The 56,901-nt window shown below is 63.4% G+C and carries 49 protein-coding genes (2 of these 49 cut by a window edge); 19 read left to right on the top strand and 30 right to left on the bottom strand.

Annotation, left to right across the window (positions count from 1 at the left end; translation table 11 throughout):
• Positions 1–420: the 3' portion of an NlpC/P60 family protein gene (locus OKW20_RS07165; protein WP_429171082.1), read on the top strand. 435 nt of this gene lie to the left of the window's left edge; the window shows 420 of its 855 coding nt (coding positions 436–855); its start codon lies beyond the left edge, outside the window; the stop codon is at positions 418–420.
• Positions 421–562: 142 nt separating this feature from the next.
• On the opposite strand, the gene OKW20_RS07160 is transcribed toward OKW20_RS07165, so the two are convergent.
• The 5 genes from OKW20_RS07160 to OKW20_RS07140 form a co-directional block, all read right to left on the bottom strand.
• Positions 563–1,522, bottom strand: a complete 960-nt coding sequence (locus OKW20_RS07160) for a 2-hydroxyacid dehydrogenase (protein ID WP_429171080.1) — start codon at positions 1,520–1,522, stop codon at positions 563–565.
• An 8-nt stretch (positions 1,523–1,530) separates the two neighbouring features.
• Positions 1,531–3,159: an ABC transporter ATP-binding protein gene (locus tag OKW20_RS07155; protein ID WP_429171078.1), complete on the bottom strand. Its 1,629-nt coding sequence runs from the start codon at positions 3,157–3,159 to the stop codon at positions 1,531–1,533.
• A gap of 8 nt (positions 3,160–3,167) precedes the next feature.
• Entirely contained in the window at positions 3,168–4,304 is a 1,137-nt protein-coding gene (locus tag OKW20_RS07150) for an ABC transporter permease (protein ID WP_429171076.1), read from the bottom strand.
• Positions 4,304–5,386: a microcin C ABC transporter permease YejB gene (locus OKW20_RS07145; protein ID WP_429171074.1), complete on the bottom strand. Its 1,083-nt coding sequence runs from the start codon at positions 5,384–5,386 to the stop codon at positions 4,304–4,306. The genes OKW20_RS07150 and OKW20_RS07145 overlap by 1 nt, the downstream gene beginning before the upstream one ends.
• Positions 5,387–5,557: 171 nt before the next feature.
• On the bottom strand, positions 5,558–7,417 hold the full coding sequence (locus tag OKW20_RS07140; protein ID WP_429171072.1) for an extracellular solute-binding protein: 1,860 nt from the start codon (positions 7,415–7,417) through the stop codon (positions 5,558–5,560).
• Between the two features lie 231 nt (positions 7,418–7,648).
• Here OKW20_RS07140 and mepA point away from each other — a divergent pair, with 231 nt between their 5' ends.
• The 6 genes from mepA to OKW20_RS07110 all read left to right on the top strand — a co-directional run bounded on the left by mepA (position 7,649) and on the right by OKW20_RS07110 (position 13,773).
• Positions 7,649–8,701: a penicillin-insensitive murein endopeptidase gene (mepA, locus tag OKW20_RS07135; protein ID WP_192448245.1), complete on the top strand. Its 1,053-nt coding sequence runs from the start codon at positions 7,649–7,651 to the stop codon at positions 8,699–8,701.
• A gap of 102 nt (positions 8,702–8,803) precedes the next feature.
• Entirely contained in the window at positions 8,804–9,184 is a 381-nt protein-coding gene (locus OKW20_RS07130) for a methylglyoxal synthase (protein WP_043622736.1), read from the top strand.
• A 111-nt stretch (positions 9,185–9,295) separates the two neighbouring features.
• The gene (locus tag OKW20_RS07125) at positions 9,296–10,315 is read left to right on the top strand and encodes a glucokinase (RefSeq protein ID WP_429171180.1); all 1,020 of its coding nucleotides are present in this window, start codon (positions 9,296–9,298) and stop codon (positions 10,313–10,315) included.
• Between the two features lie 112 nt (positions 10,316–10,427).
• Complete coding sequence (locus tag OKW20_RS07120; RefSeq protein WP_052202010.1) at positions 10,428–12,263, top strand: ABC transporter ATP-binding protein; 1,836 nt, start codon at positions 10,428–10,430, stop codon at positions 12,261–12,263.
• A gap of 21 nt (positions 12,264–12,284) precedes the next feature.
• Complete coding sequence (gene dapB, locus OKW20_RS07115; RefSeq protein WP_429171070.1) at positions 12,285–13,103, top strand: 4-hydroxy-tetrahydrodipicolinate reductase; 819 nt, start codon at positions 12,285–12,287, stop codon at positions 13,101–13,103.
• Between the two features lie 34 nt (positions 13,104–13,137).
• Positions 13,138–13,773, top strand: a complete 636-nt coding sequence (locus tag OKW20_RS07110; protein ID WP_043622730.1) for a 2,3-bisphosphoglycerate-dependent phosphoglycerate mutase — start codon at positions 13,138–13,140, stop codon at positions 13,771–13,773.
• Between the two features lie 78 nt (positions 13,774–13,851).
• Here OKW20_RS07110 and OKW20_RS07105 read toward each other — a convergent pair whose 3' ends face one another.
• Positions 13,852–14,739, bottom strand: a complete 888-nt coding sequence (locus OKW20_RS07105) for a methylated-DNA--[protein]-cysteine S-methyltransferase (protein WP_192448242.1) — start codon at positions 14,737–14,739, stop codon at positions 13,852–13,854.
• Positions 14,740–14,844: 105 nt separating this feature from the next.
• Complete coding sequence (locus tag OKW20_RS07100; protein ID WP_429171068.1) at positions 14,845–15,342, bottom strand: DUF2244 domain-containing protein; 498 nt, start codon at positions 15,340–15,342, stop codon at positions 14,845–14,847.
• A gap of 22 nt (positions 15,343–15,364) precedes the next feature.
• On the opposite strand from OKW20_RS07100, the gene nth reads away from it, so the two are divergent.
• Positions 15,365–16,141: an endonuclease III gene (gene nth, locus OKW20_RS07095; protein WP_429171066.1), complete on the top strand. Its 777-nt coding sequence runs from the start codon at positions 15,365–15,367 to the stop codon at positions 16,139–16,141.
• A gap of 4 nt (positions 16,142–16,145) precedes the next feature.
• Here the strand turns inward: nth and OKW20_RS07090 are convergent, their stop codons facing one another.
• On the bottom strand, positions 16,146–16,739 hold the full coding sequence (locus OKW20_RS07090) for a TetR/AcrR family transcriptional regulator (RefSeq protein ID WP_429171065.1): 594 nt from the start codon (positions 16,737–16,739) through the stop codon (positions 16,146–16,148).
• A 68-nt stretch (positions 16,740–16,807) separates the two neighbouring features.
• Here OKW20_RS07090 and OKW20_RS07085 point away from each other — a divergent pair, with 68 nt between their 5' ends.
• Positions 16,808–17,236, top strand: a complete 429-nt coding sequence (locus tag OKW20_RS07085; RefSeq protein ID WP_429171063.1) for a VOC family protein — start codon at positions 16,808–16,810, stop codon at positions 17,234–17,236.
• 87 nt (positions 17,237–17,323) lie between these two features.
• Complete coding sequence (locus OKW20_RS07080; protein ID WP_429171061.1) at positions 17,324–18,316, top strand: adenosine kinase; 993 nt, start codon at positions 17,324–17,326, stop codon at positions 18,314–18,316.
• 39 nt (positions 18,317–18,355) lie between these two features.
• Here the strand turns inward: OKW20_RS07080 and OKW20_RS07075 are convergent, their stop codons facing one another.
• On the bottom strand, positions 18,356–18,907 hold the full coding sequence (locus OKW20_RS07075) for an SH3 domain-containing protein (protein ID WP_034804952.1): 552 nt from the start codon (positions 18,905–18,907) through the stop codon (positions 18,356–18,358).
• A gap of 182 nt (positions 18,908–19,089) precedes the next feature.
• Here OKW20_RS07075 and OKW20_RS07070 point away from each other — a divergent pair, with 182 nt between their 5' ends.
• The gene (locus OKW20_RS07070) at positions 19,090–20,094 is read left to right on the top strand and encodes a 2-hydroxyacid dehydrogenase (protein ID WP_043622710.1); all 1,005 of its coding nucleotides are present in this window, start codon (positions 19,090–19,092) and stop codon (positions 20,092–20,094) included.
• A gap of 61 nt (positions 20,095–20,155) precedes the next feature.
• Here OKW20_RS07070 and OKW20_RS07065 read toward each other — a convergent pair whose 3' ends face one another.
• Genes OKW20_RS07065 through recF form a run of 3 tightly spaced genes read right to left on the bottom strand, consistent with a single transcriptional unit; the run spans position 20,156 to position 22,540 of the window.
• Positions 20,156–20,623, bottom strand: coding sequence for a GNAT family N-acetyltransferase (locus OKW20_RS07065; RefSeq protein ID WP_429171178.1), 468 nt, complete (start codon positions 20,621–20,623; stop codon positions 20,156–20,158).
• Positions 20,624–20,628: 5 nt separating this feature from the next.
• Positions 20,629–21,390 (bottom strand): molybdopterin-synthase adenylyltransferase MoeB, encoded by a 762-nt coding sequence (locus tag OKW20_RS07060; protein ID WP_429111830.1) that lies wholly within the window; start codon positions 21,388–21,390, stop codon positions 20,629–20,631.
• A 25-nt stretch (positions 21,391–21,415) separates the two neighbouring features.
• Positions 21,416–22,540 (bottom strand): DNA replication/repair protein RecF, encoded by a 1,125-nt coding sequence (recF, locus tag OKW20_RS07055; RefSeq protein ID WP_429171059.1) that lies wholly within the window; start codon positions 22,538–22,540, stop codon positions 21,416–21,418.
• 203 nt (positions 22,541–22,743) lie between these two features.
• On the opposite strand from recF, the gene OKW20_RS07050 reads away from it, so the two are divergent.
• Together OKW20_RS07050 and OKW20_RS07045 are read left to right on the top strand one after the other, a co-directional pair.
• Positions 22,744–23,388, top strand: a complete 645-nt coding sequence (locus OKW20_RS07050) for a DUF47 domain-containing protein (protein ID WP_429171176.1) — start codon at positions 22,744–22,746, stop codon at positions 23,386–23,388.
• Positions 23,388–24,392, top strand: a complete 1,005-nt coding sequence (locus OKW20_RS07045) for an inorganic phosphate transporter (protein WP_043622704.1) — start codon at positions 23,388–23,390, stop codon at positions 24,390–24,392. Before OKW20_RS07050 ends, OKW20_RS07045 begins: the two co-directional genes overlap by 1 nt.
• A 48-nt stretch (positions 24,393–24,440) precedes the next feature.
• Here OKW20_RS07045 and OKW20_RS07040 read toward each other — a convergent pair whose 3' ends face one another.
• Both OKW20_RS07040 and OKW20_RS07035 read right to left on the bottom strand, forming a co-directional pair.
• A complete protein-coding gene (locus OKW20_RS07040) occupies positions 24,441–25,829 on the bottom strand; it encodes a serine hydrolase (protein ID WP_429171057.1) in 1,389 nt (462 codons plus the stop codon).
• Between the two features lie 141 nt (positions 25,830–25,970).
• On the bottom strand, positions 25,971–26,870 hold the full coding sequence (locus OKW20_RS07035) for a LysR family transcriptional regulator (protein WP_429171055.1): 900 nt from the start codon (positions 26,868–26,870) through the stop codon (positions 25,971–25,973).
• A gap of 133 nt (positions 26,871–27,003) precedes the next feature.
• Between OKW20_RS07035 and OKW20_RS07030 the strand changes: the two genes are divergently transcribed.
• The 3 genes from OKW20_RS07030 to OKW20_RS07020 all read left to right on the top strand — a co-directional run bounded on the left by OKW20_RS07030 (position 27,004) and on the right by OKW20_RS07020 (position 29,480).
• Complete coding sequence (locus tag OKW20_RS07030) at positions 27,004–27,753, top strand: SDR family oxidoreductase (RefSeq protein ID WP_060580673.1); 750 nt, start codon at positions 27,004–27,006, stop codon at positions 27,751–27,753.
• Positions 27,754–27,957: 204 nt separating this feature from the next.
• Positions 27,958–28,593 (top strand): DUF1326 domain-containing protein, encoded by a 636-nt coding sequence (locus OKW20_RS07025; protein ID WP_043622694.1) that lies wholly within the window; start codon positions 27,958–27,960, stop codon positions 28,591–28,593.
• 5 nt (positions 28,594–28,598) lie between these two features.
• Positions 28,599–29,480, top strand: coding sequence for a DUF2182 domain-containing protein (locus OKW20_RS07020; protein WP_429171053.1), 882 nt, complete (start codon positions 28,599–28,601; stop codon positions 29,478–29,480).
• A gap of 63 nt (positions 29,481–29,543) precedes the next feature.
• Here OKW20_RS07020 and dnaJ read toward each other — a convergent pair whose 3' ends face one another.
• From dnaJ to OKW20_RS07000, 4 genes are all read right to left on the bottom strand, one after another.
• Entirely contained in the window at positions 29,544–30,677 is a 1,134-nt protein-coding gene (gene dnaJ, locus OKW20_RS07015) for a molecular chaperone DnaJ (protein WP_043622691.1), read from the bottom strand.
• A 251-nt stretch (positions 30,678–30,928) separates the two neighbouring features.
• Positions 30,929–32,851 (bottom strand): molecular chaperone DnaK, encoded by a 1,923-nt coding sequence (dnaK, locus tag OKW20_RS07010; protein WP_043622688.1) that lies wholly within the window; start codon positions 32,849–32,851, stop codon positions 30,929–30,931.
• A 260-nt stretch (positions 32,852–33,111) separates the two neighbouring features.
• A complete protein-coding gene (locus OKW20_RS07005; protein ID WP_429171051.1) occupies positions 33,112–35,379 on the bottom strand; it encodes a transglycosylase domain-containing protein in 2,268 nt (755 codons plus the stop codon).
• Between the two features lie 234 nt (positions 35,380–35,613).
• Positions 35,614–35,964, bottom strand: a complete 351-nt coding sequence (locus OKW20_RS07000; protein WP_043622682.1) for a hypothetical protein — start codon at positions 35,962–35,964, stop codon at positions 35,614–35,616.
• A 567-nt stretch (positions 35,965–36,531) separates the two neighbouring features.
• Between OKW20_RS07000 and OKW20_RS06995 the strand changes: the two genes are divergently transcribed.
• Entirely contained in the window at positions 36,532–37,020 is a 489-nt protein-coding gene (locus tag OKW20_RS06995) for a hypothetical protein (protein ID WP_429171049.1), read from the top strand.
• An 18-nt stretch (positions 37,021–37,038) separates the two neighbouring features.
• On the opposite strand, the gene OKW20_RS06990 is transcribed toward OKW20_RS06995, so the two are convergent.
• From OKW20_RS06990 to OKW20_RS06980, 3 genes are all read right to left on the bottom strand, one after another.
• A complete protein-coding gene (locus tag OKW20_RS06990; protein ID WP_043622677.1) occupies positions 37,039–37,998 on the bottom strand; it encodes a lysylphosphatidylglycerol synthase transmembrane domain-containing protein in 960 nt (319 codons plus the stop codon).
• Positions 37,999–38,471: 473 nt separating this feature from the next.
• Positions 38,472–39,863, bottom strand: coding sequence for a M20/M25/M40 family metallo-hydrolase (locus OKW20_RS06985; RefSeq protein ID WP_429111845.1), 1,392 nt, complete (start codon positions 39,861–39,863; stop codon positions 38,472–38,474).
• Between the two features lie 232 nt (positions 39,864–40,095).
• Positions 40,096–40,539 carry a MarR family winged helix-turn-helix transcriptional regulator gene (locus OKW20_RS06980; RefSeq protein WP_429171047.1) on the bottom strand — a complete coding sequence of 148 codons (444 nt, stop codon included), beginning with the start codon at positions 40,537–40,539 and terminating at the stop codon, positions 40,096–40,098.
• A 511-nt stretch (positions 40,540–41,050) separates the two neighbouring features.
• Between OKW20_RS06980 and polA the strand changes: the two genes are divergently transcribed.
• Both polA and purU read left to right on the top strand, forming a co-directional pair.
• A complete protein-coding gene (polA, locus tag OKW20_RS06975) occupies positions 41,051–44,059 on the top strand; it encodes a DNA polymerase I (RefSeq protein ID WP_429171045.1) in 3,009 nt (1,002 codons plus the stop codon).
• Between the two features lie 237 nt (positions 44,060–44,296).
• A complete protein-coding gene (gene purU, locus OKW20_RS06970; RefSeq protein WP_052202009.1) occupies positions 44,297–45,151 on the top strand; it encodes a formyltetrahydrofolate deformylase in 855 nt (284 codons plus the stop codon).
• Positions 45,152–45,206: 55 nt separating this feature from the next.
• Here purU and OKW20_RS06965 read toward each other — a convergent pair whose 3' ends face one another.
• The 9 genes from OKW20_RS06965 to OKW20_RS06925 all read right to left on the bottom strand — a co-directional run.
• Positions 45,207–45,851, bottom strand: a complete 645-nt coding sequence (locus tag OKW20_RS06965; protein ID WP_043622665.1) for a TetR family transcriptional regulator — start codon at positions 45,849–45,851, stop codon at positions 45,207–45,209.
• Positions 45,852–45,902: 51 nt separating this feature from the next.
• Positions 45,903–49,043 (bottom strand): multidrug efflux RND transporter permease subunit, encoded by a 3,141-nt coding sequence (locus OKW20_RS06960; protein ID WP_429111852.1) that lies wholly within the window; start codon positions 49,041–49,043, stop codon positions 45,903–45,905.
• Between the two features lie 10 nt (positions 49,044–49,053).
• The gene (locus OKW20_RS06955; protein ID WP_402323680.1) at positions 49,054–50,277 is read right to left on the bottom strand and encodes an efflux RND transporter periplasmic adaptor subunit; all 1,224 of its coding nucleotides are present in this window, start codon (positions 50,275–50,277) and stop codon (positions 49,054–49,056) included.
• Positions 50,278–50,533: 256 nt separating this feature from the next.
• A complete protein-coding gene (locus tag OKW20_RS06950) occupies positions 50,534–51,535 on the bottom strand; it encodes an ABC transporter ATP-binding protein (RefSeq protein ID WP_192448217.1) in 1,002 nt (333 codons plus the stop codon).
• 13 nt (positions 51,536–51,548) lie between these two features.
• A complete protein-coding gene (locus OKW20_RS06945; RefSeq protein WP_043626615.1) occupies positions 51,549–52,613 on the bottom strand; it encodes a Gfo/Idh/MocA family protein in 1,065 nt (354 codons plus the stop codon).
• Complete coding sequence (locus OKW20_RS06940; protein WP_429171043.1) at positions 52,610–53,449, bottom strand: carbohydrate ABC transporter permease; 840 nt, start codon at positions 53,447–53,449, stop codon at positions 52,610–52,612. Before OKW20_RS06940 ends, OKW20_RS06945 begins: the two co-directional genes overlap by 4 nt.
• 11 nt (positions 53,450–53,460) lie before the next feature.
• Positions 53,461–54,411 (bottom strand): carbohydrate ABC transporter permease, encoded by a 951-nt coding sequence (locus OKW20_RS06935; RefSeq protein ID WP_043626608.1) that lies wholly within the window; start codon positions 54,409–54,411, stop codon positions 53,461–53,463.
• A gap of 343 nt (positions 54,412–54,754) precedes the next feature.
• Positions 54,755–56,014 carry an ABC transporter substrate-binding protein gene (locus OKW20_RS06930; RefSeq protein WP_043626606.1) on the bottom strand — a complete coding sequence of 420 codons (1,260 nt, stop codon included), beginning with the start codon at positions 56,012–56,014 and terminating at the stop codon, positions 54,755–54,757.
• Positions 56,015–56,069: 55 nt separating this feature from the next.
• Positions 56,070–56,901: the 3' portion of an N-acetylmuramic acid 6-phosphate etherase gene (locus tag OKW20_RS06925; protein WP_429171041.1), read on the bottom strand. 65 nt of this gene lie beyond the right edge of the window; only the last 832 of its 897 coding nucleotides appear in the window; the start codon falls outside the window, past its right edge; the stop codon is at positions 56,070–56,072.

Below are 56,901 nucleotides of genomic sequence, written 5' to 3'. Positions count from 1 at the left end.
CTGCTCGACGGCGGCCAGGCGGTCATCGCCAATCACTGCATCGAGGTCGGCAATGTCGTGCCGGGAGACTATGTCTCGGTTGCTGCCCGCTTCGTCGAAACGCCCTATCTCTGGGGCGGGCGTTCCGGCTTCGGCATCGATTGCTCCGGCCTCGTGCAATTGTCGATGATGATGGTCGGGAGGCAGGCGCCGCGCGATTCCGACATGCAGGCGACGGGCCTGGGAACACCGATTGCGCGCGAAGAACTAAAGCGCGGCGACCTCGTCTTCTGGAAAGGGCACGTCGCGCTGATGGAGGACGACGAAACCCTGATCCATGCCAACGGCCACACGATGACGGTTGCGCGCGAAGGATTGGAAGCCTCGATCGAACGGATCGGCTGGCTCTATGAGCAGCCGACGGGCTATCGCCGCCCTTGATCGGCTGTGAGCGGGACCGTAGAAGCGAGCCTCCTCGATCATTGCCGATGAAGGCAAGACACCCATTCGCCTTGCGGAATCAGACGCTGCGTCTCTGGCAGCAGCTTCGGCGCAGCAAGCGCTGCGCCTTGCTCTCGCTGAATCAGTAGCCGGCTACTTTGTCAACGACATGTTCGAGCGTCTGCCCGCCTTCGAAGCGGGCGATCTGCTGCTCCACATGGCGGAAGAGCGCCTTGACGTCGGAGGATGCCGCGACGTGCGGCGTGACGTAGACGTTGGGCAGGGTCCAGAAGCGGCTGTCCTGGGCGAGCGGCTCATGCTCGAACACGTCGAGAGAGGCACCGGCGAGCACGCCGCTATCGAGCGCCTTCAGGATGTCTGCTTCGACCTGGCTGCCGCCCCGGCCGGCATTGATGAAGACAGGTGCGCCAAACGGCCCATTGCGGCTAAGCTTTGCAAACAGGCGCAGGTTGAATATGCCGCGGGTGTCCGGCGTCAGCGGCAGCAGTCCGACGAGGAAGTCGCTGCGTGCCAGGAAGCTGTCGAGTTCGTTGCCGCCGAAGGTCTCGATGCCGGCGACGTCGCGCTTGCTGCGCGACCAGCCGATGACCTTGAACCCCATGGTCGATAGCTTGCGGGCGGCGTCCTGGCCAAGCACGCCCATGCCCATGACGCCGACGGTGATGTCGGCCGCTTCCGGCTGAGTCAGGTCGCGCCATTCGCGTTTCGCCGCCTGTGTCTCATAGGCGCGGTGCTGGCGCAGGTGCAGGAGGCACTGCATGACCACCCACTCGCTCATGCGCGTCGTCAGCGTCTGGTCGACGAAGCGCACCAGCGGCACCTCGGGAAGACCGGGCAGCGTCAGCACGTGATCGACGCCGGCGCCACCGGAGAACACCACCTTGAGATCGGGCGCCCGCTCGAAAAGATCCGGCGCCGATTTCCAGACGACCGCATAGTCGATGCCCGAGAGATCGCGGTTGTGGTGAACCGCATCGGCGCGGTTGATCACCTCGCGATCCGGGAAGGCCCCGCGAAGCGCCGCCTCGACCTCCTCCGGAATGAACTTCAGATCGACGATGACGGGGCTTTTTGCGGACATTCGGACACCTATTGGCGGATCGCGGTCAAGTTGACGGCTTCGAGGTTGAAGGCGGCTGCCATCAGCGCCTTGGTATAGTCCTGGCTCGGCGCATTGAAGATGCGCTCGGCCGGGCCCTGCTCCACCACCTTGCCCATGCGCATGACGATCATCTCATTGGCAAGGGCGCGCACGACCTTGAGGTCGTGACTGATGAACAGATAGGCGAGGTCATGCTTCACCTGCAGGTCGCGCAGGAGGTCGACCACCTGCGCCTGGACGCTCATGTCGAGCGCCGAGGTCGGTTCGTCGAGCATCACGAATTGCGGCTTCAGCACCATGGCGCGCGCAATGGCAATGCGCTGCCGCTGGCCGCCGGAGAACTCGTGCGGATAGCGCCACCGGGTCGCAGGATCGAGGCCCACTTCTTCGAGCGCCGCGGCGACGCGGGCATCGCGCGCGTTGTCCGACAGCGATCGTTCGTGGATTTTCAGGCCTTCGGCGATGATATCGGCCACCGACATGCGTGGGCTCAGCGAACCGTAAGGATCCTGAAAGACGATCTGCATCCGGTTTCGAAGCGGCCGCATCTCGTTGAAGCTGTAGCGGTCGATGTCCTTGCCGATGAAGGCGATGCGGCCCTTCGACGAGATCAGGCGCGTCAGCGCCAGCCCGAGCGTCGTCTTGCCGGAGCCGGATTCGCCGACGACGCCGAGCGTCTGGCCGGCGCGCAGCTTCAGGTCGATGCCGTCGACCGCCTTCACATGGTCGACCACCTTGCGCAGAAAGCCGGCCTTGATCGGAAACCACACCTTCATGTCGGAGGCTTCCATCACGATCGGCTTCGATGCGTCTGACGGCGGCGGATTGCCCTTCGGTTCGGAGGCGAGCAAATGGCGAGTATAGGCGTGCTGGGGATTGGCGAAAATCTCGGCGGTCGGTCCGGTCTCGACGATTTTGCCCTTGGTCATCACGCAGACCCGATCGGCGATCTTGCGCACGATGCCGAGGTCATGGGTGATGAACAGCATCGACATGCCGTGCTCATCCTTGAGCGACTTCAAGAGTTCGAGGATCTGTGCCTGTACGGTGACGTCGAGCGCTGTCGTCGGCTCGTCGGCAATCAAGAGTTCCGGCCGGTTGGCGAGCGCCATGGCGATCATCACACGTTGGCGCTGGCCACCCGAGAGCTCGTGCGGGTAGGCGCTGAGCCGCTTTTCCGGCTCGCGGATGCCGACCTGGTTCAAGAGTTCGAGAATGCGCGTGCGCCGCGCCGCACCCTGCAGCCCCTGGTGCAGTTCGAGGATCTCACCGATCTGCCGCTCGATCGAGTGCAGCGGGTTGAGCGAGGTCATCGGCTCCTGGAAGATCATGGTGATGTCGTTGCCGCGCGCATGGCGCAGTTCCGCATCGCTGGCCCTCAAGAGGTCCTTGCCGTTGAACAGGATTTCGCCGCTCGGATGGCTGGCCGACGGGTAGGGCAGGAGCTTCAGGATCGAGTTGGCCGAGACCGATTTTCCCGAACCGGATTCGCCGACAAGCGCCACGGTTTCCCCGCGCTTGATGTCGAAGGAGATGTGATCGACGGCAACGGAGGTGTTGCCGCCCTGGTGAAAGGCGACGGAAAGGTCGCGGACGGAGAGAAGGGGGTCTGTCATCGTCGCGCTCACCGGAACGTCTTTCTCGGATCGAAGGCATCGCGCGTCGCTTCGCCGACGAAGATCAGCAGCGACAGCATCAGCGACATGACGCAGAAGGCCGTCAGCCCCAGCCAGGGCGCCTGCAGGTTGGACTTGCCCTGGGCGATCATCTCGCCGAGCGAGGGCGATCCGGGCGGCATGCCGAAGCCGAGGAAGTCGAGCGAGGTCAGCGTCGTGATCGAGCCGGAGAGAATGAAGGGCAGGAAGGTCAGCGTCGCCACCATCGCGTTCGGCAGGAGGTGGCGATACATGATCGTGCCGTTGCCGACGCCGAGCGCGCGTGCCGCGTTGACGTATTCGAAGTTGCGCGCCCGTAGGAACTCGGCGCGCACGACGCCGACAAAGCCGACCCAGGAGAACAAGAGCATGATTCCGAGCAGGATGAAGAAGCCCGGCGGCAGGATCGCGGCGATGATCAGCAGAATGTAGAGCACCGGCATCGACGACCAGATCTCGATGAAACGCTGCATCAGGAGGTCGGTCCAGCCACCGAAATAGCCCTGGATGGCGCCGGCGGTGACACCGATCACCGCCGAGGCGATGGTGAGCGTCAGGCCGAAGAGCACCGAAAGACGGAAGCCGTAGATCATGCGCGCAAAGACGTCGCGAGCCTGGTCGTCGGTGCCGAGCCAGTTGAGGTTTCCGACGATGCAGTTCCGGTCGCTGGTCTTGTCCGGATAGGCGGAGCAGCGCTCTTCCTTGTCCATCAGCCAGAAGGGCTTGGTCGGCGCCGAATGCGGGATGTTGGAATTGACCGTCTGGTAGGAATAGCGCACCGGCGGCCAAATCATCCAGCCATTGGCCTCGATCTCGTCGCGGATGAAGTCGGAGCGATAATCGGTCTCCGCCAGGAAGCCGCCGAACTTTTCCTCCGGATAGTCGATGACGACGGGGAACAAAAGCTCGCCCTTGTAGGAGGCGATGATCGGCCTGTCATTGGCGATGAGTTCGCCGACCAGGCTGAGCCCGAACAGCGCCAGGAACAGCCAGAGCGACCAGTAGCCGCGCCGGTTCGCCTTGAAATTCTGCCAGCGGCGCTGGTTGACCGGTGACAGCCAGCCACGCGGCGCCACAGCGGCCGGGGGGGTCGTGACGCTTGCCATCAGACATCCCTCCGCTCGAAGTCGATGCGCGGATCGACCCAGGTATAGATGAGGTCCGACAGCAGGCTGACGAGCAGGCCCATCAGCGAGAAGATGAAGAGGGTGGCAAAGACGATCGGATAGTCGCGCTTGACGACCGAATCATAACCGAGACGGCCGAGGCCATCGAGCGAGAAGATGTATTCGATCAAAAGCGAACCGGTGAAGAAGGCCGAGATGAAGGCGCCGGGGAAGCCGGCGATGATGATCAGCATGGCATTGCGGAAGACGTGGCCATAGAGCACCTGGCCGTCGGTCAGGCCCTTGGCCCGTGCCGTCGTTACATACTGCTTCTTGATTTCGTCGATGAAGGAATTCTTGGTGAGCAGCGTCGTCGTCGCAAAGGCCGAGAGCAGCAGCGTGATCAGCGGCAGCGTCATGTGCCAGATGTAGTCGAGGATCTTTTGCCACCAGGGCAGCTGCCAGAAATTGTCGGAGACGATGCCGCGCAGCGGGAACCAATCGAAGAACGAGCCGCCGGCAAAGACGACGATCAGCAGGATGCCGAAGAGGAAACTCGGTACGGCGTAGCCGACGACGATGATGCCGGAGGTCCACACGTCAAAGGCGGAACCGTCGGATACGGCCTTCTTGATGCCGAGCGGGATGGAGATCGCGTAGGAGAACAGCAGAATCCATAGGCCGAGCGAGATCGAGACCGGCATCTTCTCCTTGATCAAATCGATCACCGAGGTGTTGCGGAAGAAGCTCTCGCCGAAATCGAAGCGCATGTAGTTCCACATCATGGTGGCGAAGCGCTCGAGCGGCGGCTTGTCGAAGCCGAACTGCTTTTCGAGCTTGGCGATGAATTCCGGATCGAGGCCTTGGGCGCCGCGATAGCGCCCGCCCTCGTCGCCGCCGGTCTGCATCAGGTCGCCGCTGCTGCCCGACAGGCGATCGGAACCGCCGGCATTGGTCAGGTCCGAGATCACCTGCTCGACCGGGCCGCCCGGCGCGAACTGCACCACGATGAAGGAAATCGCCATGATCCCGAAGATCGTCGGGATCATCAGAAGCAGGCGGCGCAGGATATAGGCACCCATCAGGCGGGCCTTTCGATCGACGTGTGGGCGGTGGCCCGGACCGGCGAAGCGTCGGCATGCCGTCTATGGTGTCTCAATCCCTGTGTCTCCTTGCGGGCCCCGGATCGGGGCTTGTTTCAGTGATTCGTTTTTTTGCATTTGGAATCGAGACGCCATCCGAGCGCAAGGACTTCATTTGGGGGAGGCGTTTTTCGACCACCACGTGTCCGGGAAGCCTATTCCATAGTAGGGAAGCTCCTGCGGGCGGACGAGCTGTTTCCAGTAGGCGACACGAACGTTCTTCGAATAGAACAGCGGCACGACGTAGTGGTGGGCGAGAAGGACCCTATCGAGTGCCCGTGTCGTTGCCACCAGTTCCTCGCGGTTCGGTGCAAAGATGATCCGGCGGATGAGCTCGTCGATTGCCGGATCGGATATGCCGGCATAGTTTCTCGATCCCTGCTGATTGACGGAGCCGGAACCCCAGTAGTCGATCTGTTCGTTGCCCGGCACCAGCGTCTGCGCCCAGATGCCGTAGATCATGTCATAGTCAAAGCTTCTGACGCGGTTGGTGTACTGCGAATCATCCACCGTGCGGATGCGGGCATCGATGCCGATCTTCTTGACGCTGTTGATGAAGGGCGTGACGGTGCGCTCGAAGGACGGATTGGACAGGAGCAGTTCGAAGGTGAAGGGCTCGCCGGTCTTCGTGTTCACCAGGCGCGTGCCCTTGAGCTCGTAACCCGCCTCCTTGAACAGCGCGAGTGCCTTGCGCAGGTTGTCGCGCACCTTCTGCGGCTCGCCGTTGACAGGGTTCGTATAGGGGGTGGTGAAGACCTCCGGCGGGACCTTGTCTTTCAGCTCCTCCAGAATGGCCTTTTCGCGACCTTCGGGAAGCTTGGAGGAAGCAAGCTCCGTGTTCCAGAAGTAGCTGTCGACACGCTGAAAGGTGTTGTAGGCGAGATTTTTGTTCAGGTCCTCGAAATCGAACGCATAGTTCAGCGCCTCACGCACCCGCTGATCCTGAAATTTCTCCCGTCGCATGTTCGGCACGAAGGCTTGCATGATGCCGGCTGCGCGCAAGGGGTTTTCGATCTCCTCGCGAACAACGCGGCCGTCCTTCATCGCCGGAAAGTCGTAGGCCGTTGCCCAGTGGCTGGCGCTGGGATCTCGGTAGAAATCGACGTTGCCGGCACGAAAGGCTTCGAATTCCACGTTTCTGTCGCTAAAGAAGGCGTAGCTGATCACGCCGAAATTGTATTGGCCGACATTGACGTTGAGGTCCTTGCCCCAATAGTCGTCGCGGCGCTCGAACCGGATCGAGCCGCCGGCCTGGAACGAGGCGATCCTGTAGGGGCCGGAACCCATGACCGGTTCCAAAGTGGTGCGGCTGATGTCGCGCTTGTTACCTTTGGCGTCCTGCCCCTCCCACCAGTGCTTCGGCACGATCGGGAATTGACCGAGAATGTTCGGCAATTCGTGGTTGTTCTTTTCGTCGAAGCGGAAAGTGACGTCGCGCTCGCCCGTCTTTTCCGCCGAAACCACGTGGCGGTAGTAGTTGGAGAGCAGCGGATTGTGCTCCTTGACCTTTTCAAACGAGAAAACGACGTCCTCGGGTGTTACCGGCTTGCCGTCGGCCCATTTGGCCTCCGGGCGAAGGCGGAAGGTCGCCGAGGAAATATCGTCAGGATAGGAAACCGCCTCGGCGAGCAGGCCGTAGGTGCTGGTGATCTCGTCCTCGGCCGATTTCATCAGCGTGTCGAAGACCAGCGAGGCCACGCCGCTTGCCGCCTCGCCCTTGGAAAGGATCGGATTGAACGTATCGAAAGTCCCGTTTTCCGACAGGCGCAGCTCTCCACCCTTGGGAGCGTCCGGATTGACGTAGTCGAAACGGGCAAAGCCCTGTTTGTATTTGAGTTCGCCGATTGACGATGTTCCGTGACGCCAGACGGGCTGTTCTTGGGCATTGCCTGCAGCAGGGAAGAGAAGAAACGCCGCTGTTAGTAACGAGGCAGCGAAGCCTGATTTCATGGTCCTGCAGACGTATGGCATCCAGCCCTTACCCCTTTATATTTCAATCTTCTTTTGCGAGAGCATAGGCGAAATCAGGGCAAATGACAGGCACCGCCGCAAATCAGGCCAAATTTTTGAGTCACATCCCGGTGATTCACACGCGGGTAACGCGTAAGGCTGAGGCAAAGACGGGGCCTTAGGATGGGGTTCGCCGGACACGGCATGCGTAGATCGGCGCTGCTGTCTGCGAGACAAACGGGACGAAATTCAATGATTGCTCCATTTCGACGTTGCGGCTCGGCGTTTCTTGCGCTGCTGCTTGGAACCAGCCTCCTGATCGCCGACAACGCGGCGGCCGACGACGTGCCGGCAAAGACGCTCTTCGGCGCCAAGGCTCTGCCTGCCGAGATGGCGGCAAATTCCTACGGCTTCTATGCCAAGGGATGCCTTGCCGGCGGTGTCGCCATCCCGACCGACGGGCCGACCTGGCAGGCAATGCGGTTGTCGCGCAACCGCCGCTGGGGCCACCCGCAGATGATCGCGCTGATCGAGCAGTTTTCCCATGATGCCGCCAACAAGGTCGGCTGGCCGGGCCTGTTGCTCGGCGATATCTCGCAGCCACGCGGCGGGCCGATGCTGTCGGGCCACGCCTCGCACCAGATCGGGCTCGATGCCGATATCTGGCTGACGCCGATGCCGCAACGTACGCTCAGCTATCGCGAACGCGAGGATATCTCCGCCACCTCGATGCTGCAGAAGAACAAGTTCCTGACGGTCGACCGTTCGATCTGGACGCCGAAGCACGCGCAGCTGATCATGCTGGCGGCGAGCTATCCGCAGGTCGAGCGCGTCTTCGTCAATCCGGCGATCAAGAAAAAGCTTTGCGATACCTGGACGGGCGACCGCACGAATCTCGGCAAGGTTCGGCCGATCTACGGCCACGACTATCACTTCCACATCCGCATCAAGTGCCCCGCGGGTGCTTCGACCTGCAAGGACCAGGCGGAGGTTCCGGCCGGCGACGGCTGCGACAAGTCGCTGGCCTGGTGGTTCACCGACGAGCCGTGGGCAAAACCGACGAAGAAGCCGGACGCGAAGCCGGTCAAGCCGAAGGTGACGACGCTTGCCGACCTGCCGAAGGCCTGCGCTCTCGTTCTCAACGGCCCGGCGCCCGCCTCGGAAGCGGCCGCCACTTTTGGCACGGCCTATCGGGCTGCCGCGCCGGCCGCAGCGAGCGATAGTATCGAGCAGGTGATCGGTGCGTCTGGCGATGTCCCGCCGGCCGATATCCCGGTGCCGATGGCGCGTCCGACGCTGCAGTAGGCCAGCGACCCGAGCGGGGCGGGGAGGCATCAGCCTTCCCATTCCCGTGGCGCTCATGTATAGGGCAATCAAATCGATTTAAATATTGATGCGAGGCCCGGCATGGCGGATCGGAAATGTGTTGCGCTGATCGCGCATGATCAGAAGAAGGACGATCTTGCGGACTTTGCCAAGGCGCATGAGGCGGTACTGGCCGACTGGCGGATCGTTGCCACCGGCACGACCGGCGGCCGTGTTCTCGACGTCTGCCCAGGCCTCGATATCACCCGGCTGAAAAGCGGACCGCTCGGCGGCGACCAACAGATCGGCGCGATGATCGCGACCGGTGAAGTGCAACTGCTGATCTTCTTCGTCGATCCCCTGACCGCCATGCCGCACGATGTCGACGTCAAGGCGCTGATGCGCCTCGCCATCGTCTACGACATTCCGATGGCGCTCAATCGTGCAACGGCCGAGCAGTTGATCGACCTCAACCCCAGATGATGCGGGCTCCGGCGGGCGGATGCGACGGAAATCCTCCCGCACTTTTCCTCATCCCGTTCTGTCTGATAGACAGTTCAGCAACCCAAGATGACGATCAGGATGGATCTCGCGATGTCCGGCACCAATGAACACAGCTTTCCTTTTCCGATCCTGATCGGCGACATCGGCGGCACCAACGCGCGCTTCGCCCTGCTCATCGACGCCTTTGCCGACCCGAAGCAACTGCCGCCGATCAAGACCGGCGATTTCGAGACGATCGAGGAGGCGCTGCAAAAGAGCATTCTCGACAAGACCTCCGTGCAGCCGCGCTCGGCGATCCTGGCAGTGGCCGGTCCGATTCGGGGCGATGAAATTCCCTTGACCAACGCCGGCTGGGTGATTCGGCCAAGGGACATGCTTTCGAGCCTCGGCCTCGAAGACGTGCTGATCATCAACGACTTCGAGGCTCAGGCGCTTGCCGTCGCCGCTCCGGCGGACGAGGACCTGGTGCAGATCGGCGGCGGCAGCATCCGGCCGCTGACCTCCCGCGTCGTGCTCGGACCGGGAACGGGCCTCGGCGTCGGCGGCCTGGTCTTTGCCCAGCACACCTGGTTTCCGGTGCCGGGCGAAGGCGGCCACGTCGATATCGGCCCGCGCACCGAACGCGATTTCCACATCTGGCCCTTCCTAGAACCGATCGAGGGCCGCATGGCCGGCGAGCAGATCCTCTGTGGCCGCGGCATCATGAACCTCTACCGCGCCGTCTGCGCCGCCGATGGCGTGGATGCGGTTCTGACGGACCCCGCGGAAGTGACGACGCACGCCCTTGCCGAGAGCGACAGGGCAGCGATCGAGACCGTCTCACTGTTTTCGACTTATCTCGGTCGCGTGGCCGGCGACATGGCGCTGATCTTCATGGCCCGCGGCGGCGTTTTCCTGGCGGGCGGTATCTCGCAGAAGATCCTGCCGGCGCTGATGAAGTCGCCCTTCCGGGCCGCCTTCGAGGACAAGGCCCCGCATTCGGCGCTGATGAAAACGATCCCGACCTTTGCCGTCATTCACCCGATGGCCGCGCTCTCGGGATTGGCAGCCTTTGCCCGCACGCCGAGGGATTTCGGTGTGGCAACAGAGGGACGCCGCTGGAGAAGCTGAGACCGTGGCGTGTGCAAAGACTCGCCAAAGCGATATCAAACCACTATAGAGCCCCGGGAAAGATCGGGCCGGATGCCGGCCCTCCAGATTGGTTCCAGGGAAGACGGGCTTTTTGAGCGCCAGCAAGAAAAAACAGCACGCGGTCGATTCGGATACGATCAGCGGGATCCTCAAGCGGGTCATTGCGGAAAACGGTCGTGACCACATTCGCGGCTATGCTTTTGCCATCGGCTGCCTGGCGGTGGTCGCTGCCACGACAGGCTTTACCGCCTCGATCATGGAAACCGTCATCAACGAGGCCTTCGCCAACAAGCGGGCGGACATCGTTCTGCTCGTCTGCGGCGCGATCCTCGCCGCCTTCGTGCTGCGCGGCTTTGCAACTTACGGCCAGGCTGTCGCGCTTTCGAAGATCGGCAACAACATCGTCGCGCGCTATCAGCGCCGTCTTTACGCCCATCTGATGGCGCTCAGCGTCGGCTATTTCAACGAGACCCGTTCGGCGCAACTCGCCGCCCAGATCAGCCAGAACGTCAGCGGCATTCGCGACGTGCTCAATCTGACCGTTACCTCGATCGCGCGCGACCTGCTGACGCTGATCGGCCTGGTCGGGGTCATGTTTGCCAAGGACTGGCTGCTGTCGATCATCGTCTTCGTCGCCGCACCTCCGCTGCTTCTGGGCCTGCGCTATGTGTCCAAGCGCCTGCGTTCGGCCACCCGCGAGGCGATCGAAGTCAACAGCCGCGTTCTCGGCGCGATGCAGGAAACCATTCAGGGCATCACCATCGTCAAGGCCTTTACGATGGAGAGCGAGCTTCGCGGCAAGGTCGAGGCGATCGTCGATCGCGCCGAAAACCGCGCCAACCGCATTGCCCGGTTGAGCGAGCGCACGGCGCCGATGACCGAAACCTTCGCCGGTCTCGCGATCTCGGCGGTGCTTGCCTATTCGGCGTTCCGCGCCATCTATGCCGACGTGCCGCCCGGCGCCTTCTTCGCTTTTGTCGTCGCTTTGCTGATGGCCTATGACCCGGCCCGCCGCCTGGCGCGGCTTCAGGTCTCGCTCGAGCGTGCCGCCGTCAACGCCCGCATGGTCTACGAGATCCTCGACACCGTGCCGCACCAGCGCGACAAGCCCGATGCCAAGGAACTGGCGTTTACGAACGCGACCGTCGAGCTGCGCGACGTGCGCTTCAAGTATCCGAATGGCGACGACGTGCTGCGGGGCGTGAGCTTCATGGCTGAGGGCGGCAAGACGACGGCGCTCGTCGGCCCCTCGGGTGCCGGCAAATCGACGGTCATCAGCCTCATTCCGCGGTTCTACGATCCGGCGTCCGGCCAGATCCTGGTCGACGGTCAGGACATCGCCGACGTCACCAAACTGTCGCTGCGCAAGGGCATCGCCTATGTGTCGCAGCAGCCCTATCTCTTCGAAGGCTCGATCCGCGACAACATCCGCTACGGCCGCATCGACGCGACGGATGCCGAGGTGGAGGAAGCCGCACGGCTTGCCTACGCCCATGATTTCATCCTGGCGCAGCCGCAGGGCTACGATACGCCGGTGGGCGAGAACGGCATGACGCTCTCCGGCGGCCAGCGCCAGCGCCTGTCGATTGCGCGCGCGCTCGTCCGCAACGCGCCGATCCTGCTGCTCGACGAGGCCACTTCTGCGCTCGACACCGAATCGGAAGCCGCGGTGCAGAAGGCGCTCGACCACGCCATGGATGGCCGCACGGTGATCGTCATCGCGCATCGTCTCTCGACCGTCGTCAATGCCGACAAGATCATCGTCATGAAGGATGGTTGCGTCGTCGAGGAAGGCACCCATGCCGATCTTGCACGGCGGCCGGACGGTCTCTACGCTCGGCTCCACAATCTCCAGGGCCAGAATTCGGAGGAGCAGTCTCCGGATGGCGAAACGCCCGAAGCGCCGGCCGGCGCCCAAATCCACTAGCGGACAAGAAGGAACTCACCGATGGGCGCGAACGATATGAAGCTCGTGGTGGTGGGTGCGGCAGGCCGTATGGGCCAGACGCTGATCAGGACGGTTCATGCGATGGACGGCGTGCGCCTGCATGCGGCCGTCGAGCGCACGGGTTCTCCCTTCATCGGCCGCGATGCGGGCGAACTCTCCGGGCTTGGTCCGATCGGCGTGCCGGTGACCGACCAGCCGCTCGAAGCCTTCGTCGAAGCCGAAGGCGTCCTTGATTTCACCGCACCGGCGGGCACCGTCGAGTTTGCCGGTCTCGCGGCCCAGGCCCGCATCGTCCATGTGATCGGCACCACCGGCTGCTCGTCCGACGACGAGGCGAAGATCCGCGCCGCCGCCCGCCACGCCCGTATCGTCAAGTCGGGCAATATGAGCCTCGGCGTCAACCTGCTCGGCGTGCTGACGGAGAAGGCGGCGCGTGCGCTCGGTCCGGCCGACTGGGACATCGAAATCCTCGAAATGCACCACAAGCACAAGGTCGATGCGCCCTCGGGCACGGCCCTGCTTCTCGGTGCTGCGGCTGCGAAGGGGCGCGATATCGTGCTTGCCGACCATTCGGTGCGCGTGCGTGACGGTCATACAGGCCCGCGTCCGGCCGGCACGATCGGTTTTGCCACCCTGCGCGGCGGCTCGGTCATCGGCGAACACTCGGTCATCCTGGCCGGTGAGGGCGAGCAGGTGACGCTGTCGCACAGCGCCACAGACCGTTCGATCTTCGCGCGCGGTGCCGTCACCGCCGCACTCTGGGCTCGCAGCCAGAAGCCCGGTTTCTATTCGATGCTCGACGTTCTCGGGCTCAACTGACCTTTCCACTCTCAAGTCTCAAGGGGAATTCGACATGAGCGGTACTCTCGTCCTCGTCAGGCACGGCCAGAGCGACTGGAACCTGAAGAACCTGTTCACCGGCTGGCGTGATCCGGATCTGACGGAACTCGGCGTCGAGGAAGCCAAGGCCGGCGGCAAGGCGCTTGCCGACTACGGCATCAAGTTCGACATCGCCTTCACTTCGGATCTCGTTCGCGCCCAGCGCACCTGCCAGTTCGTGCTCGACGCTGTCGGCCAGTCCTCGCTCGAGACGATCCGCGACCAGGCGCTGAACGAACGCGACTATGGCGACCTCTCGGGTCTCAACAAGGATGACGCCCGCGAAAAGTGGGGCGAAGAGCAGGTGCATATCTGGCGCCGCTCCTACGACATCCCGCCTCCGGGCGGCGAGAGCCTGCGCGACACCGGCGCCCGCGTCTGGCCCTATTACCTGACCGAGATCCTGCCGCGCGTGCTCTCCGGCCAGAAGGTGCTGGTCGCCGCCCACGGCAACTCGCTGCGTTCGCTGGTCATGGTGCTCGATCGCCTGTCGAAGGAGGAGATCCTGAAGCTCAACCTCGCGACCGGCGTGCCGATGGTCTACAAGCTCAACGCCAATTCGACCGTCGCTTCCAAGGAAGTGCTCGGCGACATGTCCGGCGCTCACTGATCGCTGATGGCCAGGAAATGAAAAGGGGCGCTGGGCGCCCCTTTTTTGTGTCTCCGATAATGCCGGCAAACCTGGCGATCAGATCGTGCCGTCGGCCGCCTTGCCGGCTTCCCAGCCGAGGATGGCGCGCTTGCGCGTCAGGCCCCAGTGATAGCCGGTGAGGTCCCCACTCTTTCCGAGCGCGCGATGGCAGGGGACGACGAAGGAAATCGGGTTGCGCCCGACAGCCGCACCGACCGCGCGCGATGCCGTCGGCTGTCCGATGTTCCCGGCGATATTCGAATAGGTGGTGGCGCAGCCGAGCGGGATCTTCAACAGCGCCTGCCAGACCCGGATCTGGAAGTCGGAGCCGATCAAGAAGATACGCAGCGGCTCGTCCTGTCGCCAGCGCGACGGATCGAAGATGCGCGCGGCATATTGGGCCGTCGCCGCGCTGTCCTCGATGTAGCGGGCGTTCGGCCAGCGTTGCGCCATGTCCTCGAAGCTCGCCTGCTCGCCGCCCATATCGTTGAAGGCAAGTCCTGCGAGGCCGCGCTCGGTGATCATCACCAGCGCCGTGCCGAAGGGCGAGGGGTGGTAGCCGTAGCGGATCGTAAGGCCCTCGCCGCGCGCCTTCCATTCGCCTGGCGACATCGCCTCGTGGGTGACGAACAGGTCGTGCAGCCGGCTTGGTCCTGAGAGGCCCACTTCGATGCTGGTTTCGAGCAGCGGCATGTCTTCCTGGCGCAGCAGGCGCTTGGCATGGTCGAGGGTCACGGCCTGCAGGAATGCCTTCGGCGACAGCCCCGCCCAGCGGGTGAAGACCTTCTGGAGCTGGGTCGGCGACTGCTTCAGGCGCTGCGCCACGGATTCGAGCGACGGCTGGTCGCGATAGTCCTCAGTGAGCATTTCGATCACGCGGCTGACCGTATCGTAGTCGGTGCCCTTCGGCGTGATGTCGGTGGGTACGGATGTCGCAATGTTCATGGCTCTTCTCCTGTCTTGTCACAGGTAACCATTTGCTGGCCCCGCCAACCACCCGAAACTTGAAAACATGCGATCGCCGGGTGCCGCGATTGCAAGCGCCGGGCGTCAGCGCCGGCGCACGGTCGCAAGCGCCCCCGAGAGCGCCAGCGCAAAGGTCTCGCGATCGTCACGGTTGAGGAACGAGCCGATATCGGTTCGCCGGCCGCCGCCGCTGATCGTCATCGAGACGATGCCGATTTCCTGATGCCGGGCGACGTTCAAGCGTGCCCAGAACGGATTGAAGCGATGTTCGCTGATCTGGCCCGAGGGCGTGAACTTGCGCACCGAAACGTCCGTCCTGCTGACGCTGACCTCTTCGCGGCTGAGCCCCGAGCGGTTGTTCAGCCAGAAGGCGCCGAACAGCAGGAGGTAGTCGAGCCCGAAAAAGAACACCACCGGCCAGGCGCCGATGATGAGGAAGACGATGCCGTGAACGAGGCTCAGGAGCCCGGCGATCAGGAAGAACATCTTGAAGCCGCGCCGCCCGAGCGAGCGATAGGGCGTGAGCTCGGCGGTGAAGACCGGGGCGTCCTCGGATGGGGTGGTGGCGTTGCCATTGATCATAACCTTTGACTATAGATGCATCATGAAAAACGTGAAGCCGAAATTGCCTGTTCGCGCCGCCAAACCAAAGCCTGCAGCCGGCCGCCGCGCCACGCCGCGGGTGAAGAGCCTCTATAGCCAGGACGAACTCAAGGAGATTTTTCGGCGATTCTCGATCCAGCGGCCGGAGCCGAAGGGCGAGCTGGAGCACGTCAATCCGTTCACGCTTGTTGTCGCCGTGGCGCTCTCGGCGCAGGCGACCGATGCCGGCGTCAACAAGGCGACGCGCGCGCTCTTTGCCATCGCCGATACGCCGGAAAAAATGCTGGCGCTCGGCGAGGAGAAGGTGCGCGACTACATCAAGACCATCGGCCTATTCCGCAACAAGGCGAAGAACGTCATCGCGCTCAGCGAAAAGCTGATCCGGGATTTCGGCGGCGAGGTGCCGCGCACGCGCGAAGAACTGGTGACGCTTCCGGGCGTCGGCCGCAAGACCGCCAACGTCGTGCTCTCCATGGCCTTCGGCCAGTCGACCATCGCCGTCGACACCCACATCCTGCGCATCGCCAACAGGATCTGTCTGGCGCCGGGCAAGACCCCGGACGAGGTGGAAGACAAGCTGGTCAGGATCATCCCCGACGAGTATCTCTACCACGCTCACCACTGGCTGATCCTGCACGGGCGCTACTGCTGCAAGGCGCGCAAGCCCGAATGCGAGCGCTGCGTCATCGCCGACCTCTGCAAGTCGCCGGAAAAGACCTGTGACATCCCGGCGCCACTGGTCGAACTGCCGCCGCAGATGATCTCGGCTGCTGGTTGAGCCGTCAGGCCGAAACCATCCGGTCGATCAGCGTGCCGATCGTTTCGACATAAACCTCGCGCGACGCGCCATCGGCAATGTCGAGCGCTGCACGATCGAAGGCAGCCGAAAGCAGCGAGGCCATGGCCGACAGCCTGTCGGCCGAAACGGTGAACGGAGCCATTGCCTCGGCGATCCCTTCCTCAAGCGTTCTTTGCGCGTTGGCCGCGTCGATCGCCATCATCTCCCGCTTGCCGAGGACGGCCGGCCCATCGAGCAGGAGCAGGCGGATACGCCCCGGCTCGCGCATGGCGTCGAAATAGGCGCGGGCCCCGACCTTTAGTGCCTGGCGTGCCGAGAGGTCGCGTGATGTCGCTTGTTCGATCGACGTCGCCACCGAAATTGCTTCCCGCTCTGCGACCGCGCGAAACAGCGCCTTCTTGTCCTCGAAGTGGTGATAGAGCGCGCCGCGGGTCAGGCCGGCGGCTGCGACGATGTCCGGCGTCGAGGTGTCGGCATAGCCCCTGGTGACGAAGAGGCCGCGAGCGGCATCGAGGATCGCGGTACGGGTAGTGTCGGATCGCTCGCGGTTGGAGCGGCGGGAAATGTCTTGTTGCATACATGCAGCCTGTATGTTAATTAAACAAACATACAGATTGTATGATATTGCAGGAGCGAGGAAAAGCCATGAAATCGACGAGCTATTACCCGGTCATCATGTCGGCTGACGTTGCCGCCACTGCCGCCTTCTACATCGATCACTTCCGCTTCCAGGCGCTCTTCACCAGCGACTGGTATGTGCATCTGCAATCGATCGAGGACGAACATGTGACGCTTGCCGTGCTCGACTACCGCCACGAGACGATCCCCGAAGAGGCGCGCGCGCCCACCCGCGGTCTTCTCCTGAACTTCGAGGTCGAGGATCCCGATCGCATCTATGCGCAGGCGCTTGCCTCCGGCCTGCCGATCCTGAAGACCTTGCGCGATGAGGATTTCGGCCAGCGTCATTTCATCACGGCCGATCCGAATGGCGTGCTGATCGACATCATCAAGCCCATTCCCCCGAGCGCCGAATTCGCCGCCGCCTATGAGGAAAGCGCGCTTCCTACGGCGTGAAGCCGCCCGCACGCGTCTTTTGTCTTCCAAATGGCCGGAAAACCGGTATTAACGAACACCGGCCATCACGGAGACCGGACGAGGTTCATGACAAAATACGACGTGCTGACGATCGGCAACGCCATCGTTGATATCATCGCGCGCTGCGACGATGCCTTTCTCAATGAAAACGGCATCATAAAGGGCGCCATGAACCTCATCGATGCCGAAAGAGCCGAGTTGTTGTACTCGCGCATGGGCCCGGCGGTCGAAGCCTCCGGCGGCAGCGCCGGCAACACCGCAGCCGGTGTCGCCAGCCTCGGTGGCCGTGCCGCCTATTTCGGGAAGACCGCGAGCGACCAGCTCGGCGAGATCTTCGCCCATGATATCCGCGCCCAGGGCGTCTATTTCCAGACGAAGCCGCTCGAAAGCGTGCCGCCGACCGCGCGCTCGATGATCTTCGTCACCGAGGACGGCGAGCGCTCGATGAACACCTATCTCGGTGCCTGCGTCGAACTCGGCCCCGAGGACGTGGAGCCCGAGGTCGTCGCCCAATCCAAGGTTACCTATTTCGAAGGGTATCTCTGGGATCCGCCGCGCGCCAAGGACGCCATTCGCGAGACCGCGCGGATCGCCCACGCAAACGGCCGCGAGACCGCGATCACGCTGTCCGACAGCTTCTGTGTTCACCGCTATCGCGACGAGTTCCTGGACCTCATGCGTTCCGGCACGGTCGATATCGTCTTTGCCAACAAGCAGGAAGCGCTGGCACTTTACGAGACCGAGGATTTCGATCTGGCGCTGGAGAAGCTGTCGAAGGATTGCAAGCTCGCCGCCGTGACGCTCAGCGAAGAAGGTTCGGTGGTCGTGCGTGGAAAAGAGCGGGTTCGTGTCGGCGCAACGCCGATCGCCCAGGTGGTCGACACGACAGGTGCTGGCGACCTCTATGCCGCGGGCTTCCTACATGGCTACACGACGGGGCGTTCGCTGGAAGACTGCAGCAAGCTCGGCAATCTTGCGGCCGGCATTGTTATCGGCCAGATCGGGCCACGGCCGATGGTGTCGCTGGAAACGGCTGCCAAGCAGGCTGGCCTCGCCTGATCCGACCCAATTGATTTTTGGTTAAAGACGGGCGCGGCCTTACTTGAAGGCCTCGCCCGGATAGGCGCCCCAGATTTCGCCCTGCGCGATCCAGCCTTCGACGCCTTGCGCTTCGGCATGGCACCAGTCGCCATTGCACTCGCCGACTTTCACGATGACACCGGGCTCCATGCGGGCGACGATCGGGGAATTGCCCTGCGCGTCGCGGCGCATGTTGACGAAGACGCCTTCGCCCTTGCCGCGCATCCAGGGGGCTGCGACGGCCGTGCGGTCGCCGGAGAGCAGCGCCTGGTTCACCCAGCCTTCGGTGCCGTCGGCGTCGCGGATGCGGCGCCAGTTATCGTATTCCTGGATGATCTCGACCGGCACGCCCGGCTTCATGTAGCGGAAGGCGACCGCGTAATCGACGCTCGGGCCGATCCTCAAATTGACGCTCTTGGATTTCAGGCTGACGAAGCGCGGCAGCGGCAGCCCGCTGGCGCCCTTGGCGGCCTGAGCGTAAGCCGCCGACGTCATGATCGCGGCGCCAAGGCAGGCGGCGATCAACGAGAGCGAGAATCTGGAAATGACGTGACGCATGACGAAGCCCATATTCCGTGGCACTAGCTTTTGCAGGCGCAGTTCACTTGAGGCCCATGGGTCGGGCGGAAATCGCGGGGACGACGACGCGAGTTTTGTTTGTCTTCCCGGTGGGGTCTGGTAGAAATTGCGGCTACAGGGAGAAAGTATCGCCCAACTTGGTTAAGGACCCGTCAACAAGGCCCGTCGCAGCAATGACAAGCAAGAAGAAGCCCACGGTCTACATCACCCGCAAATTGCCAGACATCGTCGAGACGCGAATGCGCGAACTCTTCGATGCGGAGCTGAACATCGACGATACGCCGCGCAGCCAGCCGGAGCTTGTGGCCGCGGTCAAACGCGCCGACGTATTGGTGCCGACGGTGACCGATCGCATCGACGCGGCGCTTATCGAGCAGGCCGGCCCGCAGCTGAAACTGATCGCGAGCTTTTCCAATGGCGTCGACAACATCGATGTCGATGCCGCCGCCCGCAAGGGCATCACCGTCACCAACACGCCGAACGTGTTGACCGAGGATACCGCTGACATGGCGATGGCGCTGATCCTCGCGGTCCCGCGCCGACTTGCCGAAGGTGCGCAGATCCTGACCGATCGCAAGGGCGAATGGGCCGGCTGGTCGCCGACATGGATGCTCGGCCGCCGCATTGCCGGAAAGCGCATCGGCATCGTCGGCATGGGCCGGATCGGGACGGCCGTGGCCCGCCGCGCCAAGGCCTTCGGCCTTTCGATCCACTACCACAACCGCCACCGGGTGAAGGCGGAAACCGAGGAGATGCTGGAGGCGACCTATTGGGATAGCCTCGACCAGATGCTCGCCCGCGTCGACATCGTTTCGGTCAACTGCCCGTCGACGCCGGCGACCTATCATCTGCTCTCCGCCCGCCGGCTCGCCCTGATGCGACCGGACAGCTACATCGTCAACACCGCCCGCGGCGGCATTATCGACGAGACGGCGCTGATCAAGTGCCTGCGTGAAGGCAAGATTGCCGGCGCCGGCCTCGACGTCTTCGAGAACGAGCCAGCGGTCAATCCGAAGCTGATCAAGCTTGCCGGCGAAGGCAAGGTCGTGCTCCTGCCGCATATGAGTTCGGCCACGCTCGAAGGCCGCATCGACATGGGCGAGAAGGTGGTGATCAACATCCGCACCTTCTTCGACGGCCACCGTCCGCCGGACCGGGTTCTGCCGGGCCGCGACTGATCGCGAAACGCCGCACGATCCTGTCGTGCGGTCGCGGATCTGCTTGGCTGACGTTCGAAAACTAAAGCGCCTTGCGCATCTCGATCGCCGTCGGCCGGGTAAAACCGGGATGGCACATCGTGTCGCTCTGAACGAAGCCCCAGGCGGCAAAAGCGCGGTGGTTGTCGGCGAGTTCGACGCGGGTCAGCAGTCTCAGCGCCGGAAGTTTCAGCGCACGCGCCGTCGCTTCGGCTTCAGCGAGCAGCATTCGGCCGATGCCCTTTCCTTGCGTCTCAGGCGCGACGGCAAGCTTGCCGATGTAGAGGCAATCGTCCTCGGGTTTGCAGAAGATGCAGCCGACCAGCCGATCGTCTTCGCTGATGCCGAAGGCGATCTCGTCGGCAATTTTGTCGCGCAGCGATTCGATGTTCAACGCATGCGCCGACGAGGGTGGGTCGATCCGCCCGTCCATGTAGGAGAAGGCGCCAAGGATCAGCGCCAGCAGTTCCTCGTGCCGGTCGAATGCTTCGTCGATACGAAAGATCTGCACCATCGCTATGCCCTCTTGCGGTAGCGGATGGTGTTGAACTGTGCCGTCAGCGCGTCATACATCAACAGCCGCCCGACCAGCGGTTCGCCGAAACCGGCAATCACCTTGATCGCCTCCATGGCCTGCAGCGTGCCGATGACGCCCGTCAACGCGCCGACGATGCCGGCCTCGGCGCAAGAAGGCACGACGCCGGCCGGCGGCGGCTCGGGAAAGAGATCGCGGTAGGAGGGGTTCGGTCGTCCATCGGGGCCGGCGCTATAGGGCATAAGCACCGTCAGCGAGCCGTCGAAGCGGCCGACGGCGCCGGTCACCAGCGGAATGCCGACCGCTGCCGCCGTATCGGCGGCGAGATAGCGGGTATCGAAATTGTCCGAGCCGTCGATGACCAGATCATACTGCCGGAACAGCGCCTCGGCATTGTCGGGGGTGAGCCGCAGCCTGTGCTGGTCGACGCCGACATGCGGGTTGAGCGAGGTGATCGCCTCGGCCGCCCGTTCGACCTTGGCGCGGTCGATGTCTTCCGTGCGATGGATGATCTGCCGCTGCAGGTTGGAAAGCGCGACCGCATCGTCGTCGACGATGCCGATCCGGCCGATGCCGGCGGCGGCAAGATAGACAAGCACCGGAGCGCCGAGGCCGCCGGCCCCGATCACCAGCACGCGGGCTGCCTTCAGCCGTTGTTGCCCGGCGCCGCCGATTTCCGGCAACACGATATGGCGGGCGTAACGGGTGATCTCCGATTGGTCGAGCTTGTTCTCACCGGTCATGGCAATCCTCCTCGGTGACTTCTGCTTACCCGGTAACGCTGCCGTGCGAAACGGTCAGGAAGCGGCCGCGTTCGCCGAGCGCCTCAAACATCGATTGGTCCGTCCCGGTCATGAAGGCCTGACCACCAAGCCCATCGACGAGATCGAACAGAGCCGCGCGCCGATTGACATCGAGATGGGCGGCGATCTCGTCAAGGAGCAGCACTGGCGCGTGGCCGGTCATGTCGCCGACGAGGCGCGCATGCGCCAGCACCAGCCCGACGAGCAGCGCCTTCTGCTCTCCGGTCGAGCAACGCGCCGCCTCCATGTCTTTCTCCCGGTGACGAACGAGCAGGTCGCTGCGGTGCGGCCCGTCGAGCGTACGGCCGGCTGCCGCATCGCGCGGACGCCCGTCGCGCAGCATCGTCAGATATTGTTCTTCCAGATCATAGGCCGGACGATGGCCCTCGTCGTCGAGAAAGCCCGATAGCGCCAGGCGGGCCGACGGAAAGACGCTCTCGTCGACAGTGCGCTCGACGAGCGCCGTCAGCAGGCCAAGCATTTCCTGCCGCGCCAGCGCCATGGAGACGCCGAGGCCGGCCATTTCGCGCTCGATCGCCGTCAGCCAGGCCGGGTCCGGACGGAACTCGCCGAGCAGCCGGTTGCGGCTGCGCATCGCCCGGTCGAATTCGCTGGCGCGCCGGCCGTGTTCCGGATCGAGCGAAAGCACCAGCCGGTCGAGAAACCGTCGCCGGTCGGCTGAAGGTCCGGTGAAGAGCCCGTCCATCGATGGCGTCAGCCAGAGAACGCGCAGGTGGTCGGTCAGCTCGTCGACGGTCGCCGCCGGCGTTCCGTTGAGCCGCAGCCGCCGTGATTGTCCCTCCGTGACACCAGCCGTGCCGGTGCCGATCTCCACGGACCCCTCCATGCCCTCGACCTCGGCGAAGACGGAAAAGCCGTCGCCGGCGCCGACACGGGTGACGTCGGCATAGGCCGCGCGGCGGAGGCCCCGTCCGGGGGACAGGAAGGAGACGGCTTCCATGAGGTTGGTCTTGCCGGCGCCGTTCTCTCCCGTCAGCACCACATGGCGCTGGTCGAGTTCCAGCGACAGCGCCGCATAGTTGCGGAACTCCATCAGTTTCAGGCGGCTGAGAAAGACCTTTTGTGGCATCGGCAGTCCGGATTCGACGTTGGGCGCAGCTAGGACGAAAGCGCCCGCCAAGGCAAGGCGAAATGGGACGCGTCGCCATATCGTGCAAGATAGGCCGATATCGACAGGGGAAAGGCGACAAACCCCTTTGATTCGGTGCTTTTCATAAAGGACCTGGTGAAATATGACAGCCGCATGACAATCCACAGATGGATATACGTGTGATGCTGGCCTGGTTCCGCAAACTTCTTCCCCGCGAGGATCGCTTCTTCGACCTCTTCGCAAAACATTCGCGCACCGTCGTCGGTGCTGCCGATGCGCTCGACAAGGTTCTCGCTGGCGGCGACGATCTGGAAAAACACTGCGACCGGATCGTCGCGCTCGAGGATGAGGCGGACCACATCACCGCCGAGGTGCTGCTGGCCGTGCGCCGGTCCTTTATCACGCCCTTCGACCGCGGCGACATCAAGGATCTGATCCAGTCGATGGATGATGCCATCGACATGATGCACAAGACCGTCAAGACGATCCGCCTTTACGAACAGAAGAGCTTCGATCCCGGCATGCGCGAAATAGGCACCACGGTCGTCAAGGCCGCGCACCTGATCGCCGAGGCCATTCCGCTGCTCGATCGGATCGGCGCCAATCACGACCGCCTGATCGCGATCGCCGAAGAAGTCACCCGCATCGAGGGCCGCTCCGACGAACTGCACGAACAGGGCCTCAAGGACCTGTTCCGCCGCCACGGCGCCAGCAACCCGATGGCCTATATCATCGGCAGCGAGATCTATGGCGAACTCGAAAAGGTGGTCGACCGCTTCGAGGACGTCGCCAATGAAATCAGCGGCATCGTGATCGAGAACGTCTGATGGATGCGACGCTCGCCTTTCCGTTGCTCGTCGGACTGATCGGCATCGCGCTGTTCTTCGACTTCCTGAACGGTCTGCACGACGCCGCCAACTCGATCGCGACGATCGTCTCGACACGGGTGCTCCGGCCGCAATATGCGGTCATGTGGGCGGCCTTCTTCAACTTCATCGCCTTCCTGTTCTTCGGCCTGCACGTGGCCGAAACGCTGGGCAAGGGCATCATCGATCCCGGTATCGTCACGCCGCTGGTGATCTTTTCGGCGCTGATCGGCGCGATCGTCTGGAACATCGTCACCTGGCTCTTCGGCATCCCCTCGAGCTCGTCGCATGCGCTGATCGGCGGCCTCGTCGGTGCCGGTCTTGCCAGCACCGGTTTCAGCTCCATCGTCTGGACCGGCCTTCTGAAGACCGTTGGCGCCATCTTCATGTCGCCGGCGATCGGCTTCTTCCTGGCGCTGCTCCTGGTGCTGATCGTTTCCTGGATCTTCGTGCGCCAGACGCCCTTTGCCGTCGACCGCACCTTCCGGGTGATGCAGTTCATCTCGGCCTCAATGTATTCGCTCGGCCATGGCGGCAACGACGCGCAGAAGACCATGGGCATCATCGCGGTGTTGCTCTACTCGCAGGGCTATCTCGGCTCGGAATTCTACGTGCCGTTCTGGGTGGTGATCACCTGCCAGGCGGCGATCGCGCTCGGCACGCTGTTCGGCGGCTGGCGCATCGTCCACACCATGGGATCGAAGATCACCAAGCTCAACCCGATGCAGGGCTTCTGCGCCGAGACCGGCGGGGCGATCACGCTCTTTGCCGCCACCTGGCTCGGCATCCCGGTTTCGACCACGCACACCATCACCGGCGCGATCATCGGCGTCGGCGCGGCCCGCCGGGTCTCGGCGGTCCGCTGGGGGCTTGCCGGCAACATCGTGATTGCCTGGTTCATCACCATGCCGGCCGCGGCGGCGATTTCGGCGCTCGCCTACTTCACCATCGATCTCTTGTTTTGATCGATGCGGAAATCGCCTCCCGCCTGCTTATGAGGCGGGAGGCGACTATCATTTCGAGACCCGAGGTGCGGGGCTGTTCTGCCCGCCCTGGTGCAAGGTCAGGCTTTCGGCACGGTCGCCCTTGAGCGTGAAGCTGATCTGGGCGTCGATGAGCTTCGTAAAGAAGCGGTGCTCGGCCTCCGGAAAGATTTCGAGCCGATCCTGCCCGGTCGCCTGGGCAAAAAGGCTTTCACCATCCCGAAAGATCGTAAGTTCGAAATCCGGCGCCAGCCTGTAGGTGCCGACATAGGCATCATAGCGCGCCGGATCGATCGCTACGGCCGTGCGCTTGACGATTGGTGGCGCGAGCGGCGCGTTGCGATTGAGCAGATGGCGGCCGATGTCGTCGACGCCGACGTCGGTCGACGCATTCGACAGGGCGATAACGCCGACGCCCGTCGACGGACGGTAGCCGACGAAGGATCGGTAACCGCCGGTGCCGCCGTTGTGCCAGATGAACTGCTCGTCGCCCTTGCCCGAGACGACCCAGCCGAGCGCCTGCTGATCGCGATCGCCGTTGCCGATCGGCTGGCGGGTCGCCAGCAGCGTGGTGAAGGCGGGAGCGAGCGGCGATGCCGTCTTTCCCATGGCCGCCTCGAGGAAAAGCAGGAGATCGTCCACGGTCGAGCGCAGGGCGCCTGCGCCCTGCAGAACGTCGAGATCCCAGTCGCTGACCGGCTCCAGGGCCGCGTCGTGGCCCGTTGCCCGGCGTTCGGCCCAGTCGGGTCGCGACGTGATCGCCGTATCCTTCATGCCGAGGGGAAGGGCGATGCGGCTGACGATGAGGTCCTCATAGGAGAGCCCGGCCTTCAGCGCGATCGCGTGGCCGAGAAGCCCGGCGCCGAGGTTGGAGTATTCATGCTCGACGCCGGGGCGGCGCTGCGGCTTGTGGCTGGAGAGGAAGGCATAGAGCTTTTCCGCGTCATAGCCGGCATAGGGATTGCTCATGTCGGCCGGCACCAGATTGCTGGGCAGCCGCGGCAGGCCGGACATGTGCGTTGCGAGGTCGCCGAGCGTGATCGGGGTCTGCTTGTCCTCCGGCATGATCACGCGCTCGGGCAGAAGCGTGACCACAGGTGTGCCGAGGCTGAGCGTGCCTTTCTCCATCGCGTCGGCCAGCAGCAGCGCGGTAAAGACCTTGGTGACCGAGCCGATCTCGAACACGGTCCGCCCGTCGACGGGGCGCGGGTCGCCTTTGGCCGGATGGCCGTGCGCGATGATGCGCCGGCCGCTGGCATCGATGATACCGATGACGATGCCGATCGACTGCTGCTCCTTGTCGATCCGGTCGGCCAGGATCTCCTGAATTTCTGCGTCGGTGGGAGTGGGAAGCGGACTTGCGTGAGCGTTGGTGCCAAGCGCCATGAGGACGATCCAGTTCAGAAAGCGGTTCCGCATGAAAGATAGGAATCCAATTTTCGGTTGTCAGGGGATGCGCTGATGATGCCAGCCGGTTTCGGTCAAGCCTTGGTCAAGACTTGATCGGCGATCGGCGCGATCCCGTCGCCCGCAACGATGGTGCCGGGATTGCGGAGACCGTCACGGATCCCAATAGGGCGGGTCGCCGAAGGCTTCCTTCAGGTGCTGGGCGATGGCTCTGAGCTTGGTGGAGGCGCGTCGGCCCTCCGGATGCGCCATGTAGATGAACTCCGGCTCCGGTCTGAGCCCGACGTCGATCTCGTTCAGTTGCCCCTCGCGCACGGCCGGACCGGCGATGAAGGCGGGCAACAGCGCAATGCCGAGCCCGGCGACGGCGGCATCGTGCAGCATGTCGCCATTGTTCATGCCAAGCGCCAGGCGCGCCCGTACGACCGTCGCACCGCCAGGTCCTTCGAAGCGCCAGTCGGCAGCACCCCGGTTGGTGTAGAAGATGCCGCGATGGCCTTCGAGTTCGGCGAGCGACGCGGGCGTGCCGTGCCGATCGAGATAGCCGGGCGCGGCGACCAGCAGCCGCCGGCTTCTCGCGAGCTTCCACACGACCAGCCGCGAATCGGCGATCGCGCCATGGCGAACGATCGCGTCGTAGCCTTCGGAGGCGGCATCGACTCGTCGGTCGTCGAGGTCGAGCGTCAGCTCGATTTCCGGGTTTTGGGCCAGGAACGGATAGAGCGCCGGGCCGAGATGCCTTCGGCCGAAGCTGACGGGGGCCGCGATACGAAGCGGTCCCGTGAGCAGCCCGCGGCGTTCGGCAAGATCGCTGGCGGCCGCCTGCACTTCGCTGACGATCCGGATCGCACGCTCGCGAAACGCGATGCCATCCTCGGTGAGCGTCAGCTTGCGTGTGGTGCGATGGAGAAGCGTGGCGTTGAGCCCGCGCTCCAGTTCTGCCACTCTTTCGCTGACGACGGATTTCGACAGCCGCAGGCGACGTGCCGCCTCGCTGATCGAGCCGGCTTCGGCCACGGCGACAAAGGCAGCTATTCCTTCGATCTTTATCATCGTTCGGCTTTTCCGAATTCGAGTTCCACGATTAGGAGACTAATCCGAACGACCGTTTTCCGCCATATCTGTGGGCATCGAAGGACGGCCAATCGAACCGGCCTCCTCCTCAACCCAGAAAAAGGATTTCATCATGTCACGTTTGGAGAACAAGACGGCGCTCATCACCGGCGGCACCAGCGGCATCGGTCTCGAAACCGCCCGCCAGTTCATTGCCGAAGGCGCGCGCGTTGCCGTCACCGGCACCAATCCGAAGAACATTGCCGAAGCCCGATCCGTCCTTGGCGAGGCCGCGCTCATCATCGAGGCCGATGCTGGCAATGTCGCCGGCCAGGCGGCCGTTGCCGAAAAGATCCGCGCCGCCTTCGGCACGCTCGACATCCTGTTCGTCAATGCCGGCATTGCCAAGCTGCAGCCGATCGAAGAGTGGGACGAGGCAAGCTTCGACCGCTCGATCGCCATCAACGTCAAGGGCCCTTACTTCCTGATCCAGGCGCTGCTACCCGTATTCTCGAAGCGCGCCTCGGTCGTGCTCAACACCTCGATCAACGCCCATATCGGCATGCCGACCTCCAGCGTCTATGCCTTGACCAAGGCGGGCCTGCTGTCGCTGGCCCGCACGCTCTCCGGCGAACTCATCGGCCGCGGCATCCGGGTCAATGCCGTCAGCCCCGGCCCAATCCGCACGCCGCTCCATGACGGCCACGCCCCGACACCCGAACAAAACAAGCAGGTGGTCGATGCGATCGCCGCGCAGATCCCGCTCGGCCGCTTTGGTGACGCGAGCGAGATCGCCAAAGCCGTGGTCTTCCTCGCTTCGGACGAAGCCACCTTTACCGTCGGCGCCGAACTGATCGTCGATGGCGGCATGGCAACGCTCTAGGACGGGCGCCGACCCAAAGCGCAAATGCCTGATCATCCAACAGCCGCGGGTCTGATCGATCCGCGGCGCCATCGTGTTCCCGCCTCTGGCATTGCCTGCCGTTGGCATCGGCGACGGAGAAGAGTATATTTTCTAACTCTAATAAAAGGCATCCGTTTGCGCGAATACGCGAGACGAACACCGATCAGATCCCAGGAGGAGACGATGACGAGTGTCAGATGGATGATGAAGGGGCGTGAGTTCATTCATTGCAATTGCGCCTATGGCTGCCCCTGCCAGTTCAATGCCCTGCCGACGCAAGGCCATTGCAGCGCCGTTGGCGCCTTCGAGATCGAGGAAGGTTATCACGGCGACACGCGGCTCGATGGGCTTCGCGGCGGCCTGATCGCCGCCTGGCCGGGCGCGATCCATGAGGGCAGGGGGCAGGTGGTGCCGATTGTCGATATCCGCGCATCGGACGAGCAGCGCGGCGCGCTGCTGCGCATCATGAGCGGCGAGGATACGGAGCCCGGAGCGACCTTCTTCCAGGTCTTCGCGACCACCTTCGAGACCATGCATGATCCGGTCTTTGCCGAGATCGATCTCGAGGTCGATATCGGTGCTCGAACGGCGCGGCTGGAGGTGCCGGGCTGGCTTGTCGCGCGCGGTGAGCCGATCCTCAATCCGGTGACCGGCATGGCTCACCAGGCACGCATCAATCTGCCTCACGGTTTCGAATACGATCTTTGCGAGGTCGGACGCGGATGGGCCGATACGAAAGGGCCGCTGACTTTGGCGCTTGCGGATTCGCATGCCCATTTCGCCCGGATGCATCTGACCGAAAGCGGCGTGATCCACTGACGCCGATGGGAGACACGGTGCTCGAAACCCTGCTCAGACGTGACCGCGTCGTCGTCGTGGCGGCGTTGGTTACCCTGACGGTAATCAGTTGGCTCTATGTCCTGTGGCTGGCGTCGGCCATGGACATGGCTGTTCCCCCGGGCCCCTCCGGCAGCATGGATATGGGCTCCGGCATGGACATGGATATGCCCATGGACATGCCAATGACCATGGGCGCGCAGGAGGGATCGATGGCATCGATGGCGGGCTCGGTTGCCACTCCCTGGACCGCCATGACCTTCGCCTATGCCTTCGTCATGTGGGCCGTGATGATGGTCGGCATGATGGTACCGTCGGCGACGCCGATGATCCTGCTCTACGCCCGTGTCGGCCGCCAGGCGGCACAACAGGGCAAGCCCTTTGCCGCCACCGGCTTCTTTGCCGTCGGCTACCTGTCGGCGTGGCTCCTGTTCGCGCTCGTCGCCGTTCTCGGGCAATGGCTGCTCGATCGCGCTCTGTTGCTCACGCCGGCGCTTGCAAGCGCCAGTGGGCTTCTCAGCGGCATCGTGCTGGTCGCTGTCGGCCTGTTCCAGTTCACGCCGCTCAAGGATCGCTGTCTTAGCCAATGCCAGGCGCCGCTGCTTTTCATTCAGAACCACGGCGGCTTTCGTCGGGAAGCGGGCGGCGCCTTTGGCCTCGGTGTGCGGCACGGGCTCTATTGCGTCGGCTGCTGCTGGGCGCTGATGGCGCTGCTGTTCGTCGGCGGGGTGATGAACGTATTGTGGATCGCTGCCATCGCCGTCTTCGTTCTGGCGGAGAAGGTCGTGCCCGGCGGCAGGATCCTGTCCCGCATCGCCGGGGTAGCGCTCGTTTTGGCCGGGCTGTGGCAGCTCGTGGCCTTGCTCTGAAACAGAAGCGCCGCGCAACCGTTTCCGGCGCGCGGCGCTCTATAATGCGTCGGGCTTGAAGCCTTAGTCGCTCAGCGTATCGAAGAAATCCTTCATCCGGGCAAAGAAGCCGGTCGATTCCGGGTTGTTGTCCTTGGACGAGATCTGCTCGAATTCCTGCAGCAGTTCGCGCTGGCGCTTGGTCAGCTTCTGCGGCGTTTCGATCTGAATCTGGATGTAGAGGTCGCCCGATTGCGCCGAACGCAGCACCGGCATGCCCTTGCCCTTCAAGCGGAACTGCTTGCCGGCCTGGGTGCCCTCGGGAACGGTCACGCGCGACTTGGTGCCGTCGAGCGTGGTCACGTCGAACTTGCCGCCAAGGGCGGCCGTCGTCATCGAGATCGGCACGCTGCAATAGAGATCGGCGCCGTCGCGCTGGTAGAACTCATGCGGCCTGACCGAGAGGAAGATGTAGAGGTCGCCCGCCGGTCCGCCGCGAAGCCCGGCTTCGCCTTCGCCCGAGAGGCGGATGCGGGTGCCGTCCTCGATGCCGGCCGGAATGTTGACCGAGAGCGTGCGCTCTTCAGTGACGCGGCCCTGGCCGTGGCACTTGCCGCAAGGATCCGTAATCGTCTGGCCGCGGCCGCCGCAGGTGGGGCAGGTGCGTTCGATCGAGAAGAAGCCTTGAGCGGCGCGCACGCGGCCGGAGCCGTGGCAGGTGCCGCAGGTCTTGGGGCTGGTGCCGGGCTTGGCGCCGGAGCCGGTGCAGACGTCGCAGGTGATCGAGGTCGGAACCCGGATCTGCGCCGTCTTGCCGCCAAAGGCTTCCTCGAGCGAAATCTCCATGTTGTAGCGAAGATCGGCGCCGCGCTCGCGACCGCCCGATGAGCGCCGCTGGCGCCCGCCGCCCATCATCTCGCCGAAGATGTCTTCGAAAATGTCGGAGAAGCCGCCGGCAGCACCACCGCCGCCGAAGCCGCCACCCATGCCGCCCTGCTCGAAGGCTGCGTGACCGTAACGGTCATAGGCCGCGCGCTTCTGCGGGTCCTTGAGCATCTCGTAGGCTTCGTTGATTTCCTTGAAGGTCTTCTCCGCTGCCGCGTCGCCGGGGTTCTTGTCCGGATGATACTTCATCGCGAGCTTGCGGAAGGCGCTCTTCAGCTCCTTTTCGTCGGCGTTCTTGGCAACACCAAGCGTTTCGTAGAGATCACGTTTCATTCGTAGAAGATTATCCTGTTGGCAAGCCAGCGCGATGGCTCGGCGGCTGCCCGTTTACCTTGCCACCGATTTAGTAAACCTTGAAGCGCGATACCATAGCCCGAACGGCGGTAGATACGGTTTTTTGTCGGAAAAGGTACGTTTGCGGCAAGTCATGGTGCCGATCGCCGATATTGTCGGTCTTGCCGGGCGGGGCGAGCAACAAAAAAGCCCGGGCGAACCCGGGCTTCTTCGTCTGTTTGAAGGGCGACTTAGGCCGAACGCTTGCGATCGTCTTCGTCGTTGACTTCTTCGTAGTCGGCATCGACGACATCTCCGTCACGGGCAGCGTCGGCGGCGGCATCCGCATGGGCGGCTTCCGTCTGCTGCGCTTCGTAGATCGCCTGGCCGAGCTTCATGGATACTTCCATGAGCGTGTTGGTCTTGGCCTTGATGTCTTCGGCGTCCGGCTCGGAAGCTTCGACGGCGGTCTTCAGCGCGGCAATCGCGTCGGAGATCGCGTTGCGGTCGGTTTCCGAAACCTTGTCGCCGTAATCCTTCAGCGACTTCTCGCTGGAGTGGATCAGGCTTTCGGCCTGGTTCTTGGCTTCGACGCCTTCGCGACGCTTCTTGTCGACTTCGGCGTTGGCTTCGGCGTCCTTGACCATCTTTTCGATGTCGGCGTCGGAGAGGCCGCCAGATGCCTGGATGCGGATCTGGTGTTCCTTGCCGGTGCCCTTGTCCTTGGCCGAAACCTGCACGATGCCGTTGGCGTCGATATCGAAGGTCACTTCGATCTGCGGCATGCCGCGCGGTGCCGGCGGAATGCCGACGAGGTCGAACTGGCCGAGCAGCTTGTTGTCTGCAGCCATTTCACGCTCGCCCTGGGAGACGCGGATCGTCACGGCCGACTGGTTGTCGTCGGCGGTCGAGAAGGTCTGCGACTTCTTGGTCGGGATCGTCGTGTTGCGTTCGATCAGGCGGGTGAAGACGCCACCGAGCGTTTCGATGCCGAGCGACAGCGGGGTCACGTCGAGGAGCAGAACGTCCTTGACGTCGCCCTGCAGAACGCCGGCCTGGATCGCGGCGCCCATGGCGACCACTTCATCCGGGTTCACGCCCTTGTGCGGCTCCTTGCCGAACAGCTGCTTCACGGTTTCCTGCACCTTCGGCATGCGGCTCATGCCGCCGACGAGAACGACTTCGTCGATCTCGGCAGCCGAGACGCCGGCATCCTTGAGGGCTGCCTTGCACGGCGCGACGGTGCGCTGGATCAGGTCGTCGACAAGCGCTTCGAACTTGGCGCGGGTCAGCTTCATCGTCAGGTGCTTCGGACCGGAAGCGTCAGCCGTGATGAACGGCAGGTTGATTTCGGTCTGCTGCGACGAGGACAGCTCGATCTTGGCCTTTTCCGCGGCTTCCTTCAGGCGCTGAAGAGCGAGCTTGTCGTTCTTCAGGTCGATGCCCTGTTCCTTCTTGAACTCGCCGGCGAGGTACTGGACCAGACGCATGTCGAAGTCTTCGCCACCGAGGAAGGTGTCGCCGTTGGTCGACTTCACTTCGAAGACGCCGTCGCCGATTTCGAGAACCGAGATATCGAAGGTACCACCACCCAAGTCGTAAACGGCGATCGTCTTGCCGTCCTTCTTGTCGAGGCCGTAGGCGAGCGCTGCCGCGGTCGGCTCGTTGATGATGCGCAGAACTTCGAGACCGGCGATCTTGCCGGCATCCTTGGTTGCCTGGCGCTGAGCGTCGTTGAAGTAGGCCGGTACGGTGATGACGGCCTTCTCGACCTTTTCACCGAGGTAGGATTCGGCCGTTTCCTTCATCTTCTGAAGGATCATGGCGGAGATCTGCGACGGGGAATAATCCGTGCCGTGCGCTTCGACCCAGGCGTCGCCATTGTCGGCCTTGGTAATCTTGTAAGGAACCATGTCCTTGTCTTTTTGCGTGGTCGGATCCTGGAAGGTCCGGCCGATCAGGCGCTTGATCGCAAAAAGAGTGTTTTCCGGATTGGTGACAGCCTGGCGCTTGGCCGGCTGGCCAACGAGACGTTCGCCGTCTTCGCTGAAGGCCACCATCGAGGGGGTCGTGCGCGCACCCTCGGCATTTTCGATCACCTTCGCGTCTTTACCGTCCATGACGGCGACGCAGGAGTTGGTCGTTCCCAGGTCAATACCAATAACTTTAGCCATGTCGTTCTCTCCTTGCAGCGGACTGTCGGAACCCGGTCAGGCATTCGTGAGACAGCCCCTAACGGGATGGTCTTTGGATTTCTTCGCAGCTTAGACTGCGCCGATGCGGCGTATATAAGGACCGGCGTTTCGGACTGCAAGGCATTCTGCGGGGCGTTTGGGGGCAAAAGCAAGCCCGGTATTTATCAGGCCCGAAATGGCTCACGCGCCGGAGACTGCCCGCGGGCCGGATCCCCTGTAAAATCGCGGTTCAGGCGGGCTCAGCCTCCGGTCAGAATATCGAAAAGCGTGGTGCGGCGCGTGGCCCCGGTCGTCTGGCCGACATCGGCCGGCGGCACCATGCCGCCGTTACCCTGGTCCGCCGTCTGGCCGCCCCACGGAGCGCCGCCCTGGTCGACCGGACGCTGCCCGACCGCAACGCCGCCATCAACGCCGACGGGTGCGTCCGGAAAGGCTTCCGGATCGCCGGACATCAGGTCGCCGGAAGGCGGCGCAGTGCCGTCGTCGAAGACCGGCTGCACGCCGGTCGTGCCGAACAGCGGCGACGGCGAGAGGCCCTCGTGGGCCGCCATCATGAAATCGTGCCAGGCCTTGGCCGGCAGGCCGCCGCCGGTGACCTTCTTCATCGACTTGCCGTCGTCGTTGCCGAACCAGACGCCGGTCGTGAGATTCGAGGTGTAGCCGACGAACAGCGCGTCGCGGAAGGATTGCGTCGTGCCGGTCTTGCCGGCCGCTTCCCAGCCTTTCAGCTGCGCCTTCTTGCCAGTGCCCTTGGTCAGCACCCGCAGCAGCATCTGGTTCATTTCGCTGACGATCGCCGGATCGAGCACGCGGGGCGGGTTGTCGTAGGTGTTTTCGTAAAGCACGGTGCCGTCCGCCTTGGAAATGCGGCGGATCACGTGTGGCGTTGCCTTGAAGCCGCCATTCATGAACGGGGCATAGGCCGACGTCAGTTCGACGAGGCTCACTTCCGAGGTACCGAGTGCGATCGAGGCGTTCGCCTGCATCTCGGAATCGATGCCGAGGCGGTGCGCGACCTTGACGACGTTCGAGGGGCCGACCTCCATGACGAGCTGCGCGGCAATCGTGTTCAGCGAATTGGCGAGCGCATCGGCCAGCGTCACCTCGCCGCGGTATTTCTGGTCGTAATTCTCAGGCGTCCAGTTGCCGATCCGGACCGGCCCGTCGTTGCGGATCGACATCGGGGTACGGCCGATCTCCATCGCCGCGGCATAGACGAAGGGCTTGAAGGCCGAGCCCGGCTGGCGTTTGGCCTTGGAGGCGCGGTCGAACTGGCTCTCGGCATAGTCCTTGCCGCCGACGAGCGCCCGGATGGCGCCGGTGCCGTCGACCGAGACGAGGGCGGCCTGCGAGGCGTCGAGCTTCTTGCCGTCGGCGTCGAGCGTCGCGGCGATCACTTCCTCGGCCTTCTTTTCGAGATTGAGGTCGATGGTCGTGTCGATGACCAGGTCTTCCTTGATCTCGCCGATCATGCCCGGAAGCTGGTCCATCACCATGTCGGCGACATAGTGCTCGGCGCCCGACCAGTAGCTCTTGGCCTTGGTCGGGGTCTGCGACATCGCCGTCTTGATTTCGCTGTCGGTTACGTAGCCTTCCTCGCGCATGGCGCCGAGAACGACCTGGGCGCGCTCTTCCGCCGCCTTCGGGTCGCGCGCCGGCGACAGGCGGGACGGTGCTTTCAAAAGGCCGGCGAGCAGGGCCGCCTCGCCGAGGTTCACGTCGCGCGCCGACTTGTTGAAGTAGCGCCGCGAGGCAGCCTCGACGCCATAGGCGTTGGAGCCGAAGAACACCCGGTTGAGATACATCGCCAGGATCTGGTCCTTGGAATATTTCTGCTCGAGCCAGAAGGCGAGCAGCACTTCCTGCACCTTGCGCTCCAGCGTGCGCTCCGGCGACAGGAACAGGTTCTTGGCCAGCTGCTGCGTCAGAGTCGAACCGCCCTGGACCATGCGGCCGGTGGTGAGGTTCGTCAGCATGGCTCGGGCAAGACCGAGCGGATCGATGCCGAAATGCGAATAGAAGCGGCGGTCCTCGATGGCGATGACGGCCTGCGGAATGTAGGGCGACATGTTTTCCAGCGACAGCGCTTCGCCGCCGGTGGTGCCGCGATTGGCGATGATGTCGCCGCTGACGGCAAGGATCTTGACGTTCGGCGGGCGCTCCGGGATCGACCAGGCTTCGGCGCTCGGCATGCGCGCGCCGTAATAGAGCACCAGGCCGCCGACGCCCATGGCGCCCCAGATGCCGAGCACGATGCACCAGTAGAACAGCGTGCGGACAAGGCCGATAAGACCACCGCCACCGGAGCCACGACGGCCGCCGCCGCGCTTGCTTGCTGGCTTCTTCTTGCCGCTGCCTCTGCTGCTGCCGGAAGGTTTGCTGCGGGGCGTCTTGCGGCTGGTGGTCACGCGGTCGCTGGCCTCGACGCGAAAATCGTCGTCGTCATCGTCCTCGTTTCCGCCGAACGATGGCTCGATCCGCTGTCCTGACCTGCCGCTTGCTGCCATGCCGTTTGATCTATCCCTCACCGCCCAGCGGTGGCCCTTGGCGCTATCGTTGCGGCCAATCGATTTCGACGGCGGTAACGGCGTCCCACGCCCATCCGCCACGGCGACCGGGTGAACTTTAAATGCGGCAATTTAAGGGGTGGTTAAGAAAGTCGTTGTGAAAAAGCCTGACGGTTCAAAACCTTGACGGTGGGCTCGCATACGCCCTCAAGTCCCGCCTGCGCGCGTCGGTTCCTACTGGATGGAGGTCCGCAACGGTGTCGCTTCGACCGATGCCGTGGGGCTCACCGGATAGGGATCGGTGAAATCGTAGAGCCATTGGCTGAAGGGCAGGCGCAGCAGAACCCGCTTGCCCAGATGGTTCACGGCCACCTCCTCGCAGTCGGCCGCCGGGTAGGCCTGACGTCCGCACATGCCGAGCGGGCTGTCGACGAGGCGGAAGCCATGCCCCTGATAGACGAGCGCCGTCATTGACCTCAGCTTCAGGGAGCCGGGCGGCAGCACGACGAGACGCAGGCTGGCAAGCCAGGTCGCGAGGATCAGCACAACGATGAGCGCGGTCGGAATCTGGAGCAGCAATTTCATCTGAGCGCCTGCAATTACTGAGTGAAAATTTATTATCAGCTTACGTATAGTCGTATATCGAAAAAGCTGAATAAAAGGAAACATCCATCAGTGGTTGTGGTTTCCATGAAGTTACCGGGGTCGACCGACCATCGGAGCGCCGCCTTGAGGCTGGGCATCAGGAAAGATGCCTCTCGACCCTGCCTTCCCTTCACGATTTTGTGCAGTGCAAAAATGATGTCTTGAAATTGTTGCGACGCATAATTATTATACGACTTATCGAAGCGCTGCACCTCCTCCCGCGGCGCCCGATGCGGATCGGCGGCACTCCTCCTCCCAGCTGTCGATCAAGTTCGAGAGCCCCGTGTACCTCCTCCCACACGGGGCTCTTTTCATTTGCGCGTACGCCCGTGGCTTTTTGCTCATCGGCATCATGACGCCCACCGCCTCCCATATCTCCTGAGGTCATACGGATCGCCGGTGCCGCGCCGGACGATGGGCTATGCCGTTATCGATCTCCTCGCGAATCCTGCTATGGCTTCGCCTCATTGTTGTGTTCGGCTGCCGCCACGACAAAGGAGGACTGTCATGAAGCTTCGATCCACCGTCTTCGCCCTCGGCGCCTTTGCAGCCCTGAACGGCGAGGCTCTGGCGCAGGACAGCGTCACCTATGTCGATGACCGGTCCGATGGGGCAGCGCTCGTGCGCTCGCTCTACAATGCCGTCAACCGCAAGGAATATGCCCGCGCCTATGGCTATTTCGGCGAATCGAAGCCTGTCGGCGGCTTCAAGGCCTTCACCCGCGGCTATGAGCGCACGGTGTCTGTCGAGATCAAGGTCGGCAAGGTGAAGACGGAGGCCGGGGCGGGCAGCATTTATTCCGCCGTTCCCGTCGCGGTGAAATCGATCGAGAAGCGGGGGCGGGTGCGGTTTTTCGCCGGCTGCTACGTCACCCGCATCATCAATCCGTCGCTGCAGGTGCCACCGTTCACGCCCTACCAGATCGAAGCGGCGCGCCTGCACGAGGTGAAGGGGCCGCTCGAACAGGCGCTGCCGACGGTCTGCAACGCGCCCTGATAATGGGCGCGCCCCTCGTTAGGGGAGGTCGCTTCCTTTCGGCTGGTGGCGCTCCGCCACGAACCGCGCCCGCTCGAACACCAGGATCACCACCAGCGCCAGGATGAAGGGGATGATCAGGTAGAGCAGCCGGAAGATCGCAAGCGCCGCAAGCACCGCCGCCGGATCCATTTCCGGCAAGGCGGCGATGAAGATCAGTTCCAGCACGCCGAGCCCGCCTGGCGCATGCGAAAGCAGGGCCGCGGAGAACGAGGCGAGGAAGATACCGAGAATGACGATATAACCCGGATTGCCGGCTTCCGGCAGGGCGAAATAGATGATCCCGGCGGCGCCGATCAGTTCCACCGGCGCGACCACCAGCTGCCGGAACACGATCTTCGGCTTGGGGTAGTGCAGCTGGAACCAGCGGGTGCGGAACGACGGCAGCCCGACGAGGCTGCCGATGACATAGAGCCCGATGACGATGAGGATCAGCACGCCCGTGGTCAGCGACATTTCCACCGGCAGGAATTCGGCAAAACGTTCGATGATGTCGGGACGCATCAGCAGAACGACGGCGGATAGAACCAAGGTGCCGAGCGTGAAGGTGAAGGAGCAGAAGGCGACCAGCACGCCGACCTCGCCCGGGGAAAGCCCCTTGGAGCGATAGGCGCGGTAACGCACGACCGCGCCGGAGAACACCGAGGCGCCGAGATTGTGCGACAGCGCGTAGGTCGTGAACGAGCAGAGCGTGATGAACCAGAGTGAGATGCGGTGGCCGAGGTGGTCGAGTGCTAGCCGGTCGTAGGCCGCCAGCGCCGCATAGGCGAGCAGCGTCGAGCCGATGGCCAGAAGCCAGCTCTTCAGCGAAATCGCATTAAAACTTGCGAGAAACTCGTCGAACGACAGGCCGCGCAGCTCATGGTAGAGCGCGTTGACCGAAAACAGGATCGCGAGAAGGCCGACGACGGGCCAGAAATAGGTCTGCAGCCGCTTCATGCCGGTGCCGTGATCGGTGCGAGGGCGTGGCAGGGGTGTTTCAAGGACACTTCCGTTGCAGCGGCCGGAGGGATTCTCCGAGCGGAGACGTTCTGTTTTCTGAGCCGCTTCGTCATAGCATCACGCCCGCAGCGCGACGCTTCGGTCCTTACCCTTGCCAACGATCCGATTTCCCTTTGTGATTTGTTTCACAAAAAGGAAGCACCTGAGACCCCGGAGGTCAAGGATTGACGGCCTGCCGACAGAGGAGAAACCGCCGGGAAACAGCGAAGGGGAAACGGTAAAGCGCGGGCATGGCGCCGATCGGGCAGCGATGCGTGCGCGTCGAAGCGGGGTTTGCGCGCAAGGGCTGCATCATCGGCGGCCGCGCAATCAAATCGAAAAAGCCGTGGCGGAGGGCTTCGCCACGGCTTCCGGGGTCAAATATGCGGGGCGGGATGCGCGGAAAACCGCGACCCGTCCCGCACGGATCATCAGGCGGCGAGCGCGTCGAGGATGCGGATCCAGGAGCGGATGCCCTTGTGATAGGACTGCAGCTCGTACTTCTCGTTCGGCGAATGGATGCGGTCGTCTGAGAGCCCGAAGCCGACCAGCAGCGATTCCATGCCGAGCATCTTTTGGAAGTCGCCAACGATCGGAATCGAGCCACCCATGCCGATGATGACGGCCGGCTTCGGCCACTCGTCGGAAAGGGCCACCTTCGCGGTGTTGAGCAGCGGCGATTCGTACGGAAGGTGGATCGCCGGCGAGCCGCCATGGGCGTGGAACTCGACCGAGCAATCGGCCGGAACTTTCGAGCGCACATAGGCGCGGAACGCTTCGCGGATCTTTTCCGGGTTCTGGTTGCCGACAAGGCGGAAGGAAACCTTTGCCGAAGCCTCGGCCGCGATCACCGTCTTGAAGCCTTCGCCGGTATAGCCACCGGTTATGCCGTTGACTTCCGCGGTCGGTCGCGCCCAGGTCAGTTCCAGAACCGAGCGGTTTTTTTCACCCGACGGGATCGACAGGCCGATTTCGCCGAGGAACTTTTCTGCCGTCTGTCCCAGCGTTTCCCATGCCGCCTTAATCTGGGCCGGGGTCTCTTCGACACCGTCGTAGAAGCCCGGCAGCGTCACGCGGCTGTTTTCGTCATGAAGGCCGGCGAGAATGGTGGTGAGGATGCGGATTGGGTTGGCGGCAGCACCACCGAAGTAGCCGGAATGCAGGTCGCGGTCGGCAGCCCGGACGATGACCTCTTCGCCGACGAGGCCGCGCAGGCCAGCGGAGATCGCCGGCGTATCGCGGTCCCACATGCTGGTGTCGCACACCAGCGCATAATCGGCCTTGAGTTCGGCGGCATTGGCTTCGAGGAAGGGCTTCAGCGACGGCGAGCCGGACTCCTCTTCGCCTTCGAACAGGATGGTGACGCGGCAGGGCAGGGCGCCATGCACGTCCTTGTAGGCGCGCACCGCTTCGACGAAGGTCAGGAGCTGGCCCTTGTCGTCGGCCGTGCCACGGCCGGTGATCACCTTGCGGCCGGGCTCGATTTCCTTGATGCCGGGCTCGAACGGGTCGGTGTCCCAAAGGTTCAGCGGATCTACCGGCTGCACGTCGTAATGGCCATAGAACAGTACATGCGGCGCATCGGGCTTGGCGCCGTCGTGATGGGCGACGACCATTGGATGGCCGGGGGTGTCGCGCACCGATGCGGTGAAGCCGAGAGCGTTGAGCTCGGCCACCAGCCATTCCGCCGCCTTGCGGCATTCCGCCTTGAAGGCCGGGTCGGTCGAGATCGACTTGATGCGAACCAGGTCGAACAGCCGGTCGAGGCTCTTTGGCAGGTTGGCGTCTGCGCGTTCGAGAACGGGGGTGATGTCAGCCATCATGCATATCCTTGCTTCAAGTTTCGCCGGAACCTACTGCATGTGCCGCCAAAGCGAAATCGATTTGAGCGATTTTGGGCAGAGGTCTCGGGTGACGGTGAACGGAGAGCCTGGCGCCTTGGCAAGGGGGGTGCCGGGGCGCCCGGATCGGCGCGTCTGCCCCTGCTTTAGAACGGGCGCACGCCCGCTTTAAGCCAAATTTTTTGATGGAACGATCAGGCCGGGCGATGGCGCGTCAGGCGCGACTGTCGCCGCGTGCCACGCTGGCGAGCGCCATGCGCATATATTCGAGCATCAGTTCGCGCTCGAAATTCCTGAGGCCGGCAAGCAGCGACTGGTCGGCGGCAAGCGCTGCCTCCTTGGCGGCCGCCTCCATCTCCTTTGCCCTATCGGTCAGGTAGATCTGCTGCGAGCGCTTGTCCTGCGGATGCTTGCGGCGCAGGATGAGCCCGTCACGCTCCATGCGAGCGAGCGTGTTGGCCATCGTCGCCTGTTCGATGTCGAGCCGATCGAGCAGCTGTTTCTGCGTCAGGCCCTCTTCGGCCCAAAGCTCGAGCAGGATGGGAAACTGACCTGGCGCGAAACCAAGCTTCTGGCCGCGCTCGTGAAGCGCGCGCGAAAAGCTCTTCGCCAGCAGGCTGGCCAGGTAGGTCGCAGATTCCATACGATTGAAGGCCATGCCTATCGGTACGCCCGAACCGCCATGAAGACAAGTTACAATGCAGGCGATGGACCTTGAGACTGTCGGGGTTCACCGGGATTTGAGTGGAGGTGATCGGACGGCACAAACAAAAAACCGTCACGGTGCGGAGGCGGCGCCGTGACGGTCTTTTGAAAACGGGACAAAGGCCCGGAGAGGGGGATAAGGCCTTTGTCCTCATCTGGTGCGGGCGGGGGACAGGCCAATCACCAGAAGACGGCATCACTCGGTGCCGTTGAGTAAGATTTGAGGATTCAAATGTGGCTTTTCAAGGATACCAGGGCTGAATCGGACATTACAAATACGTAACGTTTGCGTGAAGCTAAATGGCCGCTTGCGAAGCCTTCGGGCGCTCGATCCCAGGGCGAAATCGGCCCCCGTTTCCGCAATCCGCGGTGGCGATCCCGGCTACCGCGACCGGTGGAGAATGTAGTGTCTGGCGGGAAAACCGCAATGGACCTTTGGCTTGCCCCGCGCTATCCATTTGCCCATGAAAAACGGTGATCATCTCTTCCTCGTCGACGGCTCCGGATTCATCTTCCGGGCGTTCCACGCCATCCCGCCGCTCAACCGCAAATCCGATGGCCTTCCGGTCAACGCGGTATCGGGTTTCTGCAACATGTTGTGGAAGCTGCTCACCGATGCGCGCGACACGTCGGTCGGCGTTACGCCCACCCATTTTGCGGTTATCTTCGACTATTCGTCGAAGACTTTCCGCAACGCGCTCTACGATCAGTACAAGGCAAACCGCACGGCGCCGCCGGAAGATCTGATCCCGCAGTTCGGCCTAATCCGTCACGCGACCCGCGCCTTCAACCTGCCTTGCATCGAGAAGGAAGGTTATGAGGCCGACGACCTGATCGCCACTTACGCCCGGCTTGCAGAAGCCGCCGGCGCCGACGTCACCATCGTCTCGTCCGACAAGGACCTGATGCAGCTCGTGACCTCGAACGTGTCGATGTACGACAGCATGAAGGACAAGCAGATCTCGATCCCGGAAGTGATCGAGAAATGGGGCGTGCCGCCGGAAAAGATGATCGACCTGCAGGCGATGACCGGTGATTCCACCGACAACGTGCCCGGCATTCCCGGCATCGGCCCGAAGACGGCCGCACAGCTGCTCGAAGAGTACGGCGATCTCGAAACGCTGCTGGCCCGCGCCGGCGAGATCAAGCAGGTCAAGCGCCGCGAAAACATCATCGCCAATGCCGATCTTGCCCGCCTGTCGCGACAGCTCGTCGAACTCAAGACCGACACGCCGCTCGACGTTCCGCTGGAAGAGCTGAGCCTGGAGCCGCAGAACGGTCCGAAGCTGATCGCCTTCCTGAAGGCGATGGAATTCACCACGCTGACGCGTCGTGTCGCCGCTGCGACCGGCACGGACGCCGATGCCGTCGAAGCAGCCGCAGTGCCGGTGGAATGGGGCGCCGATGCGCGCGGCCCTGATCTCGACAAGGGCGACGGAGCGGAAAAGGTCAGCGAAGGCTCTTCCACCGCGGCTGTCGCCCGTGGCGAGGCCGCGGAAGCGGCCGCCGTCCTGTCGCGTGGCGCCGAAGCGAATGGCGCGGACGCGACGCCCGAGGCGCTCGCTGCCGCGCGCGCTGAAATCTTCGCCAAGGCGCCGATGGATCGGAGCGCGTATGTGACGATCCGCGACATCGCCACCCTCGACCGGTGGATATCGGACGCGCGCGAAGCCGGTGTCGTCGGCTTCGACACGGAAACGACCTCGCTCGATGCCATGCAGGCCGACCTCGTCGGCTTCTCGCTGGCGATCGCCGACCACAAGGCCGATCCGACCGGCGCTTCGATCCGGGCGGCCTATGTGCCGCTGATCCACAAGACGGGCGTCGGCGACCTGCTCGGCGGCGGGCTCGCCGAAAACCAGATCCCGGTCGCCGAAGCCTTGAGCCGGCTGAAGCGCCTGCTGGAGGACCCCTCCGTCCTCAAGGTCGCGCAGAACCTGAAATACGACTACCTCGTGATGAGGCGGCACGGCGTCACCGTCGAATGCTTCGACGACACGATGCTGATGTCCTACGTCGTCGATGCCGGCAACGGCACCCATGGCATGGACTCACTGTCCGAGCGCTGGCTGAACCACAAGCCGATCGCCTACAAGGACATCACCGGAACCGGCAAGTCGTCGGTGACCTTCGACTTCGTCGACATTGACCGGGCGACCGCCTACGCGGCCGAGGACGCGGACGTCACGTTGCGGCTCTGGCATATCCTGAAGGCCCGATTGGCCGCCAAGGGGCTGACGCGCGTCTATGAGCGTCTGGAGCGGCCCCTGGTTGACGTTCTGGCACGCATGGAAGACCGCGGCATCACCGTCGACCGACAGATCCTGTCGCGGCTTTCGGGCGAGCTCGCCCAGGGTGCGGCCGGTCTCGAGGACGAGATCTACAAGCTCGCCGGCGAAACCTTCACCATCGGCTCGCCGAAGCAGCTCGGCGATATCCTCTTCGGCAAGATGGGCTTTGCCGGCGGCTCGAAGACCAAGACCGGGCAATGGTCGACCTCGGCGCAGGTTCTGGAAGACCTGGCAGCCGAAGGGCACGAACTGCCGCGCAAGATCGTCGACTGGCGGCAGCTGACCAAGCTCAAGTCCACCTACACCGATGCGCTTCCGGGCTTCGTCCATCCGCAGACGAAGCGGGTGCACACGTCCTACGCGCTTGCCGCCACGACCACCGGCCGCCTGTCGTCGTCCGACCCGAACCTGCAGAACATTCCGGTGCGCACCGCCGAAGGCCGCAAGATCCGAACCGCCTTCATCGCGACGCCCGGCCACAAGCTGCTCTCGGCCGACTACAGCCAGATCGAACTGCGCGTGCTCGCTCACGTCGCCGATATCCCGCAGCTGCGCCAGGCCTTCGCCGACGGCGTCGACATCCATGCGATGACCGCATCGGAAATGTTCGGCGTGCCGGTCGAGGGCATGCCCAGCGAAATCCGCCGGCGCGCCAAGGCGATCAACTTCGGCATCATCTACGGCATCTCTGCCTTCGGTCTTGCCAACCAGCTGTCGATCGAACGCTCGGAAGCCAGCGACTACATCAAGCGCTATTTCGAGCGCTTCCCGGGCATTCGCGACTACATGGAAGGCACCAAGGTGTTTGCCCGCGAGCACGGCTACGTCGAGACGATCTTCGGCCGTCGCGCGCATTATCCCGACATCCGCTCGTCGATCCCCTCGCATCGCGCCTTTAACGAGCGCGCAGCGATCAACGCGCCGATCCAGGGTTCGGCCGCCGACATCATCCGCCGCGCCATGGTCAAGATGGAACCGGCGCTTGCCGAGGCGAAGCTTTCGGCTCGCATGCTGCTGCAGGTGCACGACGAACTGATCTTCGAAGTCGAGGACGCCGAGGTCGAAAAGACCATTCCGGTCGTCGTCTCGGTGATGGAGAACGCCGCCATGCCGGCGCTCGACATGAAGGTGCCGCTGAAGGTCGACGCGCGCGCGGCGACCAACTGGGACGAGGCGCACTGATCCAGTCGTGCACATCGGGTTTTCTGATGGAATCCTCTCAGAAAACCTCGAAAGCCGGATGCGACGAATCTTGCAGCGCCCGGGGGCATTTCATGCTCCCGGGCGCCTTTCCATCAGGATGATAGAAAGCGTCAGCCGCCGCGGCCGGAACGATTGCCGGCGCGTTCAACTCCTCATAGGCAACCCTAGGGAAGGGGCTGGAAGCCTCGTCCGAAACGGCTGCAATCGGAGGAGATCATGGCGCCGAAGACTTTCATTCTTGTCCTGTCCTGCGACGACAAACCCGGCATCGTCGCCGCCGTCACCACGGAACTTGCCGCCCTTGGCGCAAACATCGCCGAGAGCAACCAGTTTTGGGATACCAGGACCAACAGCTTCTTCATGCGCATCGCCTTTCAGGTTGCAGCGAGCGTTCAGGCCGGTGATGTCGAGCGCGCGCTTCGCCCGGCCGTCGAGCGTTTCCAGATGCGGACCACGCTCACGGATGCTGCGGTCAAACCGAAGATCCTCGTTCTCGTCTCCAGGTTCGACCACGCGCTGCTGCACCTGCTCTACCAGATCCGTGTGGGCTGGCTGAACGCGGAGGTCGTCGCCATCGTCTCCAACCACGAAGACAGCCGGCGCACGGCCGAAGCCGAAGGGCTCGCCTATCACTGTTGGCCGGTATCGAAGGACAACAAGGCCGAGCAGGAGGAGAGGCTTCTGCGCCTGGTTCAGGAGACCGGCGCCGATCTCGTCATCCTCGCCCGCTACATGCAGGTGTTCTCGGACAATCTGTCGAGGCGCCTCTACGGCAAGGCGATCAACATCCACCACTCGTTCCTGCCGAGCTTCAAGGGGGCAAAGCCCTATCATCAGGCGCATGAGCGCGGGGTGAAGCTGATCGGGGCGACCGCGCATTACGTGACGCCGGACCTCGACGAGGGGCCTATCATCGAGCAGGAGACGGAGCGCGTCAGCCATGCGCTGACAGCGGAAGATTTCGTCGCCACCGGTCGCGATATCGAAAGCCGGGTGCTGGCGCGCGCCGTCAAGCTGCACCTGGAGCGGCGCGCCATGCTAAACGGCCACAAGACCGTGGTATTCAGCTAAGGGGTCCGGAAGGCCCTTGTGTAGCCGGTACTCTCTGGGGTGCCGGCTACGGTGGTTACAGGCGTGCGGCGACGGCCGTTGCCGTAACGGCCGGCGCGCGGAAGCTGGCAAAGAGCCGGCTCAACCCTTCGCGCCCCTCGGCCGTAAGGTCGAAGCGGCGGCCGAACAGCAGCCATTCCGTACAGAGCCCCAGCATCATCCAGTGCAGCGTCCGCGTCGCCGAGGCCGGGGTCCAGGTCTCGTGCATCTGCCCCTTGGCGAGCGCGCGGGAAAAAGCGAGTTCGAGCACGACGTTATGGTGCTCGTCGAGTTCCTTCTGGCGGGCGAGCACCTCGCCGAGGTCGCCGTCGTAATTGGTGCGCAGCATGATCGTAAGGATGCGCTGGCGCTGCTCGTCGGCGGCGAGAACATCCAACCAGTCGCCCATGGCGCCTTCGAGGATGGAGAGGGTGTCGGCAGCTTCCGCTTCGATCTCGCGGGCGACCATGTCTTCCTGCGGCAGGGGCACAGCGTCGTGCAGCGCGAGGAACAGGTCGGTCTTGTTGGCGAAGTGCCAGTAGATGGCGCCACGGGTCACGCCGGCGGCCTTGGCGATTTCTTCCAGCGTCGTGTTCGAGACGCCCTTTTCGTAGAAGACGCGCTCGGCGGCGCTCAGGATCTTCTGCCTCGTTGCTTCTGCATCGGCCTTTGTTCGGCGCATTCATTCCTCCTCATGCGACGGCCCGCCAGAGGCGGGCCGTCCAATCTTGTTTTACTCGGCGGGTGTGGGGTTTTCTGCGGCTGTCGGTGTGTTTTCCACCTTCTTTCGGCTGAAGAGCTTCGTGACGAACACGAAGAATACAGGAACGAAGAAGATGGCGAGCACCGTTGCCGAGATCATCCCGCCCATGACGCCCGTGCCGATGGCGCGCTGGCTGCCGGAGCTGGCACCCGTGGCGATCGCCAGCGGCAGAACGCCGAGCGTGAAGGCCAGCGACGTCATCAGGATCGGCCGGAAGCGCAAGTGTGCCGCCTCCAGCGTCGCGTCGATCAGCGACTTGCCCTGCTCGCGCAGTTCCTTGGCAAACTCGATGATCAGGATCGCGTTCTTGGCCGAGAGGCCGATGATCGCGATCAGGCCGACCTTGAAGTACACGTCGTTCGGCATGTCGCGCATCATCACGGCGAGAACCGAGCCGATGACGCCGAGCGGAACGACCATGATCACCGCGACCGGGATCGACCAGCTCTCATAGAGGGCGGCAAGGCACAGGAAGACCAGAAGGCACGACAGCGCGATCAGGAGAGGCGCCTGGGTACCGGACTGGATTTCCTGCAGGGACTGGCCGGTCCACTCGTAGCCGAAGCCTGCCGGGAGCTCGCCCGCAAGCCTCTGCATCTCGGCGATCGCGTCACCCGACGAGTAGCCGTGGGCTGCTTCGCCGCTGATACGCACCGACGGGTAGCCGTTGTAGCCGATCGTCTGGGTCGATGCCTTGACCCACTCGACGGTCGCAAAGGCCGAGAGCGGCACCATGCCGCCATTGGCGTTGCGAACGTTGAGGTTCAGCAGATCAGTCGTCTGCATGCGCTGACCCTCGTCCGCCTGCACCGTCACGCGCTGCATGCGGCCGGCATTCGGGAAGTCGTTGACATAGGACGAGCCAAGGTTGGTCGAGATCGTCGAGTTGATATCGGCGAAGGTCACGCCGAAGGTGTTGGCCTTCTCGCGGTCGATGGTCACGCTGACCTGAGCCGCATCGGGCATGCCTTCGAAACGAACGCCGGTGACGATCTTGCTCTCAGCCGCAAGGCCGAGAAGCTGGTCGCGGGCCTGCGACAGAGCCGCCTCGCCGAGACCGCCGCGATCCTGCAGACGGAAGGAGAAGCCGCCTGTGGTGCCGAGTCCCTGGATCGCCGGCGGCGACAGCGCGAAGCTGATCGCATCCTTGATCTGGCTCATCGCCATCGTTGCCCGCATGGCAATCGACTGGGCAGCATTGTCGGCGTCGCGTTCGCTCCAGTCCTTCAGCGTCACGAAGGCGAGCGCTGCGTTCTGTCCGGTGCCGAAGAAGGAGAAGCCGTTGATCGCGATGATGCGTTCGACAGCCGGCTCCGTGCCGAAGATGTTCTCGGCCTGCTCCACCACCTCAGTCGTACGGTTGCCCGTCGCCTCGGAGGGGAGCTGCATCATGACGATCACGAAGCCCTGGTCTTCGTCTGGAAGGAACGACGACGGCAGCTTCATGAACAGCCAGCCGAGGCCGGCAAGCACGGCGACATAGACGATCATGTAACGGCCGGTCCGGTGGACCAGACGCTTCACGATGCCGCTATAGCCGTGCGAGGTCTTGTCGAACGAGCGGTTGAACCAGCCGAAGAAGCCGCGCTTGGCGTGGTGGTGGCCCTTGGGAACCTGCTTGAGGAAGCTGGCGCACAACGCCGGCGTCAGCGACAGGGCAAGCAGCGCCGAGAACAGGATCGACACGACCATCGTCAGCGAGAACTGGCGATAGATCACGCCGACGGCGCCCGGGAAGAAGGCCATCGGAATGAACACCGAAGCCAGAACCAGCGTGATGCCGATGACGGCGCCGGTGATCTGCTTCATCGCCTTGCGGGTTGCATCCTTCGGCGTCAGTCCCTCTTCGGACATGATGCGTTCGACGTTTTCGACGACGATGATCGCATCGTCGACGAGAATACCGATCGCCAGCACCATGCCGAACATGGTGAGCACGTTGATCGAGAAGCCCATCGCCAGCATCACCGCGCAGGTGCCGAGCAGGGCGACCGGAACGACGAGCGTCGGGATGATGGTGTAGCGGATGTTCTGCAGGAACAGGAACATCACGACGAAGACGAGCGCGACGGCTTCGAGCAGCGTCTTAAGCACCTTCTCGATCGAAACGGCAACGAACGGCGAAGTGTCGTAGGGAACCGAATATTCGAGACCCTGCGGGAAGAACTTCGACAGTTCGTCCATGCGCTCCTTGATCGCGGCCGATGTCGACATGGCGTTGCCGCTCGGCGACAGCTGCACGGCGATAGCCGCGGACGGCTTGCCGTTCAGGCGGGTCGAGAACGCATAGCTCTCGCCGCCGATTTCGACGCGGGCGACATCGCGCAGCCGAACGGAGGAACCGTCCGGATTGGCGCGAAGCACGATCGCTCCGAATTCCTCGGCGCTCGACAGCTGGCCCTTGACGACGACGGGGGCACTGATCTGCTGTGTGATCGGGTTCGGCTGGGCGCCGATCGAGCCGGATGCGATCTGGGCGTTCTGGGCCTGGATCGCATTGGTGACGTCGGCAGCCGTCAGGTTGAGGCCGAGCATCTTGTCCGGATCGAGCCAGATGCGCATCGAGCGTTCGGTGGCAAACAGCTGCGCACGGCCGACGCCGGGCACGCGCTGGACTTCGTTCAGAACGTTGCGGCTGAGATAGTCGCCGAGAGCGATGGCATCCATCTGGCCGTCGGTCGAGGTGAGCGCGACGATCATCAGGAAGCCGGAGCCGGCTTCATCGACCTGCACGCCCTGGCGCTTGACCGAATCGGGCAGGCGCGGTTCGACGCGGCGAACGCGATTCTGAATGTCGACGGCCGCCTGTCCCGGGTCGGTGCCCGGTGCAAAGGTGGCGCTGATTTCGACCGAGCCGGAGGCGCTGGAGGTCGACTCGAAATAGAGCAGGCCTTCGACTCCGTTCAGCTCATTTTCGATCAGCCGAGTGACGCTCTGGTAGGTGTCCTGGGACGACGCCCCGGGATAGCTCGTGTTGATGGAGATCTGCGGCGGTGCGACATCAGGATATTGCGATACCGGCAGAAGCGGTATCGCGATGATGCCGGCGAGCATGATGAAGATCGCCACCACCCAGGCAAAAATAGGCCTGTCGATGAAAAAACTGGGCATTAGTCAGCACTCACTTTGTGGCTTCAGCGGGCTTTTCGTCGGCAGAGGCCGTCGTCTGCGCTGCTTCGGCAGTCGGCTTGGCGTCCGGGTTCCAGTCCGTCGGTTCGACGGGGGCACCGGGGCCGATCTTCTGGAAGCCCTCGACGATGACCTTCTCGCCGGCCTTGAGACCGGAGGTCACCTGCCAGCGGGTGCCGATCGTGCGGCCGAGGGTCACGTTGCGGAACTCGACCTTGTTGTCGGCGCCGACGATATAGACCTGCGACTGGCCGGCATTGTTGCGCTGGACGGCCTGCTGCGGAACGGTGATCGCGTCCTTCTCGACGCCCTGCTGCACGAGCACGCGAACATACATGCCGGGAAGCAGGTCGTTGTCGGGGTTCGGGAACTCACCGCGCAGGGTTACCTGGCCGGTCGTCGCATCGACGGCGGCTTCCGAGAACAGGAGCTTGCCCTTGTGCTCGTAGGCCGTGCCGTCGTCGAGCACGAGCTGGACTTCGGCTTCCTCGCCGTCGCCGTTCATCATCTTGCCGTCCTCGAGCGCCTTGCGCAGGCGGATGAGGTCGGTCGCCGACTGGGTGAAGTCGGCGTAGAGCGGGTCGAGCTGCTGGATCGTCGCGAGGTTTTCCGAGCTGTTGGTGCTGACAAGCGCGCCTTCGGTGATCAGCGCACGGCCGATGCGGCCGCTGATCGGCGCCGTCACGTCGGCATATTGCAGGTCGAGCTTGGCCGCCGCGAGGCCGGCTTCGGCGATCGCGACATCGGCGTCGGCGGTCGCAAGCAGCGCAGCCGCATCTTCCAATTGCTGCGCGGCGACGACGTTCGCCTTCCTCAGCTGTTCCTGGCGATCGGCCTTCTGCTGGGCCTGCTGGCGAATGGATTGGGCGCGCCGAAGCGTTGCCTCCGCCTTTTCGACCTGAACGCGGAAGGGCGCAGGATCGATGCGGTAAAGCACATCGCCCTCATTGACCTTGGAGCCCTGCTGGAAGACGCGTTCGACGACAATGCCGGAAACGCGCGGACGGACCTCGGCGACGCGGGTCGCGGCGATGCGGCCCGGCAGCTCGTTGGTGATCGGCAGGGTTTCGGCCTTGGTCGTGAAGACCGCGACGGCGGACGGTGGGAATGCGGCGGCGCCCTGTTGTGCTTCCTCTTTCTGGCAGCCGGAAAGAAGAATCACAGTTGCCAAGGCGGCGGCCAGTGTCGGTCGGTTCATGCGCATAGCGATGTCCATATTCGGTGACCGCAGGCGACAGGTGCATCTCGCAAGGTGCCCGTACGGTCCGGAAGTGAAGGGGAGCAGAACCGGTATCGCTTGGGGAAAATACCGGAAAGCTAATATACAAACACAAATGTATGTTAAATTGCTTTGCGGTGCAACAGAGTCGTTCAGCGCGGACAATCAAAAAATAAAGCAACCGCCACAGGGGGTTAGGCCCATGGCGGTTGCTTTTCACGTAGCTGTGATGAGGCCTCGGCCTCAAAGCGGATCAGGCGAGAACGCGGTCGTCGTCGCCGAAACGGTGCATGGCGCCGACGGTCGGCGTCGCATAGACGATGTCGTCAGGCGCGTAGCGATGTTCGCCGAAGAGGCGGACGGTGATGGTGCCGACCTGCTCGCTGTCGATGTAGACGATGGTGTCGGCGCCGAGGTGCTCGACATGCACTACCTTGCCCTTCCAGTCGCCGCTCTCGCGCGAAAGCGCCATGTGCTCCGGGCGGATGCCGATCGTCTTGGCTTTGACATCGCCGAGCCTGGCGCCCTCGATGAAGTTCATCTGCGGCGAGCCGATGAAGCCGGCGACGAAGACGTTGGCAGGCCTGTTGTAGAGGTCCATCGGCGAGCCGATCTGCTCGATCTTGCCGGCGTTCAAGACGACGATCTTGTCGGCGAGCGTCATCGCCTCCACCTGGTCGTGGGTCACGTAGATCATCGTTGCCTTCAGGCTGCGATGCAGCCGGGCAATCTCGAGCCGGGTGTTGACGCGCAGCGCCGCATCGAGGTTCGAAAGCGGCTCGTCGAACAGGAAGAGCTTCGGTTCGCGCACGATCGCGCGGCCGATCGCCACGCGCTGGCGCTGGCCGCCGGAAAGCTCGGCCGGGCGACGAGCGAGGTAGGGATCGAGCGACAGCATGCTCGCTGCCTTGCCGACCTTGTCCTCGATCTCCGCCTTCGGCGCGCCTGCCTGCTTCAGGCCCAAGCCCATATTGTCCTTCACCGACAGGTGCGGATAGAGCGCGTAGGACTGGAACACCATGGCGATGCCGCGCTTGGCGGGCGCCACATGGCCGACTTCCGTGCCGTCGATCTGCACGCTGCCGGAGGTCGCGTCCTCGAGACCGGCGATGGTGCGCAGCAAGGTCGACTTGCCGCAGCCGGACGGGCCGACGAAGATGACGAATTCGCCGTCCTTCACCTCGAGGTCGATGCCCTTCAGCACCTCATGGCTACCGTAGGCCTTGCGGATGGATTTGAGTTGAAGCGATCCCACCTGGTTGCCCCCTTTAAAGTTTGACTGGTCTGCCGGTGCGCACGCTTTCGTCTGCAGCAAGGCAGATGCGGAGCGACTGCACGGCGTCGTTCATGTGACGGTCGAGGTCGATGTTTTCGCGAATGGCCTTCAGCACATAGGCCTGTTCGCGGTCGCAGAGTTCCTGGTGGCCGGGCTCGCCGTCCATCTTCAGGTCCTCGTCGGCTTTGAGGAATCGGCCGTCGGGACCGGTTTCGGCATTGTGCAGCCGGATCACCGCGGTCTTGGTGTGCATGTCGATGTCGTCGGACTTGGCGTTCTGGTCCATGACGATCGACACCGATCCCTTCGGCGACATCACGTCCTTCACGAAGAAGGCGGTTTCCGAGATCATCGGCCCCCAGCCGGCTTCGTACCAGCCGGCCGAGCCATCCTCGAAGATCACCTGCAGGTGGCCGTAATTGTACATGTCCGGTGCGATCTCGTCGGAGAGGCGAAGCCCCATGCCGCGCACTTCCACCGGCTTGGCGTCGGTGATCTGACACATGACGTCGACATAGTGCACGCCGCAATCGACGATCGGCGACGTCGTCTTCATCAGCGACTTGTGCGTCTCCCAGGTCGGGCCGCTCGACTGCTGGTTCAGGTTCATGCGGAAGACGTAGGGGCCGCCGAGCTTGCGCGCTTCGGCGATCAGCCGGATCCACGAGGGGTGATGGCGCAGGATGTAGCCGATCACCAGCTTGCGGCCGTGCTTCTTCGCCGCCGCGACGACGCGCTCGGCGTCGGCGACGGTGGTCGCGAGCGGCTTTTCGACGAAGACGTCGGCGCCGGCCTCGAACGCCATGACCGCAAAGTCGGCATGGCTATCCGAATAGGTGCAGATCGAGCAGAGATCCGGCTTCAGTTCGGCCAGCGCCTTCTCGAAGTTCGGATGGATTTCGTAGCCGGCAAGTTCTTCCGGCAGCGGCACCTTGGAGCGGTTGACGAGGCCGACGATCTCGAAGCCGGGATTGTTGTGATAGGCGAGCGCGTGGCTGCGCCCCATGTTGCCGAGCCCCGCGACGAGGACCCGGACCGGTTTGCTGCTTGCACTCACTTGACTGCTCCTGCCGTGATGCCGCGGATCAGTTGCCGCGAGAAGATGACGTAGAGGACGAGAACCGGAAGGATGGCGAGCGACAGCGCCGCCAGAACCGCGTTCCAGTTGGTGACGAACTGGCCGATGAAGATCTGCGAGCCGAGCGTCACCGTCTTGGTCGCTTCCGCCGGCGCGAGGATCAGCGGGAACCAGAGGTCGTTCCAGATCGGGATCATGGTGAAGACCGCGACCGTTGCCATGGCCGGCCGGACGAGCGGCAGAACCAGGCGGAAGAAGATCGAATATTCCGACAGCCCGTCGATGCGTCCGGCGTTCTTCAGGTCATCGGAGACCGTGCGCATGAACTCCGAGAGAATGAAGATCGCCAGCGGCAGGCCTTGGGCGGTATAGACGAGGATCAGCGCCGTCAGCGTGTTGACGAGGTTGGCAGCGACCATGCCCTGCAGAATGGCGACGGTGCCGAGGCGGATCGGGATCATGATGCCGATCGCGAGATAAAGCCCCATCAGCGTGTTGCCGCGGAAGCGGTATTCCGACAGCGCGAAGGCGGCCATCGCCCCGAAGAGCAGCACCAGCGCGATCGAGACGATCGTGACGATGAAGCTGTTCTGGAAATAGGTGGCGAAATCGCCCTGGCCGAGGACCGTTTCATAGCCGATCAGGCTGAAGGTCTGCGGCGTCGGGATCGTCAGCGGCGCCCGGAAGATCGCGTTGCGATCCTTGAGCGAGTTGATGATCGTCAGGAACACCGGGAACAGCGAGATGAGCGTGTAGGCGATGAGCGCTGCATGCACGAAGCCGGTGCGGAGAAATGAATCGCGTGCTTTCGACATCTCCGGTCTCCTCAGAACTGGTAGCGGCGCATGCGGCGCTGAATGACGAAGAGGTAGAGCGAGACGCCGGCGAGGATGATGAGGAACATCACCGTGGCGATCGTCGCGCCCATCGAGCGGTCGCCGAGCTGCAGCTGGAAACCGAAGAAGGTGCGGTAGAGCAGCGTGCCGAGAATGTCGGTCGAGCCGTCCGGGCCGGCAAGCGCGCCCTGCACCGTGTAGACCAGGTCGAAGGCGTTGAAGTTGCCGACGAAGGTCAGGATCGAGATGATGCCGATCGCCGGCAGGATCAGCGGCAGTTTGATCTTCCAGAACTGGCTCCAGCCGGTGACACCGTCGCATTCGGCAGCCTCGATCACCTCATCCGGAATGTTGAGCAGGGCGGCATAGATCAGCATCATCGGGATGCCGACATATTGCCAGACCGAGATCAGCGACACGGTGACGAGCGCCGAACCGGGCTTGCCGAGCCAGGGGGCAAACAGCGACTTCAGGCCGACGAGATCGAGCATGCCGGGCGCAACGCCCCAGATCGGCGACAGGATCAGCTTCCAGATGAAGCCGACGATCACGAAGGAGAGCAGCGTCGGCAGGAAGATCGCCGTGCGGTAGAAGGTCACGAAGCGCAGCTTCGGGATCGACAGCATGGCGGCGAGCGCGACGCCGATCGGGTTCTGCACGCACATATGGATAATGAAGAAGATGACGTTGTTCTTCAGCGCGTTCCAGAAATCGTGCGCCCAGCGTTCGTCGCCGAACAGCGTCTGGAAATTCGCAAGGCCGACAAAGGCCGGCTGGCCGTCGACCGTGTTGAACAGCGAAAGCCTGAGCGTTTCGATCAACGGCAGGATCATCACCGCCGAATAGACCAGGAAGGCCGGCAGCAGGAAGACGAGGATGTGCCAGCGTTTCGGCCGCCTTGCGGTCGGCTGTCCGTCTTGCACTGAAAGAGCGTCACTCATGGATCCATCCGTTTCTAGAAGACCGGTCCCCAGGCAATCATGATGCGCACCGGCGCCACGCGGCCGGTCGCGCCGCATGTCGTCTGCCCCTTTATCGAGGGCTCATGACGAAGGTTAAGTCTATCGCGTTCTTTTGCAAACGACTGCGTCGGTGGCCTCCCACTGGGGGAGGCCGGTGACGCTTCGGCTGGGGGAGTGCCGTCATTCGGCATGTCGCCCCGCCCGGTCCCCACGGCATCCTTAAATCCATCCGGCTTAAGGTGCTCTATGCACGTCCAGGACGTGCGGCGCTGTAGGGCCGACCCTCCCCCGTCAAGGGGAGGGAACCTGTTGCGCTTACGTCTTACTTCGCCGGCTTGTACCAGCCGTCGAGGCCCTTCTGCAGCTTCTCGGCGGCAACCTCAGGCGTATCCGTGCCGTTGATCACGTTGGCCGATTCGACCCAGGTCTCGTTTTCCAGGTTCGGCGTGCCGCGCGACAGGATCTGGTAGGTCGAGCGGATCGTCGGCTTGCACTTTTCGCGCCAGGAAACGAATTCCTGCGCCAGCGGATCGGCCATCTTCACCGGCTGCGAGTTCAGGCTGAAGAAGCCCGGCAGCGCGTTGGCGTAGATTTCGGCGAATTCCGGCGAGGAGATCCAGGTCAGCAGCTTCTTGGCTTCTTCGGCATGCGCGCTCTTGGCGTTCAGGCCGACACCGATGTCATTGTGGTCGGAGATGTAGCAGGCGTCACCGGCGTTCTTCACCGGCGGCGGGAAGGCGCCCATCTTGAACTGGGCCTGCGTGTTGAACAGGCCGATTTCCCACGAGCCGGCCGGGTAGATGGCAGCGCGGCCGAGCGTGAAGAGGTTCTGGCTGTCCGGATAGGTCTGGGCTTCGAAGCCGTCGCCGAGATAATCCTTCCACTTGGCAAGAACGCGATAGGGCTCGACCCATGCTTCGTCGGTCAGCTTCTCTTCGCCCTTGATCAGCTTGGCGCGGCCTTCTTCACCCTTCCAGTAGGTCGGGCCGATGTTCTGGTAGCCCATGGTCGCGGCTTCCCAGAGGTCCTTGGTGCCCATCGCCATCGGGATGTAGTTGCCGTCGGCCTTGATCTTGTCGAGGGCGGCGAAGAATTCCGCTTCCGTCGTCGGGATCTGGATGCCGAGCTGGTCGAACGCGTCCTTGTTGTAGATGAAGCCGTGGATGACCGAAGCCATCGGCACGCAGAACGTGGCCTTGCCGTCGTCGGTGGTCCAGGCGGACTTGGCGACCGGCGAGAAGTTCTCCATGCCGGCCAGACCCGTCAGGTCGGCGAGGTGCTTCTTGTTGTAAAGCTCGAGCGAGGCGTCGAACGGACGGCAGGTGATGAGATCGCCTGCGGAGCCGGCGTCGAGCTTGGCGTTGAGCGCGGCGTTGTACTCGGTCGGCGCGGTCGGCGCGAACTTGACCTTGATGCCCGGGTGCTTGGCTTCGAAGGCCGGGATCAGCTTTTCCTGCCAGATCGCCAGGTCGTCGTTGCGCCAGCTTTCGATGGTCAGCGTCACGTCCTCGGCGTGCGCCAGCCCGGCCGTGCCGAGAATGCTCGAAGCGAGCAGCAGGCCTTTGATTGTCGTACGGATCATGCAGTTTCTCCCTCTTTATAAGCGCCCTCCGGCGCGGTTTGGATCCCGGAATTACTCAGGCCGAGACGATGTCGATCGCCTGGCGCAGATTCTGCCTGGTCTCTTTCAGTGCCGCCTCCGCGACCGCAACGTCCTTCGCGCCAGAGGCGAGCAGGATCGCGACCTTGACCGAGCCGGAGGCCATGTTGATCAGCCGGCCGGCCTCGGCAGCGCTGATGCCGGTAATGTCGGTAACGATGCGGATTGCGCGGCCGTGCAGCTTGATGTTGTCGGCGCGCAGGTTGACCATGTGGCCGTCGAGCACGTGGCCGAGCTGAATGCCGACAAGCGTCGAGAACATGTTGAAGGCGATCTTCTGCGCGGTGCCGGCGCCCATGCGGGTCGAGCCGGAAACCACTTCCGGCGGCGTCTGCAGAAGGATCGAAACGTCGGCGTCCTTGAACAGCGCCGCACCCGGATTGTTCGCGACCCCGATCACCTTGGCGCCGAGCTTGCGGGCCTCGTCGGCCGCAGCAAGCGCGTAAGGGGTGGAGCCGCTGGCGGAAACGGAAACGAGGCAGTCGCCAGCGCCGATGCCGGCCTTGCGCACGTCTTCACGGGCAAGGTCCATGTCGTCTTCATAGCCACCTGCAAGGTCGCTGAGGCTGGCGGTGCCGCCGGCAAGCAGAACGACGATCTGGCCCTGGGCAATGCCGTAGGTGCCGGGCAGTTCGAGCGCATCGGCCATGGCCATCAGGCCGGAACTGCCGGCGCCGGCATAGGCGAGACGCCGGCCGGATGCGAGGGATTCGGCCGCGATCGATGCGGCAGCCGAGATCGACTCGATCGCCGCGTCGACGGCCTTGGCGGCCGCCTGCTGGCCGGACGCGAGCAGCCGGAGCGCCAGC

Origin of the sequence: Ensifer sp. LBL (genome assembly GCF_050435225.1) — a bacterium.
Lineage (GTDB): Bacteria > Pseudomonadota > Alphaproteobacteria > Rhizobiales > Rhizobiaceae > Ensifer.
This window is presented reverse-complemented; position numbering and strand designations above follow the sequence as displayed.

Excerpts from the sequence above, each read along its gene's own strand:
- OKW20_RS07020 (WP_429171053.1), top strand. The coding sequence starts at position 28,599 with ATGGGAGACACGGTGCTCGAAACCCTGCTCAGACGTGACCGCGTCGTC.
- OKW20_RS07110 (WP_043622730.1), top strand. The coding sequence starts at position 13,138 with ATGAGCGGTACTCTCGTCCTCGTCAGGCACGGCCAGAGCGACTGGAAC.
- OKW20_RS07000 (WP_043622682.1), bottom strand. The coding sequence starts at position 35,964 with ATGAAATTGCTGCTCCAGATTCCGACCGCGCTCATCGTTGTGCTGATC.
- OKW20_RS06995 (WP_429171049.1), top strand. The coding sequence starts at position 36,532 with ATGAAGCTTCGATCCACCGTCTTCGCCCTCGGCGCCTTTGCAGCCCTG.
- mepA (WP_192448245.1), top strand. The coding sequence starts at position 7,649 with ATGATTGCTCCATTTCGACGTTGCGGCTCGGCGTTTCTTGCGCTGCTG.
- OKW20_RS07145 (WP_429171074.1), bottom strand. The coding sequence starts at position 5,386 with ATGGGTGCCTATATCCTGCGCCGCCTGCTTCTGATGATCCCGACGATC.
- purU (WP_052202009.1), top strand. The coding sequence starts at position 44,297 with ATGGCGCCGAAGACTTTCATTCTTGTCCTGTCCTGCGACGACAAACCC.
- OKW20_RS07060 (WP_429111830.1), bottom strand. The coding sequence starts at position 21,390 with ATGACCGGTGAGAACAAGCTCGACCAATCGGAGATCACCCGTTACGCC.
- OKW20_RS07090 (WP_429171065.1), bottom strand. The coding sequence starts at position 16,739 with ATGCAACAAGACATTTCCCGCCGCTCCAACCGCGAGCGATCCGACACT.
- OKW20_RS06940 (WP_429171043.1), bottom strand. The coding sequence starts at position 53,449 with ATGTCGAAAGCACGCGATTCATTTCTCCGCACCGGCTTCGTGCATGCA.
- dnaJ (WP_043622691.1), bottom strand. The coding sequence starts at position 30,677 with ATGAAACGTGATCTCTACGAAACGCTTGGTGTTGCCAAGAACGCCGAC.
- OKW20_RS06955 (WP_402323680.1), bottom strand. The coding sequence starts at position 50,277 with ATGGACATCGCTATGCGCATGAACCGACCGACACTGGCCGCCGCCTTG.
- OKW20_RS07030 (WP_060580673.1), top strand. The coding sequence starts at position 27,004 with ATGTCACGTTTGGAGAACAAGACGGCGCTCATCACCGGCGGCACCAGC.
- OKW20_RS07130 (WP_043622736.1), top strand. The coding sequence starts at position 8,804 with ATGGCGGATCGGAAATGTGTTGCGCTGATCGCGCATGATCAGAAGAAG.
- OKW20_RS07035 (WP_429171055.1), bottom strand. The coding sequence starts at position 26,870 with ATGATAAAGATCGAAGGAATAGCTGCCTTTGTCGCCGTGGCCGAAGCC.
- OKW20_RS07085 (WP_429171063.1), top strand. The coding sequence starts at position 16,808 with ATGAAATCGACGAGCTATTACCCGGTCATCATGTCGGCTGACGTTGCC.
- OKW20_RS06930 (WP_043626606.1), bottom strand. The coding sequence starts at position 56,014 with ATGATCCGTACGACAATCAAAGGCCTGCTGCTCGCTTCGAGCATTCTC.
- OKW20_RS07025 (WP_043622694.1), top strand. The coding sequence starts at position 27,958 with ATGACGAGTGTCAGATGGATGATGAAGGGGCGTGAGTTCATTCATTGC.
- OKW20_RS07140 (WP_429171072.1), bottom strand. The coding sequence starts at position 7,417 with ATGCCATACGTCTGCAGGACCATGAAATCAGGCTTCGCTGCCTCGTTA.
- OKW20_RS06935 (WP_043626608.1), bottom strand. The coding sequence starts at position 54,411 with ATGAGTGACGCTCTTTCAGTGCAAGACGGACAGCCGACCGCAAGGCGG.
- nth (WP_429171066.1), top strand. The coding sequence starts at position 15,365 with ATGAAAAACGTGAAGCCGAAATTGCCTGTTCGCGCCGCCAAACCAAAG.
- OKW20_RS06990 (WP_043622677.1), bottom strand. The coding sequence starts at position 37,998 with ATGAAGCGGCTGCAGACCTATTTCTGGCCCGTCGTCGGCCTTCTCGCG.
- dapB (WP_429171070.1), top strand. The coding sequence starts at position 12,285 with ATGGGCGCGAACGATATGAAGCTCGTGGTGGTGGGTGCGGCAGGCCGT.
- polA (WP_429171045.1), top strand. The coding sequence starts at position 41,051 with ATGAAAAACGGTGATCATCTCTTCCTCGTCGACGGCTCCGGATTCATC.
- OKW20_RS07125 (WP_429171180.1), top strand. The coding sequence starts at position 9,296 with ATGTCCGGCACCAATGAACACAGCTTTCCTTTTCCGATCCTGATCGGC.
- OKW20_RS07040 (WP_429171057.1), bottom strand. The coding sequence starts at position 25,829 with ATGCGGAACCGCTTTCTGAACTGGATCGTCCTCATGGCGCTTGGCACC.
- OKW20_RS06965 (WP_043622665.1), bottom strand. The coding sequence starts at position 45,851 with ATGCGCCGAACAAAGGCCGATGCAGAAGCAACGAGGCAGAAGATCCTG.
- OKW20_RS07105 (WP_192448242.1), bottom strand. The coding sequence starts at position 14,739 with ATGAACATTGCGACATCCGTACCCACCGACATCACGCCGAAGGGCACC.
- OKW20_RS07045 (WP_043622704.1), top strand. The coding sequence starts at position 23,388 with ATGGATGCGACGCTCGCCTTTCCGTTGCTCGTCGGACTGATCGGCATC.
- recF (WP_429171059.1), bottom strand. The coding sequence starts at position 22,540 with ATGCCACAAAAGGTCTTTCTCAGCCGCCTGAAACTGATGGAGTTCCGC.
- OKW20_RS06980 (WP_429171047.1), bottom strand. The coding sequence starts at position 40,539 with ATGGCCTTCAATCGTATGGAATCTGCGACCTACCTGGCCAGCCTGCTG.
- OKW20_RS06985 (WP_429111845.1), bottom strand. The coding sequence starts at position 39,863 with ATGATGGCTGACATCACCCCCGTTCTCGAACGCGCAGACGCCAACCTG.
- OKW20_RS07070 (WP_043622710.1), top strand. The coding sequence starts at position 19,090 with ATGACAAGCAAGAAGAAGCCCACGGTCTACATCACCCGCAAATTGCCA.
- OKW20_RS07150 (WP_429171076.1), bottom strand. The coding sequence starts at position 4,304 with ATGGCAAGCGTCACGACCCCCCCGGCCGCTGTGGCGCCGCGTGGCTGG.
- OKW20_RS07080 (WP_429171061.1), top strand. The coding sequence starts at position 17,324 with ATGACAAAATACGACGTGCTGACGATCGGCAACGCCATCGTTGATATC.
- OKW20_RS07100 (WP_429171068.1), bottom strand. The coding sequence starts at position 15,342 with ATGATCAATGGCAACGCCACCACCCCATCCGAGGACGCCCCGGTCTTC.
- OKW20_RS07005 (WP_429171051.1), bottom strand. The coding sequence starts at position 35,379 with ATGGCAGCAAGCGGCAGGTCAGGACAGCGGATCGAGCCATCGTTCGGC.
- OKW20_RS07050 (WP_429171176.1), top strand. The coding sequence starts at position 22,744 with ATGCTGGCCTGGTTCCGCAAACTTCTTCCCCGCGAGGATCGCTTCTTC.
- dnaK (WP_043622688.1), bottom strand. The coding sequence starts at position 32,851 with ATGGCTAAAGTTATTGGTATTGACCTGGGAACGACCAACTCCTGCGTC.
- OKW20_RS06960 (WP_429111852.1), bottom strand. The coding sequence starts at position 49,043 with ATGCCCAGTTTTTTCATCGACAGGCCTATTTTTGCCTGGGTGGTGGCG.
- OKW20_RS07075 (WP_034804952.1), bottom strand. The coding sequence starts at position 18,907 with ATGGGCTTCGTCATGCGTCACGTCATTTCCAGATTCTCGCTCTCGTTG.
- OKW20_RS07160 (WP_429171080.1), bottom strand. The coding sequence starts at position 1,522 with ATGTCCGCAAAAAGCCCCGTCATCGTCGATCTGAAGTTCATTCCGGAG.
- OKW20_RS07155 (WP_429171078.1), bottom strand. The coding sequence starts at position 3,159 with ATGACAGACCCCCTTCTCTCCGTCCGCGACCTTTCCGTCGCCTTTCAC.